The 57,423-nt window shown below is 63.1% G+C and carries 53 protein-coding genes and 1 pseudogene (1 of these 54 running past the window's edge); 31 read left to right on the forward strand and 23 right to left on the reverse strand.

Translation table 11 applies throughout. The features are described 5' to 3' along the window. Nucleotides 1–210: 210 nt before the first annotated feature. From AO716_RS01190 to AO716_RS01225, 10 genes are all read right to left on the reverse strand, one after another. Complete coding sequence (locus AO716_RS01190) at nt 211–618, reverse strand: hypothetical protein (RefSeq protein WP_055239135.1); 408 nt, start codon at nt 616–618, stop codon at nt 211–213. Further along, complete coding sequence (locus AO716_RS01195) at nt 615–971, reverse strand: DUF192 domain-containing protein (RefSeq protein WP_082413230.1); 357 nt, start codon at nt 969–971, stop codon at nt 615–617. Before AO716_RS01195 ends, AO716_RS01190 begins: the two co-directional genes overlap by 4 nt. Nucleotides 972–1,168: 197 nt before the next feature. Further along, entirely contained in the window at nt 1,169–1,420 is a 252-nt protein-coding gene (locus tag AO716_RS16870; protein ID WP_082413231.1) for a ParB family protein, read from the reverse strand. A 22-nt stretch (nt 1,421–1,442) separates the two neighbouring features. Beyond that, nucleotides 1,443–1,622 (reverse strand): hypothetical protein, encoded by a 180-nt coding sequence (locus AO716_RS17155; protein ID WP_152969821.1) that lies wholly within the window; start codon nt 1,620–1,622, stop codon nt 1,443–1,445. Between the two features lie 8 nt (nt 1,623–1,630). Next, on the reverse strand, nt 1,631–2,044 hold the full coding sequence (locus tag AO716_RS01200; RefSeq protein ID WP_082413232.1) for a single-stranded DNA-binding protein: 414 nt from the start codon (nt 2,042–2,044) through the stop codon (nt 1,631–1,633). 51 nt (nt 2,045–2,095) lie between these two features. Continuing rightward, the gene (locus AO716_RS01205) at nt 2,096–2,353 is read right to left on the reverse strand and encodes a glutaredoxin family protein (RefSeq protein WP_055239136.1); all 258 of its coding nucleotides are present in this window, start codon (nt 2,351–2,353) and stop codon (nt 2,096–2,098) included. A 30-nt stretch (nt 2,354–2,383) separates the two neighbouring features. Next, a complete protein-coding gene (locus AO716_RS01210; RefSeq protein WP_055239137.1) occupies nt 2,384–2,935 on the reverse strand; it encodes a recombinase family protein in 552 nt (183 codons plus the stop codon). A gap of 559 nt (nt 2,936–3,494) precedes the next feature. Then, nucleotides 3,495–6,572 (reverse strand): type I restriction endonuclease subunit R, encoded by a 3,078-nt coding sequence (locus AO716_RS01215; RefSeq protein WP_229780204.1) that lies wholly within the window; start codon nt 6,570–6,572, stop codon nt 3,495–3,497. Further along, nucleotides 6,565–7,869, reverse strand: a complete 1,305-nt coding sequence (locus AO716_RS01220; protein WP_055239139.1) for a restriction endonuclease subunit S — start codon at nt 7,867–7,869, stop codon at nt 6,565–6,567. The genes AO716_RS01215 and AO716_RS01220 overlap by 8 nt, the downstream gene beginning before the upstream one ends. Then, nucleotides 7,866–9,827: a type I restriction-modification system subunit M gene (locus AO716_RS01225; RefSeq protein ID WP_055239140.1), complete on the reverse strand. Its 1,962-nt coding sequence runs from the start codon at nt 9,825–9,827 to the stop codon at nt 7,866–7,868. Before AO716_RS01225 ends, AO716_RS01220 begins: the two co-directional genes overlap by 4 nt. Before the next feature lie 316 nt (nt 9,828–10,143). Between AO716_RS01225 and AO716_RS01230 the strand changes: the two genes are divergently transcribed. Further along, complete coding sequence (locus tag AO716_RS01230; RefSeq protein ID WP_152969822.1) at nt 10,144–11,289, forward strand: hypothetical protein; 1,146 nt, start codon at nt 10,144–10,146, stop codon at nt 11,287–11,289. 13 nt (nt 11,290–11,302) lie between these two features. Next, nucleotides 11,303–11,938 (forward strand): hypothetical protein, encoded by a 636-nt coding sequence (locus tag AO716_RS01235; protein ID WP_055239142.1) that lies wholly within the window; start codon nt 11,303–11,305, stop codon nt 11,936–11,938. A 1,121-nt stretch (nt 11,939–13,059) separates the two neighbouring features. Here the strand turns inward: AO716_RS01235 and AO716_RS01240 are convergent. Then, nucleotides 13,060–13,860: pseudogene (locus AO716_RS01240) on the reverse strand (IS110 family transposase); the annotation flags it as partial. Between the two features lie 1,530 nt (nt 13,861–15,390). Beyond that, on the reverse strand, nt 15,391–15,774 hold the full coding sequence (locus tag AO716_RS01245) for a helix-turn-helix domain-containing protein (protein ID WP_055239144.1): 384 nt from the start codon (nt 15,772–15,774) through the stop codon (nt 15,391–15,393). A gap of 1,088 nt (nt 15,775–16,862) precedes the next feature. Here AO716_RS01245 and AO716_RS01250 point away from each other — a divergent pair. The 5 genes from AO716_RS01250 (at nt 16,863) to AO716_RS01265 (ending at nt 20,207) form a co-directional block, all read left to right on the forward strand. Beyond that, nucleotides 16,863–17,411 carry a hypothetical protein gene (locus tag AO716_RS01250; RefSeq protein WP_055239145.1) on the forward strand — a complete coding sequence of 183 codons (549 nt, stop codon included), beginning with the start codon at nt 16,863–16,865 and terminating at the stop codon, nt 17,409–17,411. A gap of 562 nt (nt 17,412–17,973) precedes the next feature. Further along, the gene (locus AO716_RS01255) at nt 17,974–19,008 is read left to right on the forward strand and encodes a hypothetical protein (protein ID WP_055239146.1); all 1,035 of its coding nucleotides are present in this window, start codon (nt 17,974–17,976) and stop codon (nt 19,006–19,008) included. A gap of 307 nt (nt 19,009–19,315) precedes the next feature. After that, the gene (locus AO716_RS17800; protein ID WP_082413235.1) at nt 19,316–19,429 is read left to right on the forward strand and encodes a DUF4244 domain-containing protein; all 114 of its coding nucleotides are present in this window, start codon (nt 19,316–19,318) and stop codon (nt 19,427–19,429) included. After that, nucleotides 19,426–19,788: a TadE family type IV pilus minor pilin gene (locus AO716_RS01260; protein WP_055239147.1), complete on the forward strand. Its 363-nt coding sequence runs from the start codon at nt 19,426–19,428 to the stop codon at nt 19,786–19,788. The genes AO716_RS17800 and AO716_RS01260 overlap by 4 nt, the downstream gene beginning before the upstream one ends. Next, complete coding sequence (locus AO716_RS01265; protein ID WP_321164359.1) at nt 19,785–20,207, forward strand: Rv3654c family TadE-like protein; 423 nt, start codon at nt 19,785–19,787, stop codon at nt 20,205–20,207. The genes AO716_RS01260 and AO716_RS01265 overlap by 4 nt, the downstream gene beginning before the upstream one ends. A gap of 104 nt (nt 20,208–20,311) precedes the next feature. Here AO716_RS01265 and AO716_RS01270 read toward each other — a convergent pair whose 3' ends face one another. Together AO716_RS01270 and AO716_RS01275 are read right to left on the reverse strand one after the other, a co-directional pair. Further along, nucleotides 20,312–22,681: a DEAD/DEAH box helicase gene (locus tag AO716_RS01270; RefSeq protein ID WP_055239148.1), complete on the reverse strand. Its 2,370-nt coding sequence runs from the start codon at nt 22,679–22,681 to the stop codon at nt 20,312–20,314. Between the two features lie 69 nt (nt 22,682–22,750). Further along, entirely contained in the window at nt 22,751–23,401 is a 651-nt protein-coding gene (locus tag AO716_RS01275; protein ID WP_055239149.1) for a GNAT family N-acetyltransferase, read from the reverse strand. Between the two features lie 83 nt (nt 23,402–23,484). Here AO716_RS01275 and AO716_RS01280 point away from each other — a divergent pair, with 83 nt between their 5' ends. Then, on the forward strand, nt 23,485–24,378 hold the full coding sequence (locus AO716_RS01280; RefSeq protein WP_055239150.1) for a rhodanese-related sulfurtransferase: 894 nt from the start codon (nt 23,485–23,487) through the stop codon (nt 24,376–24,378). Between the two features lie 99 nt (nt 24,379–24,477). Here the strand turns inward: AO716_RS01280 and AO716_RS01285 are convergent, their stop codons facing one another. Beyond that, a complete protein-coding gene (locus AO716_RS01285) occupies nt 24,478–25,077 on the reverse strand; it encodes a TetR/AcrR family transcriptional regulator (RefSeq protein WP_055239151.1) in 600 nt (199 codons plus the stop codon). 129 nt (nt 25,078–25,206) lie between these two features. Between AO716_RS01285 and AO716_RS01290 the strand changes: the two genes are divergently transcribed. From AO716_RS01290 to proC, 6 genes are all read left to right on the forward strand, one after another. Beyond that, on the forward strand, nt 25,207–26,664 hold the full coding sequence (locus AO716_RS01290) for an MDR family MFS transporter (protein ID WP_082413236.1): 1,458 nt from the start codon (nt 25,207–25,209) through the stop codon (nt 26,662–26,664). Between the two features lie 40 nt (nt 26,665–26,704). Beyond that, nucleotides 26,705–28,330, forward strand: a complete 1,626-nt coding sequence (locus tag AO716_RS01295; protein ID WP_055239152.1) for a methyltransferase — start codon at nt 26,705–26,707, stop codon at nt 28,328–28,330. Between the two features lie 163 nt (nt 28,331–28,493). Further along, entirely contained in the window at nt 28,494–31,211 is a 2,718-nt protein-coding gene (topA, locus tag AO716_RS01300) for a type I DNA topoisomerase (protein ID WP_055239153.1), read from the forward strand. 86 nt (nt 31,212–31,297) lie between these two features. After that, complete coding sequence (locus tag AO716_RS01305) at nt 31,298–32,347, forward strand: exopolyphosphatase (RefSeq protein ID WP_055239154.1); 1,050 nt, start codon at nt 31,298–31,300, stop codon at nt 32,345–32,347. Further along, a complete protein-coding gene (locus AO716_RS01310; RefSeq protein ID WP_055239155.1) occupies nt 32,344–33,177 on the forward strand; it encodes a sugar phosphate isomerase/epimerase family protein in 834 nt (277 codons plus the stop codon). Before AO716_RS01305 ends, AO716_RS01310 begins: the two co-directional genes overlap by 4 nt. Before the next feature lie 224 nt (nt 33,178–33,401). Then, a complete protein-coding gene (gene proC, locus AO716_RS01315) occupies nt 33,402–34,247 on the forward strand; it encodes a pyrroline-5-carboxylate reductase (protein ID WP_055239156.1) in 846 nt (281 codons plus the stop codon). A 7-nt stretch (nt 34,248–34,254) separates the two neighbouring features. Here the strand turns inward: proC and AO716_RS01320 are convergent, their stop codons facing one another. Together AO716_RS01320 and AO716_RS01325 are read right to left on the reverse strand one after the other, a co-directional pair. Next, a complete protein-coding gene (locus AO716_RS01320) occupies nt 34,255–34,923 on the reverse strand; it encodes a potassium channel family protein (RefSeq protein WP_055239157.1) in 669 nt (222 codons plus the stop codon). After that, nucleotides 34,916–36,325, reverse strand: a complete 1,410-nt coding sequence (locus tag AO716_RS01325) for a TrkH family potassium uptake protein (protein ID WP_055239158.1) — start codon at nt 36,323–36,325, stop codon at nt 34,916–34,918. Before AO716_RS01325 ends, AO716_RS01320 begins: the two co-directional genes overlap by 8 nt. 107 nt (nt 36,326–36,432) lie before the next feature. Here AO716_RS01325 and AO716_RS01330 point away from each other — a divergent pair, with 107 nt between their 5' ends. The 3 genes from AO716_RS01330 to gdhA all read left to right on the forward strand — a co-directional run bounded on the left by AO716_RS01330 (nt 36,433) and on the right by gdhA (nt 39,676). Beyond that, nucleotides 36,433–37,641 carry an acetoin utilization protein AcuC gene (locus tag AO716_RS01330; protein ID WP_055239159.1) on the forward strand — a complete coding sequence of 403 codons (1,209 nt, stop codon included), beginning with the start codon at nt 36,433–36,435 and terminating at the stop codon, nt 37,639–37,641. 60 nt (nt 37,642–37,701) lie between these two features. Then, nucleotides 37,702–38,247, forward strand: coding sequence for an ArsR/SmtB family transcription factor (locus tag AO716_RS01335; protein ID WP_055239160.1), 546 nt, complete (start codon nt 37,702–37,704; stop codon nt 38,245–38,247). Nucleotides 38,248–38,335: 88 nt separating this feature from the next. Continuing rightward, complete coding sequence (gene gdhA / locus AO716_RS01340; RefSeq protein ID WP_055239161.1) at nt 38,336–39,676, forward strand: NADP-specific glutamate dehydrogenase; 1,341 nt, start codon at nt 38,336–38,338, stop codon at nt 39,674–39,676. Here gdhA and AO716_RS01345 read toward each other — a convergent pair. Beyond that, complete coding sequence (locus AO716_RS01345; protein WP_414826570.1) at nt 39,673–40,908, reverse strand: alpha-hydroxy-acid oxidizing protein; 1,236 nt, start codon at nt 40,906–40,908, stop codon at nt 39,673–39,675. The genes gdhA and AO716_RS01345 overlap by 4 nt on opposite strands. A 309-nt stretch (nt 40,909–41,217) precedes the next feature. Here AO716_RS01345 and AO716_RS01350 point away from each other — a divergent pair, with 309 nt between their 5' ends. From AO716_RS01350 to AO716_RS16880, 3 genes are all read left to right on the forward strand, one after another. Next, entirely contained in the window at nt 41,218–42,315 is a 1,098-nt protein-coding gene (locus AO716_RS01350) for a 3-deoxy-7-phosphoheptulonate synthase (protein ID WP_055239163.1), read from the forward strand. 149 nt (nt 42,316–42,464) lie between these two features. Next, a complete protein-coding gene (locus tag AO716_RS01355; protein WP_055239164.1) occupies nt 42,465–42,677 on the forward strand; it encodes a helix-turn-helix domain-containing protein in 213 nt (70 codons plus the stop codon). A 187-nt stretch (nt 42,678–42,864) separates the two neighbouring features. Then, on the forward strand, nt 42,865–42,963 hold the full coding sequence (locus tag AO716_RS16880) for a 30S ribosomal protein bS22 (RefSeq protein WP_003792170.1): 99 nt from the start codon (nt 42,865–42,867) through the stop codon (nt 42,961–42,963). An 84-nt stretch (nt 42,964–43,047) separates the two neighbouring features. Here AO716_RS16880 and AO716_RS01360 read toward each other — a convergent pair whose 3' ends face one another. Continuing rightward, nucleotides 43,048–43,860, reverse strand: coding sequence for an HAD family hydrolase (locus AO716_RS01360; protein ID WP_055239165.1), 813 nt, complete (start codon nt 43,858–43,860; stop codon nt 43,048–43,050). A gap of 66 nt (nt 43,861–43,926) precedes the next feature. Between AO716_RS01360 and AO716_RS01365 the strand changes: the two genes are divergently transcribed. Together AO716_RS01365 and AO716_RS01370 are read left to right on the forward strand one after the other, a co-directional pair. Continuing rightward, nucleotides 43,927–44,190 (forward strand): glutaredoxin family protein, encoded by a 264-nt coding sequence (locus AO716_RS01365; protein ID WP_055239166.1) that lies wholly within the window; start codon nt 43,927–43,929, stop codon nt 44,188–44,190. 120 nt (nt 44,191–44,310) lie between these two features. Beyond that, entirely contained in the window at nt 44,311–45,021 is a 711-nt protein-coding gene (locus AO716_RS01370; protein ID WP_055239167.1) for a redox-sensing transcriptional repressor Rex, read from the forward strand. 7 nt (nt 45,022–45,028) lie between these two features. Here AO716_RS01370 and AO716_RS01375 read toward each other — a convergent pair whose 3' ends face one another. The 3 genes from AO716_RS01375 to AO716_RS01385 form a co-directional block, all read right to left on the reverse strand. Continuing rightward, complete coding sequence (locus AO716_RS01375) at nt 45,029–45,904, reverse strand: hypothetical protein (RefSeq protein ID WP_055239168.1); 876 nt, start codon at nt 45,902–45,904, stop codon at nt 45,029–45,031. 161 nt (nt 45,905–46,065) lie between these two features. Next, a complete protein-coding gene (locus tag AO716_RS01380; protein ID WP_055239169.1) occupies nt 46,066–46,860 on the reverse strand; it encodes a DUF6264 family protein in 795 nt (264 codons plus the stop codon). A gap of 202 nt (nt 46,861–47,062) precedes the next feature. After that, a complete protein-coding gene (locus AO716_RS01385; protein WP_055239170.1) occupies nt 47,063–47,602 on the reverse strand; it encodes a YceI family protein in 540 nt (179 codons plus the stop codon). 145 nt (nt 47,603–47,747) lie between these two features. Between AO716_RS01385 and AO716_RS01390 the strand changes: the two genes are divergently transcribed. The 6 genes from AO716_RS01390 (at nt 47,748) to AO716_RS01415 (ending at nt 54,401) form a co-directional block, all read left to right on the forward strand. Then, entirely contained in the window at nt 47,748–48,410 is a 663-nt protein-coding gene (locus AO716_RS01390) for a histidine phosphatase family protein (RefSeq protein ID WP_055239171.1), read from the forward strand. A gap of 95 nt (nt 48,411–48,505) precedes the next feature. Next, complete coding sequence (locus tag AO716_RS01395; protein ID WP_055239716.1) at nt 48,506–49,105, forward strand: TlpA family protein disulfide reductase; 600 nt, start codon at nt 48,506–48,508, stop codon at nt 49,103–49,105. Nucleotides 49,106–49,182: 77 nt separating this feature from the next. Then, a complete protein-coding gene (locus AO716_RS01400; protein WP_055239717.1) occupies nt 49,183–49,899 on the forward strand; it encodes a cytochrome c biogenesis CcdA family protein in 717 nt (238 codons plus the stop codon). Next, entirely contained in the window at nt 49,899–51,704 is a 1,806-nt protein-coding gene (locus tag AO716_RS01405; protein ID WP_082413237.1) for a cytochrome c biogenesis protein ResB, read from the forward strand. The genes AO716_RS01400 and AO716_RS01405 overlap by 1 nt, the downstream gene beginning before the upstream one ends. Beyond that, the gene (ccsB, locus tag AO716_RS01410) at nt 51,704–52,738 is read left to right on the forward strand and encodes a c-type cytochrome biogenesis protein CcsB (RefSeq protein WP_055239173.1); all 1,035 of its coding nucleotides are present in this window, start codon (nt 51,704–51,706) and stop codon (nt 52,736–52,738) included. Before AO716_RS01405 ends, ccsB begins: the two co-directional genes overlap by 1 nt. Nucleotides 52,739–52,988: 250 nt before the next feature. Next, nucleotides 52,989–54,401 carry an MFS transporter gene (locus AO716_RS01415; protein WP_055239174.1) on the forward strand — a complete coding sequence of 471 codons (1,413 nt, stop codon included), beginning with the start codon at nt 52,989–52,991 and terminating at the stop codon, nt 54,399–54,401. A 6-nt stretch (nt 54,402–54,407) separates the two neighbouring features. Here the strand turns inward: AO716_RS01415 and AO716_RS01420 are convergent, their stop codons facing one another. Next, entirely contained in the window at nt 54,408–54,785 is a 378-nt protein-coding gene (locus tag AO716_RS01420) for a PLD nuclease N-terminal domain-containing protein (protein ID WP_055239175.1), read from the reverse strand. Between the two features lie 163 nt (nt 54,786–54,948). Here AO716_RS01420 and AO716_RS01425 point away from each other — a divergent pair, with 163 nt between their 5' ends. The 3 genes from AO716_RS01425 to AO716_RS01435 form a co-directional block, all read left to right on the forward strand. Next, on the forward strand, nt 54,949–55,233 hold the full coding sequence (locus tag AO716_RS01425) for a DUF4229 domain-containing protein (protein ID WP_414826571.1): 285 nt from the start codon (nt 54,949–54,951) through the stop codon (nt 55,231–55,233). 89 nt (nt 55,234–55,322) lie between these two features. After that, entirely contained in the window at nt 55,323–56,381 is a 1,059-nt protein-coding gene (locus AO716_RS01430) for a hypothetical protein (RefSeq protein WP_152969823.1), read from the forward strand. A 63-nt stretch (nt 56,382–56,444) separates the two neighbouring features. Then, nucleotides 56,445–57,423, forward strand: partial view of a sensor histidine kinase gene (locus AO716_RS01435; protein ID WP_055239178.1) — the 5' portion only. It continues 353 nt past the right edge of the window; the window shows 979 of its 1,332 coding nt (coding positions 1–979); the start codon lies at nt 56,445–56,447; its stop codon lies off the right edge, out of view.

Consider the following 57,423-nt stretch of genomic DNA (forward strand, 5'->3'; position numbering starts at 1 on the left):
TTCACCACGAACCGTGAAGAGCCGACAAAGCAATGGCTAATGCGGACAGCTTTCTTTTCAATGTTTCCCCCCATAGTATTTGTTTGTATGACACCCAACCGTTTCATGTGTGTGTAAAAATTGGGAGACGATTCCGTGAGAAAGTTATCGAAACGCAACCGGAAGATGCTGATCGTCTTCGTGGTCCTGATCGCTGCGGCGATAGTGGTTCTAGTTTTTCGTCAAATCACAAATCCGTACTCGAACATGCCGATGCCTGTCGAGTGGGGGAAACCGGTTACTCAAGCCCCTGAGACCCCTTGAGCCAACCAGTTCGGTGCGGTACTGCAGGAGGTATTCCTCGTTCTCTCCGACGGTGCTGCGCAGCAGCTGGCACACGTAATCCGCTTCCCAGGATTCTGGCCGGCCTTGCAGGAGTGCTTCTATCCCGCCAACGTTGGCCGCGACGGAAGCGAGGATCCGGGAAAGAGTGCCAGCGAAATTTGTCGGCACTGAGTGTTCGTTGGCGGTGCCGGCGCCAATGATGCGCTGGCCGCGGGCAGCTGCGGTGAGTGCGGTGATGGCTTCGTCTACCGGGTCGGGTTCAGGGGCATTCTTCTCCAGCAGGGTTGGGGTCATTGCTGTTCCTCTCGGATGCTGACGGGTGTTCCTGGGGTGATGCCTTTCAGTGCGTCTGCCGGTACTTCCAGAAGTGCGTCGACTGCTCCCGGTGATTTCCATCGGGGGCAGAGACTCTGGCGGTTTTCCGTGCAGGGGTCCAGCGTACTGATCTGCAGAACCTGTCCGTCGGCTATCCAAGCTATGTCGATGGGGATTTCCATTCCGGCCATCCACACCTCTCGTTCTTTGCCCGGCTCGAAGGTAATGAGCATTCCTGTGCCGGGTGGAAGGTTTTGCCGGCCACTGAGCCCTGCGCTTTGCTGCTCGGGTGTGACTGCGACTTCAACCTGAAACTCCCGCTCCTCCCCCACGGTGACGGTTGCTGCCTACGGCGCAGCATCGCTGGCACATCCTGCCAGGGTGATGACCGCCAGGACCTGCACAATGAGTCCCCGAGCGATGCGCAGCTCCTTTCCGGAGCTGGGGGTGAAATGGCAGGAGCGGGAACCGCACCACACGGTCCCCGCTCCTCTTTCTGTCCTCCGCAACCAACGAAGGAAATTTCTGTTCACGCCCGTCCTTCTTCTTGACGGGTCCGGCGCCCGGGACGCAGCGCACCGGCTTTCACCGGGACCCACTTCCTGCCGTTGTTGTGCTTTCGCTGCAGCCGGCGCACTTCCCGCAACACCGCGCCCTCAATGAGCTCTGAGACTGACCGGTAGCCTTCCGCTCCGCCGGCTGCCAGGAAAGCGGCTCTGACCTGATCCGCGTCTTGTTCTGTGAAATACGGGGTGAATGACGCAGGTTTTCTTTGGCTCATCGGGTTCCCTGGTCCATGGTCTTCATTCCAGCACCTGGATCCTGAGGTTCTCGGCCGCAGCAGCCCACTCCAGGAAAGGGGCTCCCGTTCGTTCTGTGGGGTCCTCGCTGCGGTACAGGAATTCGTCCCTGATGCGTTCGAGTGCGGTGGAGAGTACGAACACGTCATGCTCTCCACCGAGCTCTAGTTTCTTGCCTGGCATTTTTCTCTCTACTCCACGGGTGTGAGGTAGGGGTTTCCGCTCTGTTGTTCGGGCTGTGAGGGGCGTTTGGCCGGCTGCACGGGGCCGTATTTGAGGGACGCTCCGATTTCTTCGACGTCGAGTTCGATGGTGGTTCGGTTCTCGCCGTCCTTGGTTTCGAACCGCCGGGATTTCAGTGTTCCTTCGGCTATGACCCTGCTTCCCTTGGTGAGGGATTCCGCGATGTATTCGGCTGTTTCGCGCCATACGGTGCAGCGGATGAAGAGTGTTTCTCCGTCCTTCCATTCATTGCTTTGGCGGTCCAGGATCCTCGGTGTTGAAGCGATGGTGAAGTTGGCGACCGGGACGCCGCTGGGGGTGAAGCGCAGTTCGGGATCCGAGGTGAGGTTTCCGGTGATGGTGGTGGTGGGTTCGCCTGCCATGGTGATCAGCTTCCTTCGTGGGTGATAGATGGGAGTGCTGCTTTTTATGGGTTAGGTGCTGGGGGTTTCCAGGGCGATGACCTGGTTGATCTTGTCCGGGTTCAGTCCTGACCAGTGATCTTCGGATCCGTCCCGTTCGTAGACGACGACGGGTGCCTGGACGTACCCGAGTTCTTCGGTGATGTATTCCAGTGCTGCGGGGGTGGCGGTGATATCGACTACCTGGGGATCAAGCCCGGCGTTCTTGAACCTTCCGATGGTGAGCTTGCAGGGTCCACAACCGGGCTTCGTGTAGACGGTGATAGTCATGGCACTCATTCCTCAGGTTTCGTAGTCGTTTTAGTCAGAGTCCGTGCTGTTGGTGATGCTTCTATTTTCCCATTTATTCATCTGAATAATAAGGGGTTTTGGCCCTAAATCTAGGGGTTTTCTACCTGTATATCGCTGGAACGTGCGAGTAGTTTCGGGACCAGTTTCGCTGGGTTGGGCCAGGCCAGCCCTGGTTCGTTCTCTGATTAGTTCGCGTTCCATTTCCGCCACGGAGGCGATGATGTTGAACATCAGCCGGCCGGATGGGGTGGTCGTATCGATCCCTTCTGTAAGGGACCGGAAGGCAACTCCCCGTTCGTGCAGCGAATCCAGCAGTTCTACCAGTCCGCGCACGGTCCTGCCGAGACGGTCGAGCTTGGTAACGACGAGTGTGTTTCCGGGCTGGAGTGCCCTCAGGCAGGCTTCCAGTTCTGGTCTGGCCATGGTGGCTCCGGAGCGGCCGTGGTCGGAGTAAATTTCGTAGCACCCTGCCTGGCGCAGCTGCTGCTGCTGGGATTCCAGGCTCTGTTCAGTCGTTGAGACGCGGGCGTCGACGGAGACCGCGGTGCGCGGCAGCCACATCCGCAGGGCTTTTCGGAACGCTGCTGAGGGGTCGAAAGATGGTGGTGGCAGCATCGGGGCGCGGGGAAGTAGGCTCGATCAAGGCTCGTAGCTCCTGACTCTTGATGAATGCGTAGAGAACATCCATCACAGCAGGGCTACGAGCCCTTTAGCTTTCAAGACACGGAACCTGTTTCACCATCAACCGCGAAGAGCCGCTTTGTCTGCTGTCATCGCCAGCGGCATCAGCGGGGCTGCCGCGTCAGAGACGAGCGAGGTGTGTCCAAAGCTCCTTACGTTTATGTAGGGGTGTACAACGGGAATGCGATTGCTCCGATTGCTGGATACACTGGAACACCCCAGGTCGGAAACTCAGTTTGCTACACCGGTACACAATCCGGGCAGGTGTGCAGCAACACTGTTACGCGGGTTAATCAGTACATTTGCTATTCGTACATTCCTGCTCAGTGCTACGGGGGCTTAACCGTAACCGAACAGAGCAACGGCGTTCCAGCTGCTGGGAACGGTGACAGCGGAGGGCCGGTAATATCCGCAATAGGTGGCGTTATCCGCTAACGTCCTAGTCGTTGCCCATGGCATCCAATTGTGCCCGCGCCCGTAGCCGGTCTTGCAAGCCGGCGGCGAGGAGAATTTCGACGATTTTCTCCGGACCGCCCAGCTCCAACAGCACGTTGGTGGCTTTCTGATGCCCGTCGCCCGCGGTGTAGATACTCTCCTCGACTGTCTCGTTCAGGGTGGGTGAAGAACGGAAGTCAAGGGGACCGTTGGCTATGGCCTCGCGCTGAAGCTGCTCGTTCGATTCAACATGGCGCGAGACGGATTCAAACACGTTGAGCTGGTCTTCATCTCTGATCCCCGTGCCCTCGAAGAGCTTGTTGATCTGCTCGATCAGGCCGCCGAAGGTGCCCAGGGTTTTTTCTCTGACGACCCCGGAGCCCACAGCTGTGATCCCCTTGAGCCCCTTGCCCTCCCCGTCGACCAGCTTCAGGTCCCGGGCTTCCTGCTTTTTCAGGGCGTAGTGGGTGAGCACCACGTCGGAAAGATCCAGGTTGTTGCCGGTGGCGCTGGTCTGCAGTGCCTTGGAGAGCAGCTTGAGGTAGATCGCAAGTTTTTCGATCCGGGTGCTCCCGTAGTCGATGATCTGCGAGAAGAAATCATAGGACTTGTTGAAGGCTCCAGCCGTTTTACGGAACTCCTCCAGCTGCTCCAGCTCCAGCGTGTTGTTTGTGAACACCGCTTTCTTGTGGCGGTCGTGGAACACGTCAATGGCTGGCTGGAGGTGTGACACCAGACCGTTGTGGTTGCGCTGGGCCACCCATTTCGCGGCGACCAGCTCCACTTCCCGGTCATTGTAGATACCTGCGGCGTCCAGCTTCATGATCATGTCGTGAATGACGTCCGGATTGGATGCCTTCACGATGGACGCTTCCTCAAAATAGGTTTGGAAGGCGTCGAGGATGGTGTCCGGATCGTTGGCGAAATCCAGTACGTAGGTCTTGTCCTTGCCCGGGATCACCCTGTTGAGGCGGGAGAGGGTCTGCACGGCGGCGATGCCCGAGAGTTTCTTGTCCACGTACATGCCCACCAGCAGGGGTTGGTCGAACCCGGTTTGGAACTTGTTGGCCACAAGCATGACTTGGTAGTCGTCGCTGCCGAAGGCCTTGGTCAGGCTTCGGCCCTTGAGCCCGGGGTTCATGGTGTATTCGGTAAAGCCGTTGGGTCCGGATTCGGGGTCGGTTACCTCGCCGGAAAAAGCAACCAAGGCAGCCAGCTCCGTTTCATAGCCCTTGAGCTGAAGGTAGTTGTCGATGGCGAGTTTGTAGCGGACCGCTTCCTTGCGTGAGGAGGTCACCACCATGGCTTTGGCACGGCCGGCCAGGTGGTGGGCTACATTTTCGCGGAAGTGCTCCACGATGATTGCGACTTTCTGGGCGATGTTGTGCGGGTGCAGCCTCACCCATTGCATCAGTGCTTTGGTGCCCTGGTCGCGATCCACCTCCTGGGTGGCAGCGTCCTGGTCGGACTGAGCGATTCGGGCTGCCATCTCGTAGGTGGTGTAGTTCTGGAGTACGTCGAGGATGAAACCCTCCTCGATGGCCTGCTTCATTGAATACAGGTCGAAGACCTCCATTGTCCCGTTCTCGTCCGGACGTCCGAAGAGATCGATCGTCTTCGCTTTCGGTGTGGCCGTGAAGGCGAAGAAGGAGAGGTTCATGGTGGCGCCGGCCCTGGCTGCCATTTCGGCGGCCAGAACGTCCTCGGTGGTGATGTCCTCGCCCTCCTCCAACCCCATGGAGGTGAGGACATTCTTCAAAGACTTGGCGGCGTCCCCGGACTGCGACGAATGGGCCTCGTCAGCGATGATCGCGTAGTTGCGCCCGGCCAGGCCCTTGTTCTTGCGAATCTCTTCCATGGCATGGGGGAAGGTCTGCAGGGTCACGCCGATGATCTGCCGGCCTTTGATTAAAGCCTCGGCGAGTTGCTTGGATTTGGAGCCTTCGGAGCCGCGGGTGATCGGAGCGAAGACGCCGGCCACGGTTTCCAGCTGCTCGATGGCCTTTTGCAGCTGGCCGTCCAAAACAGTGCGGTCGCTGATGACGATGACGCCGTCGAAGACCTTGGACCCGTTCTCGCGGTGCAGGGAAGCGAGCCGGTAGGCGGTCCATGCGATTGAGTCGGTCTTCCCGGAGCCGGCCGAGTGCTGGATCAGATAATTGTGCCCGGGTCCTTCGGCCAGAGCGGCGCTGGTCAAGGCGTTGACGGCGCGCCACTGGTGGTACCGCGGGAAGCGGGTGGAAGCCTTGAAGGACTTCTTCCCGGTGATGGGGTGGGTGTCTTCCTCGAAGCGGTAATGAATGAATTTTCCGAGCACCGTCAGCCACGCTTCAGGCTCCAGAAGATCTTCCCAGAAGTAGGCGGTTGGGGAGGTGCCTTCGCGCTCGGCGTTGCCGGCCCCGTTGTTCCTGCCCGCGTTGAAGGGCAGGAACCGCGTTGAAGGTCCCTCCAGCTTCGTTGTCATGTGCACTTCCTGGTTGGACACGACAAAGTGCACCAGTGCCCCGCGCCCGTGACACAGCAGCGGTTCGCCCTTGGGATTGCGGTCCTGCCGGTACTGCTTCAGTGCCGCCTCGGCGTCCTGCGTCAGGTCCGTTTTCAGTTCGACGGTGGCGACAGGGATTCCATTAAGGAAGAGCACCAGATCCAGGGACTTGTTGTTCGCCTGGGAATAATGGACCTGGCGCATCACCCGTAACCTGTTGCGCCCGTAGCGTTCCACAGTGGAAGGGTTCAACCCATCGGCAGGCTTGGGCTGGAACATCCGCAGCGTCGCCGGTGTCACGCCGATCGGCTTCTTCAGGGCGTTCAGCGTACCGCCGCCATTGAATGGGTCCGCGCCCATTACGGACGACAACCGGTCCAGTACCCGGAGCTTGGCCTTGGCCAGCATCGTTGGGTTCAGGTCCGGCTTCAGGACCTTTGCAAGCTCCTCCGGTACGGTGTCCTGCAGCCAGCCGAACACGTCCTCGGGGAAGAGCGCCCGTTCGCGGTCGTAGCCCTCATCGGTGGCGGAATAAAGCCAGCCATGGGCAGCCAAGTGGCTGCAGATGCTGTTCTCGAACTCAATCTCGTTATGCAACGCCAACAGACTCGGCCCCCACCTTGTTAGTTGAAGCCCGCGCCATGCGGTCGCGGACATCAATCTTCCCCGTGACCGCCGCACTGATTACGGCCGCCCGTCGCTCTTTCGACAGCTTGATAGCTTGACGTGCATCGGCGATAGCAGCGTCAATTTCGGCGGTCTCATGGTCGACGAATTCAGCAATGGAACGCTGTTCGTCAATAGGTGGGACCGGGATCAGGAGTGCGCGCAGTTTCTCAGCGGTGAGGTGCATAATCGTTGAACCGTTGCAGATGACTTCGAATACCCCGGAATCCCTAAACACGCGGATCAAATAGCCCAAGTACTTGGTATCTGCTGACCCAAGGGACCTAACGCGGTTTACGGTCTTTTGGAAGCTCCAGCCGTCCATGGCGGAGTCCAAGTAATGCACCGTTCCGACAGAACCGCCCTCTACTACCAAGAGATCTTTGGCCATCAGGTTCAAGCGTTCGGCTTCATAGGAGGTAAAGGCCATTTCATTGACGTCGGATAGATCAAGACCCGCATCTTGAATGTTGCCGGCGCGAACATAGGGGAGCACTCGTGCCCCGACAGGTGTTTCCTTGGCGCCATCGAGCATCTTTCCAAGCACGACCTCAAAGTGGTGCCCTAGTGTTGAGAGCAGCCAGTGCGCCGGAACCTCACCAATCCATGTCACCCCGCTGTCCTTCATAGGAACGCTTGAGTTCAGGCCTTTGGTGACTGCTTGAGCGGTGATTGCTGTGCGGCGCTCTTCCAGAAGGGCGATCAAGTCCTCCTGATCCGAGATGAAGGCATCAATCTCGTCCGTCTCACAGTCGAGATAGTTAGAAATGGCTTCTTGTTCGTGGAGAGCCGGGACACCAATTTTTGCTGAGCCCAGATCTGTTTGGGTCATGCTTGGCAGCGCAGTGCTCGTTACGTAGAAGTCGAACGGGATGCGCGTGGCCCAGTAGTAGAGAAACTTCGGTAGCAATCTGTGAGTATCGATTCGGGTGTAATACATCGTGTCAACAGTCCAAAACTTACCGTTGACATACAACGGCTTGTCAACGGTTCCCTTGCGACCGAAAAGCACCGACTCGCCATCGAATAAGTATTCCGAAGATCGGCGGAACTCACCCCCTGAGCCGATGACCGGATAGCCGCCGTTTTCGACCATCACATGTTTATAATCCGAACCATTGCCAAAGTTTACAAATCGGGATAAACGAACCACGTCCCAATGCGCCGGAATGTGGCCTAGAGATTTAACCCCGCTGTCTTTATACGCCGGATACAGCTTCAAGCTCATGCCTTGACCTGCTCCAGGCGTGAACGGATGCGACCCAGAACTGCATCTAGATCGGCATCGATCACCTCCAACGGGCGAGGCGGTATGTACTCGTAGAAGTGACGGGTGAAGGGGATTTCACACCCGTCTTTGGTTTTGTCTTCGTCAATCCAGGCATCGTCAATGAACGGTTTCACTTCGCGCTCTACGTACGCGTGGATGTCCTCGTTCCAGGGAACGTTTTCAGTGTCGCGCAGATCAGGATCCGGTTCGGCCTTGCCCTTCGCGCCTGTACAGACGTCGGCGGTGTCGTCCCGCTCGGAAAGCCCGGCGACGAGTGCTTTCAAATGGGGTCCGCTCAGGTCGGCTCCCGTGGCCCGGAGCTGCTTCTTCAAGGCTTTGGTGAACTCGTCCCGGTTCTTCCACACCACGCCCGTGTCCATGGTCTCCAGCGCAGTCCGCACGTTGGCCATGGCCTCGGCCGTGAGCTTGCTGAAGGCCTTCACCGCCAGGGCCGCCTCGATACGGTCGGGAGTGGTGGCGAAATTTAGCTTCAGCGGACGTTCTACAGTGATGGTGCGGTAAAGGAAATCTGTGGTGTCGAAAATCTTCGACTGGTCGCTGGCCATGAAGTCTCCGTAGAGCTTCACAATGGCTTGGACGTCCTTGGGGCCGAGCTCATTGCGCTTGGATCCCAGACCCTTGCGCATTTTGCGGAACAGCTTGGATCCATCGACCAGTTGCACCTTGTTTCGTCGCTCAGGCGCTTTTTCCTTGGACAAAACCCAGACGTAGGTGCTGATGCCGGTGTTGTAGAACATGTCGGTCGGCAGGGCGATGATTGCCTCGAGGTAGTCGCGTTCCAGCACCCACTTGCGGATGTTCGATTCGCCGGACCCGGCGCCGCCGGTGAACAGCGGGGAACCGTTCAGGACAATCGCGGCGCGGCCTCCGGCTGAGTATTGTCCGGGTTCCCGCATTTTGGATATCAGGTGCAGCAGGAAGAGCATGGAGCCGTCGGATACCCGCGGCAGGCCGGGGCCGAAGCGGCCCGCGAAGCCCCGTTCGGAGTGTTCCTCGCGGACGGTTTTTTCCTGTTTCTTCCAGTCCACGCCGAAGGGCGGGTTGGAGAGGCAGTAGTTGAACGTGGTGCCGGCGTGCCCGTCGTAGAGCAGGGTGTCGTCATTGACGATGGCGTCCACGGACTGGCCCTTGATGACCATGTCGGCCTTGCAGATCGCGTACGACTGGGCGTTGAGTTCCTGGCCGGCGAGGGTGAGCCGTGCCTTCGGGTTCATGCTGGTGAGATGGTCTTCGGCGACCGAGAGCATGCCGCCGGTGCCGGCGGTCGGGTCGTAGACGGAGCGGACGATGTCACCGTCGCGCAGGGCTTCGTCGTCGTTTTCAAACAGCAGGTCCACCATGAGTTCGATGACTTCGCGGGGGGTGAAGTGTTCACCGGCGGTTTCGTTGGAGGCCTCAGCGAACTTGCGGATGAGTTCCTCAAAGACGTGCCCCATTTGGGCGTTGGAGACCTTCTGGGGATGCAAGTCGACCTCCGCGAAACGCTGCACCACCAGCAGCAGGAGGTTGTTATCTTCAAGTTCCTCGATGCGGTCCTCGATCTTGTACTTCACGAAGATGTCGCGCACGTTCTCTGAGAACGCGTTGATATAGGCGAGAAGGTTCTCACGCAGGTTCTCGGCGTCTCCCACCAAGGTGGCGAGATCGTAGCGGCTGGTGTTGAAGAACGAGTGCTGGTGGCCTGCTCTGCTTTTCAGCAGCACTGGCCGGATCGGGATGCCCTTGGCCTCGGCGTCGGCGACGACTTCGAGCACCTTGGGCTTAGTGTCCGCTAACACGGAGTCCAGGCGCCGCAGGACAGTGAAGGGGAGGATGAAGTCACCGTACTGGTGTGCCTTGAAATTACCCCGTAGAAGGTCGGCGATACCCCATATGAATGATGCGTGGTTGCTCAAGTCGTCCCAGTCCCTCTTCGTGTTACCGCCGGCCCATCACTGTTCTGGTCCGACATGCTTAGCCTCTATTCAACCCTCTTTCCGTGGCGACTGGCTGCACTGTGGGGCCCGTACGGAGAACGGACTCGTCACTGGCTCGGCCTCCGGGGCGTCTGTATGGTTGCCGGGCGGCACATTCCACGGGGACGTCGTGTAACGCGATACCGAGGTCGAAATGCGCCGTCGGCTTAGCTGGAATCGACGCGTTTTCTGGAGCTCCTCTGCCACAATGAATAATCATCGTCCTAACGGACGTCAACAGGGGAGAGGCTGCGCGGTGCCAAGCTACGGATTCAAACTACTCGAAATTCAACTATTTCGGGGCCGGGGACAGAAACCGTTGGACTTTGGGGCGCCCGACGGCGACACGAAGAATCCGGAGACCGCACAGATCACGCTTCCTTACCTGGACCTCCTCCTGAAAGACTTCGCGCCGGTCGATGAGACTGAGGCACCGGAGTCCGAAGAGGGTACCTCGATGGGCGATGCATCGACCGACGAAAAGAGTTCGGAGGACGACGCACAGGCCAATGAGGAGACGGTCGAAACCGTAGCGATGGGATCGGATGACGTCGTGGGAGAAGACCCCGATTCTGGAATACCGGAGGAAGAGGGGCGCAAACAGCTTGCAGTAGTCCGGGTTAAGTCCGCCGTGAGGTATCAGGGTGCGGTGCTTCTGGACACGGTTTACGGAATTGTTGGTGATCACGCTCTGGCTGTTGATCCCGAAGGTAAAAAGGACGACACGGACCTCACCAGCCTCGCCACCACCCGGCATTACCGGGCACTCGTTATCGCCCCCACCAGCGGTAAGAATGGACTGCTGGCCGTAGAGGTGGTCTCACGATCACACGCAGGAGGACGCCTTCCCAGCCGCCTGCATGCCGGCGCAAAAGGACACAATTTCAAGGTGCGAACGTTCGGTGCGATCGCTGACGACGAGTCTGTCCGTAACCTGATGAAGGACGGTCGGATCCGTGAGGTCAACTTGTTCCAGACGTTGCCGAGTTCGGACTCCAGCCAGAGCACGACAATTCCGGCGAAGATCACGTTCACCATCGGGGCGGGCTCAACAGAGGAGACCTCACTCAAAAAGCGACTGACGCACTGGCTCCCCACCAAAGAGAACAAAGCGAAGAAGGACAAGCCCGTCGCGGCGGACGAGGCGAAGGCTCTCGCAAGCTATTTGTGGCCGAAGCTTGCTGAGAGTGCTGCGTTTGAAACTGCTGAGGTAGTCGTCGATGGTATCCAGAGGAAGCGGCTCAAACCTCTAGATATGGCATCAGGGTTCACCTACGATCTTGGTGATGTCAGACCCAACAACGATACTTTCGTTGCAAGTGTGGCAGATGTGGTGAACGACTTAGCGGCCACGAATCAGATCGATCTCGAAAGTGATTGGTCGGCGCCGATCGGTGGCTAAAGAAGGGGCAGGCATGCACAAACCTCGCTGGCTGAGAGTTTTTTCCCGGCTGAACGTATTCGCTCTTCTCGGAGACCAGTTCCGTTACCTGACTGACCTGTCTACAAATCGGCCTGAGTGGATCATCCGTGGACTCGTCGTTTTGCTTGCCCCCGCCGCTTTCACCCTTTCGCTTGTCTTCCATGTTCAGATGCAAACAGTTGGGGACCTTGTCGGCGCCCTGGGGCTTCTTGCTGGCGTGTTCATCTCCGCGTTTGCCTTGGTGTTCTCCATCCGCATCAATCTCTCAGCGAAGCCCAGCAAAGTCCTGGAGCGGAGAACAGCGCGTCTGATTGATGAGAGTGCGCTGACATTGCTCGCAGCTGGCCTTCTGTCTGGAATCGATGCGATCTGGCTCGCGGGAGTTTCCGCCTCGATCCCAGCCGAGGGATACGTCGTGTCCGAGTTTGCGACGGCCGTCACCGTGGGGCTTAGTTCATTGGTCGTGCTCTACTTTCTGCTTTCGATACGGCGTCTCCACAAGCTCTACACCGATACCTTCGTGCCGTTCTGGCGGGTGCAGACAGTCGTCGAAGGTTCTGCAACACGACAGGAAACAAAGGACGCCCGCGGCCAAGCCGCAGAGATCGACGCACGACGCAATAGCTAGGTATCGCGAGTGTCGTACGCGTCTTACATGCCCGTGACCAAGTCTTGGAGATAAACACCCCAGCCACGATCCCTGTGGCGACGAGGCTGAGGGCAGGATCTGCCCACAACTGTAGACAGAGTTGCGGCGGCTGATCCTCAGCCCTTGGACTGCAGCTCAGGTCATGCAACTACTCACCCTTGGACTGCCGCCGAAACGAAACCCGCATCTATTCCCCAGATTCGGTGACAGCACACGATAACTAGTGGCAGCAAGAAGTAGGCCTGACTAGAGGCAGCCAAAGCTTGGCGTCCGGCGGTGACGGTGGGATTCGAACCCAGAGCGCCGGGGTGGATATTTGCCGTCTGGAGCTGGTCAGGATCGCGCCGGCTTGCACCTCCGCAGGCAGCCGGGGAAGGGTGCGTCGAGCAAGCTTTGCCAATTCCTTGCCAAGTGCCTCCTGTAGGGCAAAGCAAAAGACCCCGGTTCCCTTTGTTTACAAGGGAACTGGGGTCTTTCTCATCTGGCGGTGACGGTGGGATTTGAACCCACGCTGTGCCTCATCAAACTGAAATCCCCGGGCAGGTGGCCAGACCGCTCGCGCTCATCCCAGAAGACGTTCCTTGCCCAATCGTCTTGCGTCGGCCTCCGGGGGCGGTGGCCGGCCGGATGGTCGTAGATACTCTCGCTCGCCGGAGACAACCGCATCGATCTCGTCTTGAAGATCAGTACCGGGAACGAATACAGCCATGTACCCCTGGTTCCGCCGGGACGTCCGCACTGCCGGAGGTGGACGAATCGATAGGCGTTGAGGCAAGAAACGTGTCCATCGCCGGTGTTCGCGGACTACATGTGCGAACCGAGTCCGTTGTACCGCTCGCCGCCTAATCCAAGGCGAGCAGTTGTGTCCGAACACGAATGGAGGCGGCTCAGTGCGATGACCGGCCACCCAGCTCACGGAGACACCTGACCTGCGCCACTTGCGCCATTTCTGCCGAACAAAAAGTGGCGCAGGCATCCAAGCGCAGCCCAGGCCTGAATTGGCGGGGATCTGAGGGGGAGCACAGGTGGTTGGAGCTCTGTATTTTAAATATTTTAGAAAATAAAAGTGGCGCACCCTACAGGCCTGTGATCTAGCGGATTTCCTCGACGGCCAGGGTCAGGGCATCGAGGCCGGCGCAGGCTGCGTCGAGCTGGCCGAGCAGGGCGGTGAGCTGAGTGCCGAAGGCTGCTTCAACGCCTGGTAATTGATGCATCGCGGCTTCGCGGAGAATCGGGAGGAGACGGGTCACGGTGGCCTCGATGTTCCGGGTCCGGCCGGACTTGAGCAGGATCCGCCGCAACTGGGACCCGGTCAGGACGGCGGCCTGTGACGGGGTGGGGACGGTTCGGAGCAGGAGCCTGGCGGTCGGGCTGCTTAGATCGGATGTGTGGGGGAAGGCCTTCAGTGCCGAGGGATAGTACTCGCGCAGGACGGAACGGATACGGTTGGCGTGCTGCTGCCGATCCCAGACCGCGTCCTGTTGCGCTCGTGCGAGCACTGCAATGGACTGGACCAGTTCCGAGTCTTGAGGCAGAGGACGGTGGGCGTGGCGGTCCGTGCGCAGGATATTGGCCAGTGCCGCGGCGTCTTGGGTGTCGGATTTCTTCCGGGAGACCGTGTGTCGTTCGCGGTATCGAGCCACGGCCATTGGGTTGATGGCGTAGACGTCCCGGCCGCTGGAGCGCAGCGCCGCGACAAGGAGCCCGCGTGTTGTTTCGATGGCCACCGGAATGCGGTCCTCAATCCGGTCTCCGTGCGTGGAAAGCAGGTCTAGCAGTTCCGCTAGTCCCGCTGCCGATTCTGCGACTCGCTGCGAGGACAGCAAACGGCCCTGTGAATCAACGAGTGCGATGTCGTGGTGTCCCTCTGCCCAGTCGATCCCGCAGAACACTTCCGTCATGTGGTTGTTCCTTCCCCTGTGGTGGTAGCTGCAGAGGACCGTTGTGACCTGGGACGGATGCGACCTAATGGTAGAGCTCGATGGCTCGACATCTGATTGGCATTCTTATCCCTGTCGGATGCTGCCGGGGTCGGGTCTTAATGTGAGAACTCTGGGTTTCGGGTTTCTGGTCGAGACTTTGGCCGGCAGCAAGCCCCCGGGGTCAACCTACGTTCCGTGGGGGTGAGGGAGCCAGAGGGACAATCTTTTTCGACGGCTCATGGCCACGGTAACGGGAAGACCTCATCTGACTCCCTCACCTCCCATTAGGTAACGGGGGGGATCCGTGTTGCGCCACTTTTTGGGAAAATGGCGCACTGACCCGGTCAGATCGAGCGGCGTTAGGGCGCGTCGCAGGTGGTCCAGAGCCCCGGCCCTGGACTACGGCGAAGTCCGAGTACGTGAGGTACTGCTCGAACATCATAGGAACGGCGCCGTCTTCGGGGTACTCCGCGGTCGCGTAGCCCTCGTGGACCATCCGCAGGCCCAGGTCCTGGGTGACACCCCGCGCCGGTGATGACGTAGGCCAGCGTGTCCCCGTCCTCGCCGACGGGGTCCTTCAGCTCGGCTTCGTAGGTGACAGCCACCGGTTCGTCGGCGCGCATCAGTCCTTCGAGGTGTGCGGTCGCTTCATCAGCGCCGCACTCGCCACCGGAAGGGGCGTCAGCGCCGAGCATCCGTACTGTGGGGTTAGGTTCCCTGGTGGGGGCTCTGCTGTTCCTGTGCCACTTGTGCCATTTCTGCCAAAACAAAAGTGGCACAGGCCTCGAAAGGGAGCTCAGGCCTGGATTGGCGGGGGTTAGAGGGAACTCACGGCGGGGTTGGAGCTCTATTTTTAGTTATCTTTCGAGAAAAAATGGCACACCCCTACATGCCTGCGATTCCGGGGTTTTTGTCCCCCAAAAGAGGCCGTGTGCCACTTGTGCCACTTTTTTTGAACTTTCTTCTTAGACGCGCGCACGCGCACACGCGCAACTTCTAACCTCGGAGAAAAGTGGCACAAATGGCACAGAGGCGTTTTATGGCCTGTTTTCGTTGATATACCAACAGAAAACACCGTGCCATTTCTGGGAGGAGAAATGGCACGGGTGGTCGGAGGGCGGGCCTCAGAGGGGCCGGAACGCCTTTTCTTTACTGGGATCGGGGCACTGTGCCACTTCTACCCGGAAGTGGCACAGTGTCTTGGCTCCGCTGGCTCTACGGGCCTCGCCTGGCCCAGATCCCGTCCCTAAGTCACGGCAATATCTGCTGCAGAGCGGCACCAGATCGAAGGTCTTCAGGGGGCTGTCTTACTGTGTTCAACAATGCATATAGATATCCCCGCTGGGGCTCATCGATTTGCTCTCCTGCTCTCCCAGCGTCTCCTCCGGAGTGCTGCGACAGAAAAAAGTGCGAAGAGCGCCGGGGAGGGCACCAGTTCATCGCAGCCCACTCCTCCTGCAGACGGGCGGGCTAGATCACGCCCTCGCGTCCAAAGACTTCCGTGGGACCTCATTCCCCGCGCGCTGCCTCAAGTTCTTCCATGCGTCGACGCGTCGCGGAGATAGAGTCTTGTGCATGGTGAGCTTCCTCCTCAGCCTTGCCCAGCCGCCATTGAAGCAGGCTGAGTTCTCGCCTAAGTTCATCAATTTCTTCATCGATGGCGCCCCTGTCTTGCAACAGTGAAGTGAGCGGCACCTGGAGCACGTCTGCGATCGCGACGGCCTCGTCAAGCCGGACTGCCCGTTCGTGCTTCTCTGCCCTGGCAACAGCGCTGGGATCTATGCTGCGTCCGATCCGGTCGGTGATGAGCGCAGCAAGCGCTGCCTGTGACAAACCAGCCCGCTGCCGCTCCACGGTGAGCCTCCGGGCAAATGTCTCTGTTGCGATCGTCATGGCGTGTCCGTTCTCCGCTCAAAGCTTGTGATCAATACATGATGATTTACTGATATTGCGATATTCACATCGTATCGCTATGCTGGAGGTACGAAAGGTCGCGATAACGCTACAGTCCACACACCAGTTCTCTTGGGTGGCGGTGACCACCGATTCCCGGAACGAAGGACGCATGGGACCCCAGTCAGAGGTCCTAAATGTCCACTTCGACCGCATGCCTCCCGGAGGCCCTGTCCAGCGGAAACGACCCGCTTCTCCCGCTACGCGCCGCTCATGAGCGCGGCTGGCCGAAACCGCACACACTTCGCAAGTACGTCCATGCCGGCCGGCTTCCTGCTGTTCGGGCAGGTAAACAGTTCCTGGTCAAGGAATCTGATCTCACCCGGCTGATGCCACAGGTTAGCGCCGCTGGCACCCCGTTTGAGTGTCAGTCTCCTTCCGAAGCCGATCTGACTGACCTCACCGCGCTTGCATCCCGAATGGTCGCCTCCTGGCCGCGGCTTAGCGAACAGCGCAGGATTGAACTGGGCCGCCTACTTGCCACTGGGTGAAACACGTCCTTACATAGGCGAAGCCAGCGGTGTTACTCAAGCGATCAGCCGGACCGCGTCGGAAATCAGTCTGGCTGGACTCCTTGCGGCGAAGGACGTCCTCAATCCGGCTACGACACATCTTCGGCGGTGCGTTTGGAGCATCGCGTCCTGCCTGCCGGAGGCCCGGCATGTCTGGTCGTGGAAGGATCACAAGAGGGTCATCATCTCGCTGACCTTTACCTGAACAGCCGATAACCGGAACACCTCGAAGGCCGGGTCGCAGGGACCGAGCGGTTTGCCTTTTGCATGCACTTCCACCAGCTTTTCTAGCTGGTGGAAGGGGGCGGGAGTCTCGATATGTGTGGAACGCCTGCTTGGAAGCGAACAGAATGCAGACATGCAGCGTCACAATTCATTAGCTGGTGAAAGCTGCGTACGCCTGCTGATATTCTTTTGACTGAGAAATTCCTGCACGTTTCTAGGTTACGCACCCAGGCCCCCGCTCTGCGGGTTTCTTTTTTACAACTTTTAGGGCGACAAGGAAGGTCCATAGCTGTGACCGGCGCTGAGAATAAAGAAATTAAGCATCAGAAACCCGTTCGAGGACAATTCGCGGGGGCTACCTTCTTCGTCGTATGCCTAGCTGCAACTGCCGCCCATTACGGGGCCTACGCCGCTCTCGGCGTCTTGAACGAGGTTGAGTTCAGGCCACTCACGGTGGGGCTGCTGCCATTAACCGCGACAATCGTCATGGGGGTGACATGCCGTAGCTGGAGCCAGTGGCGCAAATGGATCTGGCCTTGGGCGATGGCGGCAGGAGTGCTGGGTTTTATGCTCGCTAACCTGAATTTTTACATGTGGAGCGAGTCCGTGGTGGAGGCAGAGCGCTCGGAAAAGCTGGCTGTGGAACGTGCGGCCAGCGAGGCTGAGTCACGGGCGTGTGAGTACCTTTCCTTGGCCATCGATCAACGTTCAGAAATCGACCAGCACCGGCCGCAGTTCGAGTCAGATGGCACCCCGTGGGGTGACCATTTCGCAAAGCATTTAATGGGAGAAAGCCCGGTGACAGCCAACCTGAGGGAAGAATATGCCCAGTACTGCTAGATGATCAATGAAGTCTGTCGTTGCGTACCGGCGCTCGTGGGCACTGCACTGACCCAGCTCGACACAATTCCGATCAAGGGCCGGGTGCCGCAGGCCAGCGGGGATCAGGACTTATTTGGGTCCGGCTGGAGGGGACATAGACCGGAACGGGTGTGGCACCCGGAACCACATCTTGCCGCGCGACCTGGACTACATCGGGTTTAAACCCGGAACCAGTAGCTGTGTTGTAACGAGTGGCACCCTTCTGGATCCTCAACCGGCGCAGTGATCAGCGTCGTGCGGGGCAGGGCACCTCGAACGCCGTTCGGATCGAACACGTCGACCTGGACCTGAACCTGGACCTGAACAGCTAATAACCGGGACACCTCGACGGACGGGTCAGCTGGATCGGTGCCGTCTCAGTCCGCCGCCAAGTGCTCCCTCAGAGAAAAAAGAGTCGTTAGCCCCTATCGTTCTACCTATGACTGATCCCGCCTTCGCGCTACTTTGGCCACGGCCCCTATTTGAGTGGGAGGCCCGCCGAATCTTAGATCTTCCCTGGGAAACCAAGGATTGGACCTCCATGGTTACTCACCTCTTACTTGAGGCCTACGAAGACGACGAGGTTGCGTCTGCATTTCAATCTGCAATGCCGACCGACGACATCTTCTTGAGCCCTGTAGTACCCAGCAAAAGTATCGCCGCAGCCAGGGCCTGGTTTACTGAATTGCTAAGAGACGAGTCTCGACTGCAGCCCTACAAGGCACCTGTCTACTGGGCTGAGCGAACGGGTGCAAGTGGGACAATAGCGGCCGATAAACCGTACGAGAGCTTCGCCGAGGACTTCTTTGAGCTCATAGACGAATTGCAGGAGGCGGGTTACTTCCCCAAGGTCCTCAAGAAGGATTGCGTCGACGATCCTATTGACTTGGATGACGTGCGAAAGACAATCCGGCGGGCCACTAGATTGGACATCAAGTGGCCCATGACCCCCGGCGATATATTGTCACTCTCAGATGACGCCGTGTACTCACTGGTGGAGTATTTCCACGATCAGGCTCAGCGGCCACGGACTGCCACTCTTCATAGCTATGGCGACTGTGGCCTTCACTTCCAGAATTGGAACAGCCAGACGGGGCAAAGCGTCTACCGCTGGCGCCTCAATGCACTCCTAGAGAACCATGGCGTGCCGCTTCGCATAGGTCCCACAGGTGAAGAGCAAGGACGTCTTATCCGACACTTCGGCTCCCCCTTGGATGACCTCGCAGAGTCAGAAGTCGACAGGCGCGCCGAGGAACCAGAGGACGAGGTCGCTCATGCCGTGAGAAAGTATCGAGCACGCGACGCGTCAGTCGTGGAGAAGCGCTCTGCAATCGTGATGCTCTACGGCGAGATGGAGCCGAAACGGAAAAGGATCGAGAGCACGCTTTCTTCGTCTGACGCAAGCGACCTCTTCAGGATCGCGAACAAGTTTAACCTGAGACACCGAGGACAATCCCAGCAGACAGAGTATGGAGAGGAGTTCCTAGACTGGGTGTTCTGGACTTGTTTGGCCACTCTCCGGCTGTTGGTGGATCTGGACACTTCTGGGCCACCTTCGGGAAATCGTGTGGAATAAGAGGTGTCATCTAGTGGACATCGGCTGCCTGATGTCTGCTTCGACTTCCACCATCCGGCCTTCCAACCCGATGAGGCCAACTCCGGCGTTTGTGGAGGCTCCCTCCCCGGAATAAGCCGAGAACCCTGGGATTCATCGACACATACAATGACATTTCTGTTGCAAGTAGCGGTTCAGGGTTGTCAGCTGAACGCCCAGAGAATGTGCGCGCTCCCCTGGCTCAGGCCATGCTCAGTGCGCGACTGCCGGGCGGTCTCCGCCTCCGAGAGGCCACGTAGACCGATGGCAGCCCAAAGTACGCTTTACTGTGATCACGGTAGCCGCCGTGGCTTTCGCTGCACTTCTGGTAGCCGTGCTGAGTTCCGGTGACGTCCGCGAAATGCTCATGTCGTTGATCCGGGCGGCCCTGAGTTTCGGGTGAGACCCGTCGAACGCCGGTTCGGTGGTGAGGCAGGAGCCGTCACGGCAGAGCTGGCTGTTGCAATGCCTGCCGTGGCGGTCCTCCTGGCCGGGCTGCTGACCGGGGCTGCAGCTGGGATTACCCAGCTGCGCCTGGAGGAAGCAGCGCGGGCAGCAGGCCGGGCGGTGATGCGCGGAGAAGCGGCCGCAGCGGCCGCATCAGTCACCCGCCTGGCCGGGCAGCGGGCGTCGCTTGAATTGGCTGTTGACGGGGAGTGGGTGCAGGTGCGGGTTTCTTCACCGTTGGACGCTCCGCTCTTGGAGCATCTGCCGGTCACCCTGCAGGCCAGTGCCTCCGTCCTGCCGGATCAACTGCCGTGAGCGGGCAGGTGGCGTACTGGGGCAGCATTCCCCCAGGGGACGGAGACGGGAAGGACTCCGGCTCTGGAACTGTCATTGCCCTCGGGACAGTGCTGGGAGCGATAGTCCTGTTCCTGGGGGTGTTGCTCCTCGTCCAGGCGACCATCGGAGCAGCCCGCGCGGCGGCGGCTGCGGATCTGGCTGCGTTGGCCGGAGCAGACACCATAAGGGGCCTGCGCTCTGGGGACCCCTGCGGCGTCGCAGCTGAAGTGGCGGCCCGGAACGCCGCGGAACTCTCGGCATGCGTTCCCGATCCCGGTGCCCGCACGGTCGTGGTCTGGGTTGAAGCATCGGCTGCATCACTGCTGCCTTGGCGGGCCACGGCACAGGCCCGGGCCGGGCCTCCGGGACCGCTCGGGAGCAGAGAGGGGGTGCAGTGAAGCGTGCAGCGAGGGGAGCGGCGGGGGGTGCAGTGATGGGGTGCAACCGGCTGGACGGCAGCGGAGACCTATCCCCGTCGATCCGCTGGGGCTGCCGCAGGGCGTCAGTCCCGGACGCCGGTGCCGGCCGATACCCGGTTGCCGGCATCGGGGCGGCCGGGTGCATCCGCCAGCAGCACCTCGATCAGGGTGACAGCGCCCTTTTTGTCCAGGGGGTTGTTCTTGTTCCCGCACTTGGGGGACTGCACGCAGGACGGGCAGCCGCCCTCGCACTCGCAGGCCCGGATGGCATCCCGGGTGGCGGTGAGCCAGATGGTGGCAGCCTCGTAGGCGCGCTCCGCGAAGCCGGCCCCGCCCGGGTGGCCGTCGTACACAAAGATGGTCGGCTTGCCGGTGTCAGCGTGCAGGGCGGTGGAAACGCCGCCAATGTCCCAGCGGTCCGATGTTGCCACGAGGGGCAGCATTCCGATCGAGGCATGCTCGGCAGCGTGCAGCGAACCGGGGAAGTCAGCCGCGGCCAGACCTGCCCCCAGCAGCAGCTTCTCGTCAATGATGAACCACACGGCCTTGGTGAACAGCTCCTTGGCCTCGAGCTCCAGCGGTTCCTCTCCCAGAATCTCGTTGGAAACCAGGGCCTTGCGCTGGAAGGAGACAACCTGCGTGGTCACCTTCACCGTGCCGAAGCACATCTGGACCTCGCCCCACTGCTCGGTCCGCTCAGTCTCCATGACTTCGATCTGGGTGACGTCCCGGGCCTGGGTGTAGAACTCCGGATTGGCCCGGGTCACCACCGCACAATGGTCCGCTTCGTTCAGCTCTTCAACCAGGAAGGTCTGCCCCTGATGTACATACACGGCCCCCGTGTGCGCCTGGTACTGGCTCTGGGCCCCGTCCATGGTGCCCAGCAGGGTGCCAGTCTCCGCTTCCACAATGTTGATCGGGCCACCCCCGGCTGCCCGCAGGTTCACCATCGAAGCAGCGCTCTCCGCATGGGTCCAGAACCAGCCGGCAGGACGGCGCCGCAGGTAACCCTGGGCCACCAGCTGATCCAGCAGGCCGGCGGCAGCCGGCCCGAACAGCTCACGCTCATCCGGCGTCAACGGAAGCTCGGCCGCAGCCGCGCACAGGTGCGGTCCCAGCACGTACGGATTGGACGGGTCGAAGACGGTCGCTTCTACGGAAATATCGAAGATCGCCTCCGGGTGGTGCACCAGGTACGTGTCCAGCGGATCATCGCTGGCCACAAATGCCGCCAGGGCGTCCTGTCCGGACCGGCCGGCCCGGCCGATCTGCTGGAACAGGGATGCCCGGGTTCCCGGCCAGCCTGCCACCAGCACGGCGTCGAGCCCGGAAATGTCGATTCCGAGTTCCAGCGCCGAGGTGCTCGCGATTCCCAGCAGCTGGCCGCTGCGCAGCTGGTTCTCCAACTCCCGGCGTTCCTCTGGCAGATATCCGGACCGGTACGCAGCGACCCGGCCGGGGAGGGACGGATGGACTTCATCCAGCAGCCGCCGGGTTATGGTGGCGATGGTTTCAGCGCCCCGGCGGGACTTGATAAAGGCAATGGTCCGCACCTGGGCGGCCACGAGGTTGGCCAGCAGGTCAGAGGTTTCCGCGATCACCGTGCGGCGCTCGCGGGCACCGTTTTCACCCTTGCCATCAGTGAGCTGCGGCTCCCACAAAGCCACGGTGGTCGCCCCGTGAGGGGAATAGTCCCGGGTGACGGCATGAACCTCGCTGCCGATCAGCCGGCCAAAGGACTGGGCAGGATCCGCGGACGTGGCGGACGCGCCAATAAAGATGGGGTCCGCCCCGTAATAACGGCAGATCCGGCGAAGCCGCCGCATCAGGTTGGCGACGTTCGAGCCGAACACGCCCCGGTAGCTGTGGGCCTCGTCAATGACCACGTACGTCAGCCGGCGGAAGAACCGGGCCCACCAGGCGTGGTTGGGGAGCACCCCGAAGTGGAGCATGTCCGGGTTGGCCAGGACCATGTTCGCGTGGTCGCGGATCCAGCGCCGGGCACCCGGATCAGTGTCGCCGTCGTAGGTTTCGGCTCGGAGCGTCGGAAGATGCAGGGAATTCAGGGCCGCCAGCTGGTCTGCGGCGAGGGCCTTGGTAGGGGAGAGGTACAGGGCCACGGACCCCGTCGGTTCCAGGGAAATCCGGTCGTCCAAGGCGGTGCGGTGGATTTCGTCCAGGACCGGCAGCTGGTAGGCCAGCGACTTTCCGGAAGCGGTGCCGGTGGAGATGATCGTGTGCCGGCCGGAATGCGCTGCCTCAGCGGCTTCCGCCTGGTGCCGCCACGGAGTATGGACGCCCAGGCGCCCGTACGCTTCAACGAGGTCGGGATGCACCCATTCCGGCCAGGGAACGGTTTGGGCCTCACGCGCCGGAATCTCGTGCAGATGGACCAGCTGCTCGGGGTCGGCACCGCCGCCAAGCAGCGGGATGAGGGAATCGCGAATGGCCACGCGGCCATTGTCCCACCGGTACCCGTGCGTTCGGGACACGGATACCGGCCGGTCCGCGGCGGGCGAAATCTACAGCCGCGGCTCAAACATCATGACGCTTGCAAGGGACTCCCAGCCCAGATAGCGGTACAGCTCCAGGCCTGTTGCGGGAGAGATCAGCAGCCCTGTCTCGGCATCATGTTCCAGGGCCAGTGCGGTCAGGGCCCGCATCACGTAACTGCCCAGCCCCTGGCGGCGGAAGTCCGGCTCGGTGGCAATCTGGTCATAGACGGCAAACCCGTCAACCACCGCCACATGTCCGCGGGCCGCCGGGATCTCCCCGAAGCTGACCTCCACCCGTCCGCCGGTGCCGCTGCGGAAGGTCTGGGCCGTGTAGCTGTCCGGCGGAATTGGATCCTCAATGTCCTGTCCTTCCATGGGCAGGACCATAAAGACCTCATCCGTGGACCGGACAGACAATCCGTAGACGTTGGCGGCACCGTACAGATCGGCCACCCGGGACGTCACGATGGTGAACAGCCGCCCGGCCCCCTGCCTGGCCGATGACGCCAGCGCCGCGAACTCGTCATGGGACGGCTCAAGGGCGAAATACTCCCAGTCATTGGTTTTATCGTGCAGGAAAGCGGCCGGAAACCGACCCTCATGGCGGGTCTGGTAGCCACGGGCTTTGGCCCACCCGGTTACCCAGGTCTCCAGGAGATCATCGGTTAGTCCGTTCATGGAGAAACCCTAGCCCCCGCCTGCCACGGGCGGGAGGGCAGACCGGTAAAACCGGATTTCGCCCGCCGGTCTACCCTTAATACGTGGCCCTGAATCGAATTGCTCTCTATTACGCCTTCACCCCTCTTGCCGATCCGGAAGCGATCCGGCTCTGGCAGCGTGCGCTGTGTGAAAAGCTCGGCCTGCGCGGCCGGATCCTCGTCTCCAAGGACGGCATCAACGGAACCGTCGGCGGTGAACTTAGCGCCGTCAAGGCCTATGTCAAAGCAACCCGCGAGTACCCTGCGTTCAAGAAAATGGACATCAAGTACTCCGAAGGCTCGGCCGAGGACTTCCCGCGCCTGAGCGTGAAGGTCCGCCCCGAGATCGTGAGCTTCGGCGCCCCCGGCGAATTGAAGGTGGATGAGAACGGCGTGGTAGGCGGCGGGACTCACCTGCGCCCGGAAGAACTGCATGAGCTGGTGGAGAAGAAGCGTGCAGATGGAGAAGACGTTGTTTTCTTCGACGGCCGCAACGCCTTTGAAGCCCAGATCGGCAAGTTCAAGGGCGCTGTTGTCCCGGATGTTTCGACCACCCACGACTTCATCAAGGAACTTGAGTCGGGCAAGTACGACGACCTGAAGGACAAGCCCGTGGTCACGTACTGCACCGGCGGCGTGCGCTGCGAAGTGCTTTCCGCGCTAATGGTGAACCGGGGGTTCTCCGAGGTCTACCAGATGCAGGGCGGAATCGTCCGCTACGGGGAAACCTATGGGGACAAAGGCCTCTGGGAGGGTTCGCTTTATGTCTTCGACAAGCGGATGCACATGGAGTTCACGGACGACGCCGTCACCATCGGTGAGTGCGTGCGGTGCCACGCGCCCACGAGCAAGTTCGAAAACTGCTCCAACCCCTCCTGCCGCAAGCTGACCCTTTACTGCGCCGAGTGCGCCGCGGATCCCTCAACACTGCGCTGCCCGGACGGCTGCGAAGCCTAATTTCAGGCCCGCGGCCTTCCGGACCCGGAGGCATTGTGGCACCGGCAGCCGGGACACTCCGGCAGTGCACCGACGTGCAGTGCAGCTACGTCCGTGCAGCTATTTCCCGAAGGCAGCCGGAGCAGTAGCTTCGGCGAGGCTCGCCACAGCCTGCTCGAAAAGCGCTGCAGGATCTGAGGCCCTGCCGGCGCTTTCCTCACGGGCAAAGCACTGCCAGGCGATGCGCCACGTACAGGCAACGAGTTCCGCCAGGACCTGTGCCTGCATCGTTTCCAGCAGGCCCCGTTCCTGCAGCGACTTACTGAGCACGGTCACCAGATGCATCTCCTGGCGGGACACTGCCTGCAGCAGCCTCGGCTCACGCAGCAGCAGCCGGGAGATGCGTTTGAATTCGGACTGCTCAACCTCGTAGGCGAACTGCTGCCTGGACGCATCCATCAGCTCGCGGAGGATCCGCGCCGGGGACCAGGAAGACTGCAGCTCACGGGCCAGAAGTGACCCGAGCAGTTCCCCCTGCCCGGGTACGGCGGCCGCTTCCTTGGAGTCGTAGTAACGGAAGAATGTCCGCTCGGAAATGCCGGCCTGCTCCGCGATACGGGCAACCGTGGTGGCATCCATCCCGGCTGTCTCCAGCAGGTCCAGGGTTGCCAGCTGGATGTCACGCCTTGTGGCGGCCTTACGGTCTTCGCGTTTTCCCACGCCGTCCCAGCTTTCTTCGCAGTGCACCAGTGCTTGTGTTCTGTCACAGTATGCCACTTCGATTATAGAAAAGATGGCAGACTGTGACAGTATTTTCCGGTTCAAGTCCAACAGAAACCGAGGGAATCCTTGAGTCACGAAAGCACCACCGCTGAACTGGACGGAAAGCCAGCCGCTCCGCCCCGTCCGGCACTTTCCACAAAACAGCTGACCGGAATCATCGGGGCGCTGGCGCTGGCCGCGTTCCTGATGATCCTGAACGAGACAGTCCTGACCGTGGCACTGCCCTCGATCATGGCGGACCTGCAGGTCACCGCCGCAGCGGGGCAGTGGCTGACCACCGGGTTCCTGCTGACCGTGTCTGTAGTGATTCCCACGACCGGGTTCCTCCTGCAGCGCTTCACCACCCGGAGCCTGTTCATCTTTGCACTCTCGAGCTTCCTGGTCGGCACGCTGCTGGCCATCTTCGCGCCCACCTTCGCAGTGCTGCTGGTGGCCCGGATTATCCAGGCCGTCGGCACGGCCATTGTGCTGCCGCTGCTGATGACCACCACGCTCACGCTCGTCCCCATGCACAAGCGCGGAGCCATCATGGGCCTGAACTCGATCGTCATCTCCGTTGGTCCCGCAGTTGGCCCCACCGTCTCCGGCGCAATTGTGAACGCGTTCAGCTGGCACTGGATCTTCGTGCTGATGACACCACTGGCGGTAATCATCCTGCTGCTCGGGATTATCTTCATCAAGATCCCCTCATCCACCCGCAAGCTGCCGGTGGATGTGCCCTCGGTGATTCTCTCCGCACTGGCATTCGGATTCCTGGTCTACGCGATCTCCAGCCTGGAACATGCATCAGAGAACCTCGTCCTGCTCGGCGCCAGCGTTGTGGTCGGCGCCGGCTCCCTGGCGCTGTTCATCAAACGGCAGATCGTCCTGACCCGGTCCGGCCGTGAACTGCTGAACCTGGCACCCTTCCGGAACCGGAACTTCACCATCAGCGTCGTCCTCATCATGGTCGCCATGGGAACCCTTCTCGGCACCGTCGTGATCGTGCCGATCATGCTCCAGACCGGCCGCGGCCTGGACACCCTGACCATCGGCATGATGCTCCTCCCCGGCGGACTGGTCCAGGCCGCCGTCGGGCCCGTTTTTGGCCGTGTTTTTGACCGCTTCGGCCCCCGCCCGGTGCTCATTCCCGGTGCCGCGATGCTGGCGCTGGGCCAGTGGCTGTACGTCGGTGTTACACCGGAGTCCCCGCTCTGGGTCTTCACCGTCTCCCACATCGTGTTCAGCATTGGCCTGGCCATGCTGATGACCGGGCTGCTTTCCGCCGCCCTGGCCACAGTGGAGCCCCGGCTCTACGGGCACGGATCGGCCATCTTCAACACCGGCCAGCAGCTCGGCGGCGCAATCGGCACCACCATCTTCGTGACGGTACTGTCCATGCTCTCCGCGGCGAAACTCGACGCAGGCTCTGAACTGGCGGACTCGCTGTTCTCCGGCGGCCACACGGCCTTCATCATCGGCGCTCTGCTGGCCACCGCCGCCGTCGTCCTGGCCCCGTTCATCAAGATTCCCCGCCGGGCCTAAAGCGGAGGGGAGGAGCGGGCACGGAACCTAGACTGGAGGAGTGACTGACTTCTCCCGTGTTCCGGGCACCCCGCAAAGCTCAAACCTCCCCCTGCTGGCTGCGCTCGCCGCTGACCTCCAGGACGCCGGCTACACGGTCGACGGCGTCGCCGCCTTCCTCGGCGAAGAGGCAAACGCTGCGCTTGGCCGGGACCAGCTGGTCCCGGCCATGCTCGCCTGCCGTGAAGCAGCCGCCGCCGGCACCGCAACCGCGGTAGCCGCGGCGGTGGCGCTGTGGCTGGTGGGGGAGTCCGTGCCTGTAGAGCAGGCGGACGAGGCCTTCCCCCGGACCGGTGCCGCAGGCCTGAGGGAACTCGGACTGGCCGAAAAGGATCCGGCAGCCCCGGAGCTCCTGCGCGCCGCCGTGGACCTGCGCCCCTATGAATTCGAAACCGGAAGCAGCGCCGAAAACGCCAGCACCCATCTGTGGGTCGCCAGCGATCTGGGCGAACACCAGCGCCCCGGCGTCCTGCCGCACGGCCACGTGCTGGGCATCGGGCAGGCATCCCTGTCCCTCGCCCAGCTGAGCCTGCGCGCTCCGGCGGACCGGTCACTGGACCTGGGCACCGGCTGTGGAATCCAGGTCTTCCACCTGCTCGGGCACGCCCGGCACGTCACGGCTACGGACATCTCCGAACGGGCACTGGGCTTCACCCGGTTCAACCTGGTGCTCAACGCCCCCTCGCTGGGCCTGGATCCTGAACATCTCCAGGACCGGGTGGACCTGCGGCTTGGCAGCATGCTGGAGCCCGTAGCAGGGGAACAGTTTGACCAGGTGGTATCCAACCCGCCGTTCGTAATTACTCCGCGGGTGCCGGGTGAGGAAGCCGAAGACCGCTTTACGTACCGGGACGGCGGGCTGCCGGGAGACGGGATCGTCTCCGGTCTCTTCCGGGACCTCGAATCCGTCCTTGCGCCTGGAGGCACTGTCCAGATGCTCGGCAACTGGGAGATCCAGGGCCCGGAGGACAGCAAGGACGCCTGGAACACACGGCTTCGTTCCTGGCTGCCGGACACAATGGACGCCTGGGTTATCCAGCGTGAAGTCCTCAGCCCCGCTGAATATGCCGAAATGTGGCTCAGGGACGCGGCCGAGAACCGTGACCGGTCTGAGTATGCGGCCTCCTACGCCGCGTACCTGCAGGATTTCGCCTCGCGCGGGACCACAGGCATCGGCTTCGGCACGGTGTGGATGCGCCGGAGGATGGACCCGAAGTCGGCCCCGCTGCGCCGCTTCGAGGAAATCACCCACCCCCTTGAGTCGCCTCTTGCCCCGCACCTCGCTGCCGCCGTCGAACGCTTCGACTGGACCCGGGAGCACCCTGACCTGGCAGCCGAGCATCTGGTGGTGGCGGATGACGTCACCGAGGAACGCCACGCCCGCCCCGGCGCAGAGCACCCCGGTGTGATCCTGCTCCGCCAGGGAGCCGGGCTGCGGCGGACCAACCTGATGAGTACCGAGCTGACCGGATTTGTGTCAGCGTGCGACGGTGAGCTGCCCGCCGGAGCGATCATCGCTGCCCTGGCAGCGCTGCTGGGCCGTGAGGACCCGGAGTTCGGTCCCGCGCTGGAAGAAGAGGTACGCAACCTGGTCCTGGACGGGTTCCTTCTGCCGGCGGAGCAGTAAGGCAGCGCACACCGAAATTGGTCTGCGTCTGCCCGGCTGTGCAGTTATGGTTACCCTTGTGCTTGGGGATTCCCCATACTGTCTAAGGATGAGCGAGCCTGCGGAGCCCTGCCCGTGCCATCCCTCATCCGCTTTTTGATCCACCCCCGTACGTAGGAGAACAGTGCCAGTTAAGGCAACGGACAAGTCGACCGGCAAGAAGAAGAAGCTGGTAATTGTCGAGTCACCGGCCAAAGGCAAGACGATCGCCGGCTATCTCGGCGACGGCTTCGAGGTCACGGCATCGATGGGTCATATCCGTGACCTGCCGCAGCCCTCGGACCTTCCCGCAGAGTTGAAGAAGACCTCCGTGGGTAAGTTCGCCGTTGACCTGGACAAGGACTTCGAGCCCTACTACGTCGTCTCCTCGGACAAGAAGAAGAAAGTCGCGGAACTCAAGGCCGCGCTCAAGGACGCCGACGAACTCTATCTCGCAACTGACGGTGACCGCGAAGGCGAAGCCATCGCGTGGCACCTGCTGCAGGTGCTCAAGCCCAAGGTTCCCGTCCATCGCCTGACCTTCCCGGAAATCACCAAGGAAGCGATCCAGCGGGCGCTGCAGGAAATGCGTGACATCGACATTTCAATGGTCGATGCCCAGGAAACCCGCCGCATCCTGGACCGCCTCTACGGCTACGAGATTTCCCCTGTTCTCTGGCGCAAGGTGGCCCGAGGCCTTTCCGCCGGCCGCGTTCAGTCCGTGGCAACCCGCCTCGTCGTAGAGCGCGAACGGGAGCGCATGGCGTTCCGCTCCGCCTCCTACTGGGACCTGCTCGGCACCTTCGCCACGGCTTCTTCCGAGTCTTTCAAGGCCCGCCTGACCTCGGTCGACGGCGCCCGGATCGCTTCCGGCAAGGACTTCACCGACCGCGGTGAACTCAAGTCCAAGAACGTCACCCACCTGGATGAAGCGGCAGCTCTCTCGCTGGCCGAGGGCCTGCAGTCGGCGTCGTTCACTGTCCGCTCACTTGAAACCAAGCCGTACACCCGCCGCCCGGCAGCGCCCTTCACCACCTCCACGCTGCAGCAGGAAGCCAGCCGCAAGCTGCGCTTCTCTTCCCGCGTGACCATGCAGGTGGCACAGCGCCTGTATGAAAACGGCTACATCACCTATATGCGTACCGATTCCTCGGCGCTTTCGGACCAGGCCATTAACGCGGCGCGCCGCCAGGCTTCGGAACTGTACGGACCCGAATACGTTCCGGAAGCCCGGCGCGTCTACAAGGGCAAGTCCAAGAATGCGCAGGAAGCCCACGAGGCCATCCGCCCCGCCGGTGACTCCTTCCGCACGCCGGCCCAGGTTGCGTCCTCGCTGCGCGGCGACGAGTTCAAGCTGTACGAGCTGATCTGGAAGCGCACCGTCGCCTCCCAGATGGCAGACGCCAAGGGCTCGACGGCGTCCGTCAAGCTCGGCGCAGTCTCCGCCGACGGGCGGGACGCCGAGTTCTCCGCTTCCGGCACCGTCATCACGTTCCGCGGCTTTATGGCCGCTTACGAGGAAGGCCACGACGCCACCCGGGATGGAGACGAAGGTTCCGAGGGCGGCCGCCTGCCCATCCTGAAAAAGGATGATCCGCTGACCGCTGCCGAGCTGGGCGCAATCGGCCACGAGACCTCCCCGCCGCCGCGCTTCACCGAAGCTTCGCTGGTGAAGACGCTGGAAGAGCTGGGAATTGGGCGCCCGTCAACGTACGCGGCCACCATCTCCACGATCATGGACCGCGGTTACGTGACCCAGCGGGGCCAGGCACTGGTGCCCAGCTGGATCGCGTTCTCCGTAGTCCGGCTGCTGGAGGAGCACTTCACGGACTACGTGGACTACGACTTCACTGCCGAAATGGAAGAGGACCTGGACCGCATTGCCCGCGGCGAAGCCGGCCGGGTTGAGTGGCTGAACCAGTTCTACTACGGCGACCGCGTGGACACGGGCCTGCACACGATCGTCAACGACCTCGGTGAGATCGACGCCCGCGCGGTGAACTCCATCGAAATCGCGGACGGCATTGTGCTGCGCGTAGGAAAGTTCGGCCCGTACCTGGAGCGGCCGCTGCCGGCGGATGCCCCGGAAGGTACCGAGCCCGAGCGCGCCAACGTTCCCGAGGACCTGGCCCCGGATGAGCTGACCGCCGAGAAGGCGATTGAGCTGATGAACACCGCCGGACCCGAGGAACGTGTCCTGGGCGAGGATCCGGAAACGGGCCGAACCATTGTGGCCCGCAACGGCCGCTACGGTCCGTACGTCATTGAACTCATTCCCGAGCCCACGGCTGAGGAACTGGCCAACCAGCCGGTTGAGTATTACAAGAACGGCAAGCCCAAGCCCCCGAAGAAGCCTGCCAAGGTGAAGCCGCGCACGGGTTCGCTGTTCAAGTCCATGAGCGTGGAAACGGTCACCCTGGAAGAGGCGCTGAAGCTGATGAGGCTGCCCCGCGTGCTGGGCACCGACGCTGAAGGCAACGAGATCACGGTGCAGAACGGCCGGTTCGGTCCCTATCTGAAGAAGGGAACGGATTCCCGGTCGATCGGCTCCGAGGAGGAGATCTTCACGATCACCCTCGAGCAGGCCCTGGAGATCTACTCGCAGCCCAAGCAGCGCGGGGGACGCCAGGCAGCGGCGCCGCTGGCAGAGTTCGGCACCGACCCCGTCTCGGAGAAGCCTGTGGTGGTCAAGGACGGCCGGTTCGGTCCGTACATCACCGACGGCATCACCAACATCACTGTTCCGCGGTCCATGGCCATCGAGGAGCTGACCCGGGAACGGGCTCTGGAACTCCTGGCCGAGAAGCGTGAGAAGGGTCCGGCCAAGAAGCCGGTCCGCAAGCGCGCCGCAGCGAAGAAGTAGGCCGTGCCGCCTGCCGTGCATCTGGTCCGGTTCCCTGCGCGGGACCGTGGACAGGTGCACGGCAGCTGCCGACGCATAATGGGATCATGCGGCTAGGAGTCCTGGACGTCGGGTCCAACACTGTGCATCTGCTCTTGGTGGATGCCCATCCCGGCGCGCGCCCCGTTCCGTTCGCCTCCCACAAACGTCCCCTGCAGCTGGTCTCCCACCTGGATGACCAGGGTGCAATCACCGGGGCAGGCCAGCGACTTCTGGTGGAGTTTGTGGCGCAGGCCCGTGACTTCGCCGTCCGCCACCACGCCCAGGATCTCCTCGCCTTCAGCACTTCCGCCATCCGCGAGTCCGCCAACGGGCCGGACGTGCTGGAGTACGTGGAACTGCAAACCGGTGTTGCCCTGACAGAACTCAGCGGCCGGCAGGAAGCCTCCATGACCTATTTGGCGGCCCGCCGCTGGTTTGGCTGGGGTGCCGGTTCACTGCTGGACCTGGATATTGGCGGCGGCTCCTTCGAAATGGCGCAGGGACTGGACGAACTGCCCGACGTCGCGGTCTCGGTCCCGCTGGGGGCGGGCAGGCTGACCAGGGACTGGCTGCGGGACGATCCGCCCTCAGCAGCGTCCCTGGACGCGCTGCGCGGCTATATTCGCGGCGTCGTGCAGGAAGCCTCGTCCGAATTCGCCGAATACGGTGCACCTGACCTCGCCGCTGGAACTTCCAAGACCTTCCGCTCCCTCGCCCGGCTCACCGGGGCCGCGCCTTCTGCCGCCGGTCCGTATGCCCGCCGCAAGCTGCGCCGCGCCGACCTCACGGGGCTCATCCCGCGGTTGGCGGGAAGAACTGCGGCGCAGCGTTCAGAGCTCGACGGCGTCTCCGTGCTTCGTGCCCCGCAGGTGCTCGCCGGGGCGCTTGTGGCGGAGGCCGCCATGGAAGCCTTCAACCTAAAGTCCCTGAGCATTTGCCCCTGGGCACTGCGCGAGGGACTGATCCTGCAGCGTTTCGACGCGCTGCGCTTTGACACCCTGCATCTTGACCCACCGGGCCGGCTCCCGGCCGGGCACCAGAGCCTCACGCCGGAACCGGCCGGGGCACTGGTCCTGGCTGCCGCCGGCGAACCGAACGGAAGTGCACCACTATGACACTGACCTCCCCCCGCAATGTGCCCACCGAAACCCACCTGCCGCAGATTCCGGTGGCACTTTCCAGTTCCTCGGTCTACCCGCTTTCCGTCCACGACACGTTCGCCGTTGCCCATGACCTGGGCTACGACGGCGTGGAGGTGATGGTGACCGGCAGCCAGATCAGCCGTAACCCCGAGACCATCCGGGGGCTGAGCGAGCGGTACCACATGCCGGTGCTGGCCATCCACGCGCCGACGCTGCTGCTGACGCAGCAGGTATGGGGGAAGGCCTGGACCAAGATCGAGCTCTCGGCTGCCATGGCTGCGGAGGTGGGTGCCAGCACGGTTGTGGCGCATCCCCCGTTCCGCTGGCAGTCAGGCTACGCAGAGAACTTTGCCGAAGGGGTCCGCAGGATCGCTGACGAGTACGGCGTCACGATAGCCGTTGAAAATATGTATCCCTGGCGGGTAAGGGGACGCGAAGCGAAGGCCTATCTGCCGCACTGGAACCCGCTGCCCGAGCCCTATGAGCACGTGACCTGGGACTTCTCCCACGCGGCGATTGCAGGCATGGATTCCTATGAAGAGATCCGCAAACTGGGCAGCCGGCTCAGCCACGTGCACCTGACGGACGGCACTCCAAACGGCAGGGACGAGCACCTGCTGCCGGGGGAAGGAACCCAGCGCTGCGCTGAGGCGCTGCAGTATCTTTCCGAAACCGGATACACCGGCACCGTGGCCATCGAAGTGAGCACCCGGAAAGCCAAGGAGCCGGGGGAGCGGGAAGAGATGCTGCGCCAGACTCTCGAGTTCGCCCGGGTAAACCTGAACCAGGTGCTGGACGAATAGGGCTTAAACGAGCGGGTGCCGGCGATTGCCTCGGGACGGTTGGGGGGAAACGTCCACGAATCGCCGGCACCACGGGGCCGTTACCGGCCCTTCATCACTCGCACCTCCAAGAGGCACTTAATACTGTAGGAAGCGAAGTTGTGCACAAGCCTAGAAACAGCTGTGCGTCCGCTTGGAATCGGGCCGTTTCGGGTCCGTGCAAGGCACCGTGAAAGAATCGTGGCATGCAGAATCTTCCCCGTCTTTCCTTCCTCGGCTGCGGTTCAATGAACGAAGCCATCCTCGGCGGCATCCTGGCCGGCGGCTACCCTGCTGAACTGATCACCGCCACGGTCCGCCGCGCCGAACGTGCCGCACAGCTGCGCGAACGGCACGGGATCACGGTGCTCGCCGGGTCCGAAGATCCCGGGGCCAACCGCACCGCGGCCGAAAACGCGGACGTGGCAATCGTCGGAGTGAAGCCGGTGGGCGTGCGCGCGATGCTGGAAGAGGTGGCCGGAGTCCTGAGCCGGGACACCGTCGTCGTGAGTGTTGCCGCAGCCGTTCCGCTGGAACTGATGGAAGCTGCCCTTCCGGCCGGCACCCCCGTCATCCGGACCATGCCCAATACCCCCGCGAAGCTGGGCCGCGGCGTCACCGCCCTGGCACCGGGATCGGCTGCCACCCCGGACTCCGTGAAGCTGGTGCGCTCCCTGCTCTCCGGGACCGGGCGCGTAGTCGAGGTACGTGAGGACCAGATCAACGCCGTCGGGTCCGTCAGCGGCTCAGGCCCTGCCTACGCCTTCTACCTGGCCGAAGCCATGGCAAAAGCCGGAGCCGAGCTGGGTCTTGACCCCGAGCTGGCCGCGCTGCTGGCAGCCGAAACCCTAGCCGGAGCCGGAGCCATGCTTGCAGAGCCCGGCGCGGACGCAGGAGCCCTGCGCAAGGCCGTGACCAGCCCCAACGGCACCACGGAAGCGGCCATCCGCGTCTTTGACGACCGGGACCTGCCGGCCATCATCGGCGCCGGGATGACCGCCGCGGAGCGTCGCTCAGCGGAGATCACGGCCGAGCTCAGCGCCTCCCGCTAGCCGGAGGCTACGGCCGGGACGCGAAGCGTTCCAGCAGGTCCACGTGCCCGGAGACAATCAGCATGTCCCGGCTGGAAACCTTGGTATCAGCCTGTGCATAGGTGAAGTCCTCACCCGGGGACTTCACCCCCACCACGGTCACGCCGTACTTGGAGCGCACATTCGACTCGCGAAGCGTGAAGCCCTGGGTCTCCTTGGGCGGGTACATTTTCACGATCGCGAAGTCGTCGTCGAACTCGATGAAGTCCAGCATCCGGCCGCCCACCAGGTGGGCGGCGCGCTGCCCGGCGGCAGCTTCCGGATAGATCACGTGGTTGGCACCAATGCGGGTAAGGATCTTTCCATGCGCCGGCGTAATTGCCTTGACCCACAGGTGCTCGATGCCCAGGTCCACCAAGTTCACCGTGATCAGGACGCTGGACTCAATGGAGGTGCCAACACCCACGACGGCGGCGGAGAAGTCCTGCGCACCAAGCTGCTTGAGGGCGTCAATGTTGGTGGCGTCGGCCTGGACCACGTGGGTGAGCTTGCCGGAGGCTTTCTGCACGAGGTCCGGATCGCGTTCAATTGCCAGGACCTCGCGGCCCTGCTTCACCAGCTGCTCGGCGGTGGCCGAGCCGAACCGGCCCAGTCCGATGACCAGGACGGGGGCATTGTGCGGCGGTCTTTCAGCCAATGATCGGCCTTTCTTCCGGGTAGTGGTACAGCGGTTTACGCTGCCTGAGGGCCAGCGCAGCCGCCAGGGTGATCGTGCCAACGCGCCCTGCGAACATCAGGCCGGCCAGGATGTATTTGCCCGACGGCGGCAACTCGGGACTCAGCCCGATGCTTAGTCCCACAGTCGCGAAAGCGGAGATCACTTCGAACAGTACCGGCTGCAGCGTTTCCTCCGTGACGATCAGCAGTCCGATCGTGGCGACAGCCACCATGGTGGCTCCAAGGATGACCACGGAAATGGCCACCCGAAGGGCACCGGCGGGAATGTTGCGGCCGAAGGCCCGAACGTCGGTGTCGCCGCGGGCCTCGGCAACGATCGCCAGGAAAATCACGGCAATCGTGGTGACCTTGATGCCGCCGGCGGTGGACGCCGAGCCGCCGCCCGCGAACATGAGCATGTCCGTGATGACCAGGGTGGAGGCATCCTGGTCTGCCATCTCCACCAGGCTGAAACCGCCCGAGCGCATCATGACAGAGGCGAAGAGGGCATGCAGGATCTTCTCGCCCACCCCCATCCCGGCGATGGTGCGCTGGTTGAACCATTCCAGTGCAGCCCACAGCAGCGTGCCGGCGAACAGCAGGATGAGGGACACCAGCACGGTGAGCTTGGTGTGCAGGTTCCATCGCCGGGTCTTCATCCGGCTCTGGAGCAGCACCATGATCACCGGGAACCCAAGGCTGCCGATGAAGACGCCGGCCATGATGGGCACCAGCACCCACAAGTCATTTTCGTAGGGCACCAGACCGTCCGAGTGCGGTGTGAACCCGGCGTTGTTAAAGGAAGAGACGGCGTAAAAAATGGCGTGCCAGATGGCCTGGCCCGGGGATTCGCCCAGGACCATGAACCGCGGAGCCAGGATGGCTGCCAGCACCAGTTCGATCAGGACAGTGGTGCTGACGACGATCCGCAGCAGGTTGCCCACCTCGCCCAGACGGCCGGTATTCATGCCTTCCTGGGCGATCAGCTTGCCGCGGACTCCCAGCCTGCGGTTCACGGCCAGGGCCAGCAGCGATGCCATGGTCAGGATGCCCAGGCCGCCCACCTGGATTGCCACCAGAATGAGCACCTGCCCGAACCCGGACCAGTGCGCAGCAGTGGAGACCACCGTCAGTCCGGTGACGCACACCGCTGAGACGGCCGTAAACAGTGCGTCATGCAGCGCGGTGGCCTGCCCGGACGCTGAGGCCAGCGGAAGCGCCAGCAGGGCCGTGAAGAGCAGAATGACCAGGGAAAAGACGATCAGGGCAAGCCTGGCCGGTGAGGAGTTGGCGACGGCGTCAATGAAGTCCCTGCCCGCAACGATGAAGCCAAGGGGACGGCGCTGCCGCGTCTGCAGCGGTTGCTGCGGTTGGGATGCCATGGGTAGTGAAGTCCAGTTCTGTGCGCGGGGTCCTGCAAAGTAGTAAACCACTTAACCCTGCCGCCGGCGGTGCGGGACCGTGTGGTGCGATCGCGTAGCCTGTGAGCATGACGAGTACCGGGCTGAGCCTTCCCGCCGTGCCCACACACATTGTGTGGGACGAATCGTTGCTGGCATACAACTTTGGCCCCGGACATCCCATGAGCCCGCTGCGGCTGGATCTCACGGCACGCCTGGCGAAGGAGCTGGGGATCTTCGACCTGCCGCAGGTCAGCCTGGGCGCCCCGTTCGTCGCTGATGACGCCCAGCTTGCCCGGGTGCACGATCCCGCCTATGTGGCCGCGGTACGGGAAATCAGCCGTAATCCGGAGCGTCCAAACGCTCCGCTCGGCCTGGGCACAGAAGACGATCCGGCCTTCGAAGGCATGCATGAGGCAAGTGCCCGGCTGTTCGGCGGATCCCTGGCTGCGGCCGAGGCAGTCCTCTCCGGCAAGGTGCGGCATGCCGTGAACTTTGCCGGCGGCATGCACCACGCCGCCGCGGGCAAAGCCTCGGGTTTCTGCATCTACAACGACGCCGCTGCCGCCGTCGCGCGCTTCCTGGACGCCGGTTACACCCGGGTCCTGTACATCGATGTGGACGCACACCACGGCGACGGCACCCAGGCGATCTTCTGGAACGATCCGAGGGTCATGACCATCTCAATCCATGAGACGGGGATTTCGCTCTTTCCGGGGACGGGCTTCGCCAACGAATCAGGCGGGCCGGACGCACCCGGAACGGCTGTGAACGTGGCGCTGCCGCCTGGTACCAGGGACGCCGGCTGGCTGCGTGCCTTCCACGCCGTTGTGCCCCAGCTGGCCGGTGCCTTCGAACCCCAGGTGATCATCAGCCAGCACGGCTGCGACGGGCACCGGGACGATCCGTTGTCCAACCTGCGGCTTTCGGTGGATACCCAGCGGCAGGCCGCCCTTTCAATTTCCGGGCTGGCGGACCAGTTCGCTGAAGGCCGGTGGATCGCAACCGGGGGAGGCGGTTACAACGTGGCCAGCGTGGTGCCGCGTTCCTGGGCACTTCTCCTCGCCGTCGCTGCAAACACCCGCATGCCGCTGACCACCCCGGTGCCCCCGGCCTGGCGCGAATACGTTCGGGAACGGCACGGGATCGATACCCCTGCCGCGATGGGCGACGGGGTGGACATGTGGTGGCGTTCGTGGGAGGTGGGCTACGACCCCAACGACGACATTGACCGCACTGTCATGGCAACCCGGAAGGAAGTCTTCCCGCTGCACGGGCTTGACCCGTGGTTTGACTGACCAGGGCCCCCGGGCCCGATGGCCCATTAGCCAGTGTCTCTACCGGCTAAGGTAATGCATATGGTCATTGACGATGTTTTCGCTGTCATAGCTGAAGGAACGCGGCGCGAGATTCTCGGAGCGCTGCGCGGCGGCGACAAATCCGTTGGCGCACTGGTAGAGGAGCTGGAGGTCAGCCAGCCCACCGTGTCCAAGCATTTGAAGGTCCTGCGTGAAGCCGGCCTGGTTGATATGCGGGCCGAAGGACAGCGCCGCTACTACTCCCTGAAGACCGCACCCCTGGACGAAGTAGTACTATGGCTAAGCGCATTTGATCTGCCATCCATTACCGCCGCCCAGGCCACCACACCGACCCTGGCGAGCGTCGCCGCCGGAACCAGCGGCGAAGCACGCGGCCGTTCCCTGTTTGCCGGGATTCCCGGCGCAGCACGGCAAACCGCTGCCGCAGCAGCGGCGGCCAAGATGCCCTCCGGCACTGCCGAGAACCCAACGGCGGCAGTTGACGCCAGCGTCCAGCAGCAGCTGGGCCGAACTGTAGGCCGCGCCGCGGAACGCGCTGCCGATCTGCTGGGAGCACTGCCCAAGTTCCGCCGCCGCCGCCCGTAGGCGGCACCCCTTCCCCGGTCCTGCATCGCTTACGGACACTGACCGGTCTAGCGTAGTAACGGGAGGGGGAATCGATAAGGAGCAACACATGGACGCAACACTCACACGCGTGCGCGACGAGGTTTTTCGCCGCAACCCAGGCGAAACAGAATTCCACCAGGCGGTCGTCGAAGTCTTCGACACCCTTGAGCCGGTTCTCCGCAAGCATCCGCAGTTTGGTGAGGCAGCGATCCTCCAGCGGATCTGCGAGCCGGAACGCCAGATTATTTTCCGTGTTCCCTGGGTCGATGACCAGGGCCACGTGCGCATCAACCGCGGCTTCCGTGTTGAGTTCAACTCTGCGCTTGGCCCGTACAAGGGCGGACTGCGTTTCCATCCCAGCGTTTATCTGGGAATCGTCAAGTTCCTTGGCTTCGAGCAGATCTTCAAGAATGCCCTGACCGGCATGCCGATTGGCGGCGGCAAGGGCGGATCCGACTTCGATCCGCGCGGCAAGTCCGACGCCGAAGTGATGCGCTTCTGCCAGTCCTTTATGACCGAGCTCTACCGCCACATCGGCGAATACACCGACGTGCCCGCCGGTGACATCGGCGTCGGCGGCCGTGAAATCGGCTACCTGTTCGGCCAGTACAAGCGGATCACCAACCGATACGAGTCAGGTGTCCTCACCGGCAAGGGCGTCAGCTGGGGCGGTTCCCTGGTCCGCCCCGAGGCAACCGGCTACGGCGTCGTGATGTTCGTCGAGGAAATGCTGAAGACCCGGGGGCTGAGCCTCGACGGGCAGCGGGTCATCGTCTCCGGATCCGGCAACGTGGCAATCAACGCGATCGCCAAGGCCCAGGCATTCGGCGGCAAGGTTGTGGCCTGCTCCGATTCCTCCGGCTACGTGGTCGATGAAGCGGGGATCGACGTTGAACTGCTCCGGCAGATCAAGGAACACGAGCGCGGACGCATATCCGAGTACGCCCAGCGCCGCGGCGGAAATGTTTCCTTCGTCGCCGGCGGTTCGGTGTGGGACGCGGGCGCCAATGTGGCGCTGCCCTGTGCAACGCAGAACGAGCTTAGCGAAGACGACGCCGTGTCGCTGGTGAAGTCCGGTGCCGTCGCCGTGGCAGAGGGCGCCAACATGCCGTGCACCCCCAAGGCCATTGAGGTCTTCCAGGAAGCCGGCGTGCTCTTCGGCCCGGGCAAGGCAGCGAACGCCGGCGGCGTTGCCACCTCTGCCCTCGAGATGCAGCAGAACGCCAGCCGGGACGCCTGGTCCTTCGAGCACACCGAGCAGCGGCTGAGCCAGATCATGGTGAACATCCACGACCGCTGCGCAGCCACTGCCGATGAGTACGGCTCTCCGGGCAACTATGTGGTGGGTGCCAACATCGGCGGCTTCGTGAAGGTCGCCGACGCGATGCTGGCGCTCGGCGTCATCTAGGCTCCGCTGCCCAGCCGGACGTGGTCCGGCGTCAGTTCGCTGACGCTGGCCACGCCCATCAGGGCCATTGTCCGCGCGGCCTGGGCCGAGAGGATCTGGATGCTCCGGTCCACTCCGGCCCGGCCGCCGGCCATCAGGCCGTAGAGATACGCCCGGCCGATAAGGGCGAAGTCGGCACCCAGCGCCAGCGCCGCCACGATGTCCCCTCCACTCATGATTCCGGTGTCCAGGATGATGCTGGTCTTGCCCTTCAGTGCAGCCGCAGTCTCCGGCAGCAGCTGCAGCGGAATCGGCGCGCGGTCCAGCTGGCGTCCGCCATGGTTGGACAGCACAATTCCGTCAGCCCCGTGGTCCACCGCCTCCCGGGCGTCGTCGAGGGTCTGGATGCCCTTGACCACCAGGTTTCCATTCCACACCGACCGCAGCCAGTCCAGGTCCTTGAGCGTCAGGGTGGGATCGAACATCGAGTTGATGAGCTCAGCGACCGTTCCCGAATACCTGTTCAGTGACGCGAAGGAGAGCGGCTCGTGGGTAAGGAAGTTGAACCACCAGGCCGGCCGGTAGGAGGCATCCAGGACGGTCTTCAATGTCAGGGCCGGCGGAATGGTCATCCCGTTGCGGACATCCCGCAGCCGCTCCCCGGCAACGGCGGTATCCACGGTGACCATCAGGGTGTCAAAACCCGCTGCCGCGGCCCGGTTGATTAGCTCCAGCGACTTGTCCCGGTCTGTCCAGAGGTAGAGCTGGAACCAGTTCCGGCCGTCCGGGGCTGCCGCCGCAACATCCTCGATTGAAGCGGTGCCCATGGTGGAAAGCGTGTACGGGATACCGGCGGCTGCGGCAGCCTGCGAACCGGCGTATTCACCCTCCGACTGCATCATCCGGGTAAACCCGGTGGGAGCGATGCCAAAGGGAAGGGCAGACTCCCGCCCCAGTATCGATGTGGACAGATCCACCGAGGCTACGTTGCGGAGCACACCGGGACGGAACTGCAGGTCCTCGAACGCTGCCCGGGCCCGGCGCAGGGTGATTTCCCCTTCCGCGGCCCCGTCCGTGTAGTCGAACGGCGCCTTCGGGGTGCGCCGTTTAGCCAGGTCACGCAAATCCCAGATGGTGTTTGCCTTCTGCAGCCTGGCGGCCGCTCCGAGCTGCGGTTTCTTGAACTGCATCAGGGGTGCAAGGTCCTGGACCCGGGGAATCCTGCGCGTAAGGGCCGGGGGTTTGGAAGTCACGGAAAAACTCGCTTTCAGTACAGCCTGTTCGTGCCCACGAGCCTACGGGGTGCGGCTGGGGCGTTCCGTCACAAACGCGGTTTGTGACCGCAGAGAATTGCCATGTGCACTCCAGAGGGTTATCGTCGTGGGCATGACTAACCGTTGGTATGCGTATTTTTCGTTGGCTCTGGAGGAGCCCGCGCGATAGTACGCTGACGCCAACCTTCAGAGCCAACAGGGCAGGGGATCATTCCCTTGCCCTTCGCCATATCCGGCGGGTTCTGAAGCAAAGTCCCGCCGGTCCATTCTCACAACGGATACGGGACCATGAACCTCACCACCGCACAGCACTCCCAAGCCACAACCGACCTTCGCGTCAGCGAATTCCGCCCGCTGCCCGCACCGGAAGAGCTGCTGGCCGAACTGCCGCTCTCTGCGGAGCTGGCGCAGACGGTGAGCCAGGGCCGCGAAGCCGTCCGTGCAGTGCTCGACGGCGTTGATGACCGCCTGCTCGTCGTCGTCGGACCCTGCTCCATCCACGACCCTGATGCCGGCCTGGACTACGCCCGCCGCCTTGCCGAAGCAGCGCAGGAGCACAGTTCGGACCTGCTGATAGTGCTGCGCGCCTACTTCGAGAAGCCCCGGACCACGGTGGGCTGGAAGGGCCTGATCAACGATCCGCACCTGGACGGCAGCCATGACATTGAGAGCGGCCTCTTCGCAGCCCGGAGGTTCCTGATCGCTGCGGGAGAACTGGGACTTCCTGTGGCCACCGAATTCCTGGAACCCATCAGCCCCCAGTACGTGGCCGACCTGGTCAGCTGGGGTGCAATTGGAGCCCGGACCACAGAAAGCCAGATCCATCGCCAGCTCGTCTCCGGCCTGTCCATGCCGGTGGGATTCAAGAACGGCACTGACGGGTCCCTCCAGATCGCCCTGGACGCGTGCACCGCGGCTTCGGCTCCGCAGTCGTTCCTTGGAATCGACGGTTCCGGCCGCGCCTCCATGGTCCGCACCGCGGGGAACGCGGATGCACACCTGATCCTGCGCGGCGGCAATTCGGGCCCCAACTACTCTGCAGCGCACGTCGCTGCCGCCTCGGAGGCACTGGCCGCACGGGGACTGAACCCCCGCCTGATTGTCGACGCGTCCCATGCCAACTCCAACAAGGACCACCACCGGCAGGCGGAAGTCGCTCTGGAGCTGGCGGCCCAGCTTGAGTCCGGAACTGCGGGCGCCCACCAGCTTGCCGGGGTAATGCTGGAGAGCTTCCTGGTGGGAGGTGCCCAGGCCCACGACGCCGCCAATCCGGGCCCGCTGGTGTACGGCCAGAGCATCACGGACAAGTGCATGGACTGGGAGACGTCCGCCGGGGTGCTTTCGGTGCTCGCACAGGCAGCACGGACCCGCAGAAATGCGTCATAAGCGCGGCCTATTGGAGTGGAAAACTTCCACTATGGTTACTCCAGCCACTAGAGTAGAGTGCTAGACGGTCACGAGATGGTCATCAAGGCGACACGCCGCCGCAGTTGTGTAGGGCGCAGGTTGCTTCCGAGCGAAGGAACAAGAGATAAATGGCAGACGAGAGCAATTTCTCGGACGTGCGGTTTCTGACGGTGTCAGAGGTCGCGGATGTCATGCGCGTGTCCAAGATGACCGTTTACCGGCTCGTGCATTCCGGCGAACTTCCGGCGGTCCGTTTTGGGCGGTCGTACCGCGTTCCGGAGTCTGCTGTGCAGCAGGTTCTGCGCAACGCCGTCATTGACAGGCAGTCTGGTACGGCCTAAATCCGTTCCGGCCGTAACCTGATTTGGGGTGCTGTCTGCGCTGTCCGTAAAGGCTGTGCGGAGGCGGTACCCTGTTAAGGAACGTTTTCATTCTGGCTAGTAACTGCCGGAACCGATGCTGGCGGGCCATGTGGCCTGGCGGAAGCGGGGACCGGCATGGCTCCTAATTCAAGTTTGTGAGGACTCTGTGGGTTCAGTAATCAAGAAGCGCCGCAAGCGTATGGCCAAGAAGAAGCACCGTAAGCTGCTTCGTAAGACCCGCCACCAGCGCCGCAATAAGAAGTAGATTCTTCTTATCTGCCGTTGAAGCCCGCCGTCCGTCAGGACTTGGCGGGCTTCCGCTTTTAAGCGTCCCTTTCGGTCGGGACTGCTAGCGGGACCGGACCCAGGAGAAACCCCGCCACAGGCCGTAGGCTGCCCCTGCGAGGGATGCCGTCTTGAGCCCAAGGGTGGCCGCACGGCGGCCGGAACGGAAATCGTAGACGGGCCAGTTCTTCTCCCGGGCATGACGGCGGAGCCGTGCATCCGGGTTGATGGCCACTGGGTGGCCCACCATGCTGAGCAGCGGCACGTCATTGTAGGAATCGCTGTATGCCCAGCACCGGTCCAGGTCCAGGCCCTCCTGCTGCGCAAGTACCCTGACGCCGTCGGCCTTCGCGGGTCCGTGCAGGAATTCGCCAACCAGCCGGCCGGTATAGAGTCCGTCACTGACTTCGCTAACGGTCCCCAGGGCCCCCGTCAGGGAGAGCCTGCTGGCGATTACTGAAGCCACTTCAATCGGCGTGCCGGTAACCAGCCAGACCGGACGTCCCGCCCTCATGTGCTGTTCTGTCAGCGCACGGGTTCCAGGCCAGATCTTGGAGACGATCATCTCGTCATAGACTTCCTCGCCCAGGATCCGGACGTCTTCCGCGGCCAGGCCCGTGGCGAATGCAAGCGCGGCGTCCCGGACGCTGTGCACGTCCTTCAGGTTTTCGCCCTGGAGCATAAAGCGCAGCTGCTTGGCTGCAAACCCGGCGGCCTCACGGAGAGTGAAGACCCTCTTCTGGTACATCTTCCGGGCCACGTGGAAGAGGCTGGCGCCGCGCATAAGTGTGTTGTCTACGTCGAAGAATGCGGCCTCTCCCGGGTTGCCTGCCGCGGCCGGAGAATCGTCGGCACGGACAAACGTGGATCGGGGCATGGAAGAAGTCTACTGAAAAAGAGCTCCCGGCCTCGGATATGCGGCTTGGAGACTAAATTGGAAGTCATGAATGATGTCCTTCCCGACGCCGCGGTGCCCGAATTGCTTCTGCTGACCCGTCCGGGATGCCACTTGTGCCAGGCTGCCCGGGAAGTTCTGGACCGGGTCTCCGCGGATCTCGGAGTTCCCTGGCAGGAACGTTCGATTGCAGATGACCCGGAGCTGCTCGAACGGTTCGCCGAGGAGATTCCCGTCCTGATGATTGACGGTGTGCAGCGTGACTTCTGGCAGATCGACGAATCGCGCCTGCGCCGGCTCCTGTCCGCGTAACCGGGGGCCAAACACACTTGGTGCGGGAGCGGATGCGGTCCTAGAGTGGGTGCTTACCGGGCCTGGCGGTCCGCAGGACCGTCCAGTTGCCCAGTAGCTAACGGAGTTGCAGAAGTGAGTATGCCGGATGAGCAGGATGTAACGGCCGTTGGTGCGTCCGCGCATGGACGGCATATCCCGCCGGCTTCCCTCGCCCGCCTGACCGTGTACCTGAGGGTGCTTGGCACCATGCTGACCGAGGGCGTGGAACGGGTCTCCTCAGAGGAACTCGCGGAGGCAGCCGGCGTCAACTCGCCCAAACTCCGCAAGGACCTCTCCTATCTGGGTTCCTACGGGACCCGCGGTGTTGGGTATGACGTTCCGTACCTCAGCGGCCAGATTTCTGCGGCGCTTGGCCTGACCCTCGACTGGCGGGTCGCGATCGTGGGCGCCGGGCATCTTGGCCGTGCCCTGGCCGGTTATCCGGGGTTCGGGACCCGCGGGTTCGAAGTAGTGGCACTTTTCGACGCGGATCCAATGACGGTTGGACAGGAAATCGGCTGGCTGCGGATCAGCCCGGTGAACTCCCTTGAACGGGTACTGGAGACTACCAGGGCCAATATGGCGGTCCTTGCCGTCCCGGCGGAGGCAGCACAGCAAATGTGTGACCGTCTGGTGAAGGCCGGAATCACCAGCATCCTCAGCTTTGCCCCGGTTGTTCTCCAGGCCCCGCCGGAGGTACAGATCCGGAAGGTCGATATGGCCACGGAGCTGCAGATCCTTGCCTATCACGCACAGCGTGCCCAGGTGGCCGCCCTGGCGACGGACGCCCAGGCACGCCTGATGCGCTGAGCTCTGTTCAGGCTGGAACTAGCCGGTTTCCCCGTGAAGCAAAGTAGCGGGCGCTCTGCGGGATAAACAGCAGACCGGTTCCCAGCCCTGCCAGTACTCCAGCTGTGACGTGCTGGTACGCCAGGTCCTTGAATCCGAAGAACAGGGCCGCGGCTACCAGCACGACACAGCCGGCCCGGGCCCAGCTCCGGCCGTCGCGGATAAGCGATGCCAGGAGAACGTAGAACCCGAAAGCCACAGCAGCCACGGCCGCGTCCGCTACCCGGGCCATTGACAGGACAGTCTCCACCGGGACGCCCAGCGCCTCCAGCTGAGATGCTGCGGCGGGTGCCGCCCGCTGGGGGTCCATTGCCTCCCGGAGCCCGATCAGCAGGGTCAGCACGCCGCCCCCGGTGATGAGGAGGGCCGCCAGGTTCACCGGAAGGGGCGCCCGACGGCGGGACCTGCGGTCGGTGATCCGCGGCGCGGGGGCGGGTGCTGCAACCGGGGACGGGCGGTGGTCCGGACGCGGCGGGGTTTTTGCTGCCGGCCGCGGCCGGGCGGGGGACTTCCTTCCCGCCGGTGCAGGCGCCGTCGTGGTTGCCTCAGAAGCGGTGTCAGCCTGGGCCTGAACGGGCTCAGCCTCCGGCGCGTGAACGGATGCCGGGGAAGTGAGCGCCAGCTTGATGACTGCATCTGGAAAACGGGCCCAGCCAAACAGCCGATCCCCGACTCCGGTTTTTGGCTGCCGGCCGGCAGAACCGTCCGCGGGAAGTTCCCGGGTGCGTCCCGTGGGAGGAAGCGGCTCGCGGCCGTGCCGGCGGAGGCCGGTGTGCAGGATTCGCCGGGGGAGGGATTTGGACCCGGCTCCGGATGAGCTGGGCGCTGCGGGAGTAGTTGCCATAGTCGTCGCCGCCTTCACAAGACCGGGAAATCATTGCCCGCCAGGGGTCCGGGGACCTCGGCGGGGACTCCACGCTACGTGCCGCGGCGGCGGCTGTGACCTCAGCCGGCCCAAACCTGCATGCGCTTTCCCGAAAATTATCCGGGTGGGCCCGGGAGGTCTCAGTAAGGGCGGTAGGGGTTGAAATTATGGCGCTGGAAGTATGGGTTGCTGGGCCGCAGGTAGAGCATCACAATTCCTGCGATCCCGGCCAGCGAGGAGAGCAGGGAGATCCAGCCGATCAGCGAGGTCACATAGGCGGGAAGGGATAACAGCAGCCCGAAGGCCGAGAAGGCTGCGAACACTGTGCCGACAATCCGGGCCCAGTTGTGCCCCTTCAGGACGAACCAGGCAATCAGGACGTAGATGCCCAGTCCGATGATGCTCAGCACCACCGAAAACCAGATCAGGAACCCGCCGGCGTCCTGGACATCTATGTTGGCGTCCCGCAGGGCGTCGGTTTGGGAAATGGTCAGGACATCCGGCAGACGGACTGCGGTCACGATGTTGTTGATCAGGGAGAGGACTCCCGCGGCGATGATCAGCCAGAACCCCGTCACGACTTCACGGGGTGCCGGCCCCTTGGGCTGGGTCGACGGTCCCTGCACGGCTCCGGGATAGCTGTAGCCGGAGGGCTGCGCGGGCTGGTAGCCGTATGACTGCCCGTACTGTCCCTGGCCATACTGCCCGTAGGGCTGCCCCGGCTGCTGATATGGGCCCGGCCCTGCGGCATGTCCCGGGTGCTGGCCGGGTTCCGGCGGGATGTGGGTCTGTGCCGGCTGATTCGGCTGATTCGGCTGGAGAGGAGGGCTGTACTGTCCGTATTTCGGCTCCGGACGCTGGTCCTGGCCTTCGCCGGTCTCCGGCTGCCGGCCCGGGAGGTCCTGGTTTTCATGGGGATCGCTGGGAGTGCTCATTGGTGCCCGCCTGCCGAGTGGATGGCCTGCCGAAAGAGCCTCCGGCAGGGCAGATAACCCATCTGCGAAGTCGGGGTTCAGTCTAGCTGTCCTGGCACGCGGCAACACGGTTTGGCGCGCGAATCGACGGTGCGCGGGGTACAAAAACAGCAGGTCCGGGACGCGGGAGAGCGTACCGGACCTGCTGGATGAATGCGTGTGCTTATGCCTTGACGAAGGCAACGTCCACGTTGATGGTGACCTTGTCGCCAACCAGGACGCCGCCGGTCTCAAGTGCCGCGTTCCAGGTCAGGCCGAATTCCTTGCGGCTGATGACGGTGGAACCGGAGAACCCGGCGCGGGTGGCGCCGAACGGATCGACTGCTACGCCGTTGAATTCGACGTCCAGGGTGACCGGGCGGGTGGTGTCCTTGATGGTCAGGTCGCCGGTGAGCTTGTAGGTTTCACCGGAGCCTTCGACGCTGGTTGCCGCGAAAGTCAGTTCCGGGTACTGCTCGACGTCGAAGAAGTCGGCGCCCTTGACGTGTCCGTCACGGTTCGGCTCGTTCGAATTGAACGACGCGGCGTCGATCGTGGCGCTGATCTTGGAATCATTCAGGTCCTGGCCAACCTCGAGGACGGCAGTCACCTTGTCGAAGTTGCCGCGGACCTTGCTGATGCCGGCGTGGCGGACGGTGAAGCCAACCTCGCTGTGGGAGGAATCGAGGTTCCAGGTGCCTGCAGTCAGACCGGTGGGGATCATGGGGTTCTCCTTCTGGGATGCGGCGGTGTGCTGTCTGCACCACCGCCAGTAGATGCATTTGCATTTACTATTGCACACATTGGTCAAAGGTTCAAGTGTTCGTGAAGATTTAATCTATCCCGGCGACTCTGCGAGACTTGAAAGCATGTCCCGTGCCTCTATCCACCTCGTCCGCCATGGTGAAGTCTTTAATCCCGACGGCATCCTGTACGGCCGGTTGCCGGAGTTCCACCTCTCCGAACTGGGCCGCGAAATGGCAGACCGTGTAGCCGGCCACTTCGAGCAGCGCAGGAACGACGGCGCAAAGCTGGTTCATCTGGTTGCCTCGCCCCTGACGCGTGCCCAGGAGACCGCAGCCCCGATCGCAAGCGCCCTGGGCCTCGAAACCATGACCGACGAACGGATCCTGGAAGCGGAAAACCGCTTCGAAGGCCTTCCCGGCGTCAAGCGCCAGCTCCGCAATCCCCGGTACTGGCCGCTTCTCCGCAACCCGATGAAACCCTCCTGGGGAGAGCCGTATGCCCAGCAGGTGGAGCGGGTCATGGCAGCGGTTCACGACGCGCGCATCCGGGCTCTGGAACTGGGCGGCTCCGGTGCTGAAGCAGTCCTTGTCAGCCACCAGCTGCCGATTTGGGTGACCCGCCTGGCTGCTGAGGGCCGCAGGCTCTGGCACGATCCCCGCAGCCGGGAGTGCACCCTCACCTCGGTGACCACCCTGGAATTCAATGACATGGAACTCACCGGCGTCCGCTATGCGGAGCCGTCCGCTGATCTTTTGCCCGGGGCAGCGAATCTGCCTGGCGCATAATACAATTACTACGCGTTGTAGAAGTGGCCGCCCCCTGCCGCGATGAAAGCTGGATCTCCGTGAAGAAACCCGAAAGCGAAACACCGCCTGCCGCCATGCACCGCAGGTCCTTCCTGCGGCTTGGTGCCGGGCTTGCCGTTGGCGTGCCGCTGGCGGCTGCCCTCGCAGGCTGCTCAACGGATGATCCGCTGGCCGAACAGGCCAAAGCAGGAGACAACAAGAACTACATCGCCGGAGACGGGTCCGTCACTGAATACGCGCCGTCCGAACGAGGTGAACCGGTTCGCCTGAGCGGAACCCTGTTTGACGGCACGGAAGTCAGCGCTGCTGACTGGGCCGGCGACGTCGTCGTCCTCAATTTCTGGTACGCAGCGTGTGCTCCCTGCCGCAAGGAAGCCCCCGACCTCGTGGAGCTGCATGACACTTACGCTCCCGAGGGCGCACGCTTCTACGGTGTGAATATCCGTGACGAGGCCAAGACTGCCGAGGCCTTCGAACGCAATTTCGCCATTCCCTACCCGAGCTTCGAGGACCGCAACGGTGAAGTCCTGCTGGCCATGACCAGCTTCGTGCCGCCGCAGGCTGTGCCCACCACGCTCGTCCTTGACCGCGAAGGCCGGGTCGCTGCGCGCATCCTGGGCCTTGCGGACAAGGGCACCCTGAAGACGCTCATCAGCGACGCGCTGGCCGCGTAGCCGCTGTGCCGCCCGTGATCCCAGCTGCCGCAGTGCCGGCTGCCAACGTATTCGCAGAGACGATCCTTAACGGATCGATGCTGCTGGCGATCCCGGTTGCCGTCCTTGCCGGGCTGGTTTCATTCCTGTCCCCCTGCGTGCTGCCGCTCGTGCCCGGCTACCTCGGCTATGTCACCGGCCTGACGGGCATTGACCTGCAGAAACAGCGGCGCGGACGGATGTTCACCGGAATCGCGCTGTTCGTGCTCGGGTTCTCCGTGGTTTTTGTGGCCATCGGCGCGGGAATCGGGCAGCTCGGCTCCTGGCTGCGCGGCGCCGAACAGGCTTGGATCCAGCAGGTCCTGGGCGCACTGATCATCCTTCTGGGCATCATCTTCATGGGTGGCCTGTCCTGGTTCCAGCGCGACCGCAAGATCGAGGCGCGCCCCCCGGCCGGACTCTGGGGCGCCCCACTGCTCGGCGTGACCTTCGGGCTGGGCTGGGCACCGTGCCTGGGCCCCACCCTCTCGGCCGTGCAGCTGCTCTCCTTCTCCGGCGACGACGCGTCCGCGGCGAAGGGTGCGCTGCTCACCTTCGTGTACTGCCTGGGCCTGGGGCTGCCGTTCCTGCTGATTGCCCTGGGCTTCCGGCGCGGAATGGGAGCACTCGGTTTCTTCCGCCGGCACCGCGTCGCCATGCAGCGCTTCGGCGGCGGCATGCTGATCGCCCTTGGCCTCCTGATGGTCACCGGTGTCTGGAACATTTGGATCAACCAGCTCCAGGGCTGGTTGGATAGTGTGACGCTTCCAATCTGATGAACACTCCTTCGAACCCGTCCCCAGAGAACAATGAGAACCAGTTGAAACCTGAACCGGACAGCGAAAAGACGCCCACTCCGCCGGCACCTGATGCGGGAACCAAGACCGCTGCGGCGGGAGGCAAGGGCAAAAAGGCGGCCAGCGACGTCGCGCTTCCCAGCCTTGGGCTGCTTGGCACCCTCCGCTGGGCCTGGACGCAGCTCACCAGCATGCGCACTGCACTGTTCCTGCTGCTCCTGCTGGCCGTGGCTGCCGTTCCGGGGTCGCTCTTCCCCCAGCGGCCCGCGAACCCCGCCGCGGTCACGCAGTACATTCAGGACAACCCGGGTTCAGGACCTTGGCTGGACCGTTTCCAGCTTTTCGACGTGTACTCCTCCGTCTGGTTCTCCGCGATCTACCTGCTGCTGTTCATCTCCCTGATCGGGTGCGTGATTCCGCGCGCCAAGGTGCACTGGAGGGCGCTGCGCTCCAAGCCGCCGCGGACTCCCACCAAGCTCTCCCGCCTGCCGGAGTACGGCACCCTTGCGGTGCCGGCCGGCACCGGACTCACTGCTTCACAGGCCGCCCGCGACGCTGAGGCAATTCTTCGCAAGCGCGGCTACCGGGTCGAGGCCCGGGACCTGGACGGGGACCGCCCGTCCGTGGGCGCCGAGCGCGGCTTCCTGAAGGAAACCGGAAACCTGGTTTTCCACGTGTCCCTGATCGGCGTCCTGGCCTCCGTGGCCGTGGGCGGACTGCTGGGCTACAACGGCCAGCGGGTTGTGGTGGAAGGCGATACCTTCGTGAACACCCTGGTGGGTTACGACACCTTCACTCCCGGCACCAACTTCACCGAGTCCCAGCTTTCTCCGTATTCGCTGACCCTGGATGAATTCGAAGTCACTTTCGACCGCCAGCCAAACGGCAACGTCCAGCCGCTGGACTTCCACGCGGACGTTACGGTGCAGGAGGACCCGGACGAGGAACCGCGCAAGGAAACGCTGAAGGTCAATGAACCGCTGAACATCGGCGGAACCAAGGTTTACCTGGTCGGCAACGGATACGCACCCGTGGTGACAGTGCGCGACGGCGAAGGCGAGATTGCGTACCAGGGCCCGGTGGTCGGTGTACCCACTGACGGTGTGTACACGTCCCTCATGGTGATCAAGGCTCCGGATGCCAAGCCGGACCAGCTCGGTTTCGTAGGATTCTTCCTTCCCACCGCCATGCTGGATTCGCAGGGGGTTTCCTTCTCCGGTGACCCCGATCCGGTGAACCCGCAGCTCAACCTGAACTCCTACTACGGGGACCTGGGGCTCGACGACGGTGTTCCCACCAACGTGTTCGTCCTTGATACCGAGGACCTCACGCCCCTGAATAACCGGGACCTGGACTCGGGCGGCATTGTGCTGGGCATGAACCAGACGTACGACCTGCCCGAGGGCAAGGGCTCGATCAGCTTCGACGGCCTGCTGCGCTATGCAGCACTGGACGTCCACTACGATCCGGCCAAGACCGGGGTGCTCATATTCTCCGTACTCAGCCTTGCGGGGCTGTCCGCCTCCCTGTTCCTGGCCCGCCGCCGGGTCTGGGTCCGTACCGGAACGGCCGAAGATGGACGCATAATGGTCGAGTACGGTCTGCTGGCCCGCGGTGAAGACGCGCGGCTGGAAACCGAGGCTGAAGCCCTGCGGAACCTGCTCGAAAAGAAGTGGCTGGCGGGAGCTCCCGCCGCAAACCCTGCGGAAGGCCCGGATACCCTGGCCGACGCATCAGTGGCCGGCAGCACCGGACGCACGGAAGAAACAGGTAAGGACTCCTAATGCCCTCCATCGACTACCAGCTCGCGGAATACAGCGACCTATTTATGCTGCTGGCGGCGTTCACCTACACGGTCGCGCTGCTCGCCTTCGCCTGGGACCTGGCCAAGAGCAGCAAGACGCTGCAGGCCGTTGACCGTAAGGCCGCAGCCCAGGCGGCCCCGGCGAAGAAGGTCATGGCCACCGCGGGCGCTCCCACGGGACCGGCAGACTCCAACCGCCAGTGGGACAGCAGCGAAGCAGTCACCGCTGACGACGCCATGGGCTACACCGGACCACGCCGCAATGCGGCCCGGGTCGCGGTTGCGCTCACCGCGCTGGCTACGCTGATCCATGCCGCTGCCGTCGTGGCCCGGGGCCTGGCTGCCCACCGTGTGCCGTGGGGCAACATGTACGAATTCTGCACCACCGGCGCCCTCGTGGTGTCCGTGATCTTCCTGCTGGTGCTGCTGCGCCGCGACCTGCGGTTCCTGGGCACCTTCGTGGTGGGCCTGGTGCTGATCATGATGATGGCTGCGACCATCGGCTTCCCCACCCCGGTAGGCCACCTGATCCCCGCGCTGCAGAGCTACTGGCTGATCATCCACGTTTCCGTTGCGGTTATTGCCTCGGCCCTGTTCACCCTGACCTTTGCCATGTCGGTGCTGCAGCTGCTGCAGGCTGACCGCGAGGCCAAGGCCCGTGCCGGCGCGAAGGAACGCTTCGGGTTCCTGAAGATCGTTCCCTCGGCACAGTCCCTGGAGAACTTCTCCTACCGCATCAACGCCGTTGCCTTTGTGCTCTGGACCTTCACCCTGATGGCCGGCGCAGTCTGGGCCGAGCAGGCCTGGGGCCGTTACTGGGGCTGGGACACCAAGGAAGTCTGGACCTTCGTGATCTGGGTTGTCTACGCCGGCTACCTGCACGCCCGCGCAACCCGCGGCTGGACCGGCACCCGCGCCGCCTGGCTCTCGATCGTCGGCTACCTCTGCGTGGTCTTCAACTTCACCATCGTCAACGTCTACTTCGCCGGCCTGCACAGCTACTCCGGGGTCTAGTCCCTGCCGTTTCAAGGCCCCGCTCCGGCTTCTGCCGGGGCGGGGCCATTTGCTGTTTCGGGTGGGGTGCGGCTTGGGGCGGATCTCGCGGCCGGTGTCGTGAGGCTGCGGCACGTGGTTGAGGCACGCGGGCTTTTGCGCCGGACCCATTCCGCAAGCGCTCTGAACGGTGCCAGACTGGGCCAATGAGTCACCGCGCAGGGTACAGCCGGCGCGCAGCACTCGTCCGGGTCGACACGTCTGGTCGTTCATGAAGCCGGGGGGCAAAGCCGTCGTCGCGCTGCTCGCGTGCTGCATCGCGCAGTTCGTCCTGACGGTCAACGGCTCGATCGTGAGCATCGTCCTTCCCGACATTGCGAGGGAGTTCGGCTCCTCGATGACGTTGCTGCAGTGGACGGTAGGAGTCTACGTCCTCGCTTTCGCGTGCCTCCTGACAGCGGCGGGCAACACGGCCGACCGCCTCGGCCGCCGTCGCATCCTGATCGCCGGACTCGCCGTAATCCTGATCGGCTCCCTGGTCTGCGCGCTGAGTCCCGATGTTGCCGTGCTAATCGCCGGGCGCGTCGTGCAGGCCGTCGGCGCAGCCATGCTCGCTTCGTCGGGGCTCGCCGCTGTCTCGGCCGAGTCAACCGTCACCGCGGTGCGGGTCCGCGCGATCGCGTGGTGGGCCGCGATTGGCGGTGTCGCCCTGGCCGCCGGACCCTTCATCGGTGGCGTCCTCAGCGAGTACTTCGGATGGCGCGGCGTGTTCTGGATGAGCGTCCCGGTCGCCCTCATCGGCCTGATCCTGGTGCCGATCTCAGTCAAGGAGTCACGCAACCCCTCGCCGTTGCCGTTCGATGCCGTCGGGCAGATCCTGCTGTCGGGGTTCCTCGCTGCGCTGGCCTTCGCGATGATCGAGGGCACGCAGCTTGGCTGGACTTCCGCGCCGATCCTGATCGCGCTCGGGGCCGCGGCTGTGCTCCTCACCGTCGGGCTGCTGCGTGCCCGGCGCCGGCCGGATCCCCTGATCCCGCTCCGGCTCTTCGCCGACCGCCCCTTCGTCCGGGCCTCGCTCACCTCGATCATCGGCTTCGCCGCCGCCGCAGGCTTCTTCTATATCGCCCCGCAGTATCTGCGCTCGATCCGCGGGGAGAGCGCGCTGGAGGCGGGCATCTTCCTCCTGCCGCTCGCGCTCGCCGCTCTGGCTTCCGCCCAGCTGTCCGGGCGGATCGTCGCGGCCGGGCGGGCGGGCCAGGACCTGGTGGCGGGCGGAGTGGTCATGGCAGTCGGTTCGGTGATGCTGCTGCTGTGGTCGGACGGCTCGCTGTGGGTGGTCGCGGCGGCGTTCATCGTCTTCGGATTCGGCTACGGACTGCTCAACGATCCGCTCAGCGTGGAGGAGCTCGCATCGCTTCCCGGCTCGGAGGCGGGCCTGGCTTCGTCGCTGTTCTCGACGTCGAAGCAGACCGGTCAGCTCTTCGGCATCGCGGCGGTGGGCACAATCCTGTCCGCGGCCTCGCCGGACTTCGCGCCCGCCTACCGCGATGTAGGCGGGTGGGGCTGGGCGGCGCTGGTAGTCTGCGGCGTCGCGGTCTCCGCCCTCAACGTCCCCTCCCTGGGAAGCCGCGCCAAGCCGATCCGCACCCCCACCATCACGACCCCGGACGGGCCTTCCCGTTAAAGGTGGCTAGTTGCTGCTGGGCTTCTCGTCGTCGTTCTGCTTTGAACGCTTCTCGCGGTCGGCGATTTCCTGCTCCCGGCGCTTGAGCTCTTCTTCCTTCTGCTTCTGACGGCGGCGGATCTCCAGGTTGCGGAGGAACTCGGGGTCATCGTCCGGAGCAGTGGGGTGGCGCGGTGCGCGGGGCTTGGGCTCGGGACCGCTGGCCGGACGGCCAAAAAGGAACCACAGAATGGCACCCAGAACCGGCAGCAGAACAATCACAGCGATCCAGGCGGGTTTGGAAATGCTCCGGACTTCGTGTGCACGGGACATAAGGCAGTCGATGACTGCGTAGATGATTACGGCTGCGACGACGATGACGCCGAGGAGTACGAAGCGGGGCATGCCCCCAGTGTAGTGGAGGCAGCTGGAGGCGGCCTGAATAGTTTCCAAAGGCACTCAATCAGGCAGTTTCAGCCCGTTCGGCAGGCTGGGAGACTGGTTCAGGGGCAGCCCGTAGAATGGGCACGTGGCTTTCTGGAAATTTACCGCTCTCCGCCTTGCTCTGGTGGCCGTCTTCTTTGTTGCAGGCCTGTACCTGCAGCTGGGCCTGGTGCTGTCCGCGATCGTGGCCGCAGTGCTGGCCTGGTGCGTGACGTACCTGTTCTTCCGCGACATGCGCGACGCCGCTGCCAAGGGCCTGCAGAGCCGGTTCAGTGAAAGGACGCCTCCCTCACGCAACCGCGCTGAACTGGACGATTCCGCGGCAGAGGATTCCATGCTTGACGCCAACCCGGATGTGACGATCGATTCCGACCGCAAGCCCCGGGAACCCAAGCCCCGCGACTCCTAGACCGCTGCCCCTGCCGGCCCGGCGGATTCTGCTAGGGTCGGGTTTTTGCCCGGGGAATCTTTCCGGCGCACGGCAAACGGGGGATAGGCATGGAGACAGGAACGGACGCTGCAGTGCGCAGCTCCCGGGCGGAACAGGAATACAACAAGCGCTGGCTCATCGGTGTCACTGCCGGTCCGCTTGCTGCGGGCCTGCTCGCCGGGGCATGGATGTTCTCAGTCGCCGGGAACCTGCCTGACCCGCTGGCCAGCCACTGGGGTCCGGACGGCGTCGACGGCTACATGTCCCTCCCGGGCAACGCGGCAATCGCTGTCTTTGTTTGCGGCGGGAGCGGAGCCCTTGTGGCAGGGCTCGCCATCGCGGCGCGTGCCACCTCACGGGCCGTTGCCCGGATCGGCGTGGGCTTCGGGCTGGCCATGGGCATTGCCATGACAGGGCTGGCTGTAGCCGTTGTTGCCGGCCAGATAGGGCTGGACGACGCATCACAGGCTTCAGCCTCTGCACCGGTCATCTGGACATCGGTACTGGTTGCGGCCCTGACAGGAGCAGTTCTGGGCTGGCTTTACCGTCCAGGAGAGGTTGAGCGGCTGCAAAGTCCCGAGACCCGGGAACAGTCGAACGCTGCTTCCGGCCCGCTGCTCTCTGCCACAGCCCGCGCTGCCGCTGCCGCACAGCAGAGTCTTGCCGTCAACGTTTCCATGGGTCCGGTCAAGTGGCTGCTCAGCATGGGCATCGGTGCGGTGGTTACCCTAAGCCTGGTCTTCATTCTTCCGCCGCTTGGTTTGCTCGGCATTCCGGCCGCGGCCCTGATGCTGGCCTTTTGCCAGGGAAAGATCGTCATTGACCCTGACGGCGTGCGTGTCCTGGCCGGCGGGTTCTGGAAACTCATGCCGCTGTCCTACGAAGAGATTCGGGGGGAATCGGTTGAGGACATCATTGCCATGGACTTTGGCGGCTGGGGTTACCGGCTGACCGGAGGAAGCGTTGGCTTCATTATGCGCAGCGGCCCTGCCCTGGTCCTGACTGCCGGATTCAAGCAGCGCTTTGTATTTTCGATGCCCGACGCCGAGACCGCCGCCCGCGCCTGCGCACTGGTGAGCGCCTACCGGACTGGCTCCGGGGATGATTTCCACCCACCTGCAGTCTGAGATTCGCCCGGGCACCGCGGTTCCCGGAGACCCAGGGCACGGACCGTGGCTAGTGTGGCTGGAATGAAGTCCCTCCTTACCAGCGCACGGCGCTGGGCCGCTCCGGTGGCGGCCGCTACTTTCTTCGTGCTCTGGTGCGTTGCGGAGGCGGGCCGCATGGGGCCGGTTGTCGGTGTTCTCCCCATCTTCTGGACCGCTGCCGTTCCCCTGCTGATGATCACGACGGCAATCGGCGTGGCGGTCCGGTGGCCCGTCTTGTCCCTGGCCCTGACAGGACTGCTGCTGGCCGGCCAGCTTGTGAAGGCGGTTCCGCCGCTTTATTCGACCCAGTGGCCCATCTATCTCGGGTCGTTCATCTGCCTCGGGCTGATCGCCTGGACCGGTACCCGGCAGCTGCGGATTATCGCCGTCGTCGTCAACACCGTTTTTGCGGCCCTCATGGCGTTCATGATGCTCTCCTGGCGTTATGGGGAGGGCGTGGGATGGTTCCCGCCGCTCTACGGCGGGGATTCGGCAACCCTGCAGGCTTTTGGCCTCCAGCTGTTCGCCCTTCTGCTGCTCATTGCCGCAGGTTGTTTCACCGTCGGACTCCTCCTGGCCCTGGCCGAAGAGCGGGGAAGCCTGTTCCGGGCCCGGGAACTCGCGCAGTCGACGCTCAAGGACAGGGAAGTCGACCTGATTGTTGAACGGGAACGGACACGCATTTCGCGGGACCTGCATGATGTCCTGGCCCACTCCCTGGCGGTCATCGCGGCTCAGGCCGACGGCGCCCGGTACTCGGTGAAGAACCAGCCCGAACCTGTGCTGAGGGCGCTGGAGACCATTGCCGGTTCGGCACGGAGTGCGCTGGTTGACGCACAGCGGGTCATCGAGGGAGTGCAGGATGACGGGATGAGCGCTCCGCAGCCGCAGATGGACGATATTGCCGGGCTGATCGAGGGCATGAGGAGCAGCCTGGACATCCAGGAGGGGATTTCCGGAGAGCCGGTCAAACTCTCCAGCGGCCAGCAGCTGGCGGTGTTCCGGATTGTGCAGGAATGCC

This window comes from Arthrobacter sp. Edens01, assembly GCF_001307035.1.
Lineage (GTDB): Bacteria > Actinomycetota > Actinomycetes > Actinomycetales > Micrococcaceae > Arthrobacter_B.

What these genes read in the sequence shown, in the direction of transcription:
- AO716_RS01190 (WP_055239135.1), bottom strand. Translation starts at nt 618, where the DNA reads ATGACCCCAACCCTGCTGGAGAAGAATGCCCCTGAACCCGACCCGGTA.
- AO716_RS16870 (WP_082413231.1), bottom strand. Translation starts at nt 1,420, where the DNA reads ATGAGCCAAAGAAAACCTGCGTCATTCACCCCGTATTTCACAGAACAA.
- AO716_RS17155 (WP_152969821.1), bottom strand. Translation starts at nt 1,622, where the DNA reads ATGCCAGGCAAGAAACTAGAGCTCGGTGGAGAGCATGACGTGTTCGTA.
- AO716_RS01200 (WP_082413232.1), bottom strand. Translation starts at nt 2,044, where the DNA reads ATGGCAGGCGAACCCACCACCACCATCACCGGAAACCTCACCTCGGAT.
- AO716_RS01205 (WP_055239136.1), bottom strand. Translation starts at nt 2,353, where the DNA reads ATGACTATCACCGTCTACACGAAGCCCGGTTGTGGACCCTGCAAGCTC.
- AO716_RS01210 (WP_055239137.1), bottom strand. Translation starts at nt 2,935, where the DNA reads ATGTGGCTGCCGCGCACCGCGGTCTCCGTCGACGCCCGCGTCTCAACG.
- AO716_RS01220 (WP_055239139.1), bottom strand. Translation starts at nt 7,869, where the DNA reads ATGAGCTTGAAGCTGTATCCGGCGTATAAAGACAGCGGGGTTAAATCT.
- AO716_RS01235 (WP_055239142.1), top strand. Translation starts at nt 11,303, where the DNA reads ATGCACAAACCTCGCTGGCTGAGAGTTTTTTCCCGGCTGAACGTATTC.
- AO716_RS01245 (WP_055239144.1), bottom strand. Translation starts at nt 15,774, where the DNA reads ATGACGATCGCAACAGAGACATTTGCCCGGAGGCTCACCGTGGAGCGG.
- AO716_RS01255 (WP_055239146.1), top strand. Translation starts at nt 17,974, where the DNA reads ATGGTTACTCACCTCTTACTTGAGGCCTACGAAGACGACGAGGTTGCG.
- AO716_RS01275 (WP_055239149.1), bottom strand. Translation starts at nt 23,401, where the DNA reads ATGAACGGACTAACCGATGATCTCCTGGAGACCTGGGTAACCGGGTGG.
- AO716_RS01305 (WP_055239154.1), top strand. Translation starts at nt 31,298, where the DNA reads ATGCGGCTAGGAGTCCTGGACGTCGGGTCCAACACTGTGCATCTGCTC.
- AO716_RS01310 (WP_055239155.1), top strand. Translation starts at nt 32,344, where the DNA reads ATGACACTGACCTCCCCCCGCAATGTGCCCACCGAAACCCACCTGCCG.
- proC (WP_055239156.1), top strand. Translation starts at nt 33,402, where the DNA reads ATGCAGAATCTTCCCCGTCTTTCCTTCCTCGGCTGCGGTTCAATGAAC.
- AO716_RS01325 (WP_055239158.1), bottom strand. Translation starts at nt 36,325, where the DNA reads ATGGCATCCCAACCGCAGCAACCGCTGCAGACGCGGCAGCGCCGTCCC.
- AO716_RS01330 (WP_055239159.1), top strand. Translation starts at nt 36,433, where the DNA reads ATGACGAGTACCGGGCTGAGCCTTCCCGCCGTGCCCACACACATTGTG.
- AO716_RS01335 (WP_055239160.1), top strand. Translation starts at nt 37,702, where the DNA reads ATGGTCATTGACGATGTTTTCGCTGTCATAGCTGAAGGAACGCGGCGC.
- gdhA (WP_055239161.1), top strand. Translation starts at nt 38,336, where the DNA reads ATGGACGCAACACTCACACGCGTGCGCGACGAGGTTTTTCGCCGCAAC.
- AO716_RS01350 (WP_055239163.1), top strand. Translation starts at nt 41,218, where the DNA reads ATGAACCTCACCACCGCACAGCACTCCCAAGCCACAACCGACCTTCGC.
- AO716_RS01355 (WP_055239164.1), top strand. Translation starts at nt 42,465, where the DNA reads ATGGCAGACGAGAGCAATTTCTCGGACGTGCGGTTTCTGACGGTGTCA.
- AO716_RS01360 (WP_055239165.1), bottom strand. Translation starts at nt 43,860, where the DNA reads ATGCCCCGATCCACGTTTGTCCGTGCCGACGATTCTCCGGCCGCGGCA.
- AO716_RS01365 (WP_055239166.1), top strand. Translation starts at nt 43,927, where the DNA reads ATGAATGATGTCCTTCCCGACGCCGCGGTGCCCGAATTGCTTCTGCTG.
- AO716_RS01370 (WP_055239167.1), top strand. Translation starts at nt 44,311, where the DNA reads ATGCCGGATGAGCAGGATGTAACGGCCGTTGGTGCGTCCGCGCATGGA.
- AO716_RS01375 (WP_055239168.1), bottom strand. Translation starts at nt 45,904, where the DNA reads ATGGCAACTACTCCCGCAGCGCCCAGCTCATCCGGAGCCGGGTCCAAA.
- AO716_RS01380 (WP_055239169.1), bottom strand. Translation starts at nt 46,860, where the DNA reads ATGAGCACTCCCAGCGATCCCCATGAAAACCAGGACCTCCCGGGCCGG.
- AO716_RS01385 (WP_055239170.1), bottom strand. Translation starts at nt 47,602, where the DNA reads ATGATCCCCACCGGTCTGACTGCAGGCACCTGGAACCTCGATTCCTCC.
- AO716_RS01390 (WP_055239171.1), top strand. Translation starts at nt 47,748, where the DNA reads ATGTCCCGTGCCTCTATCCACCTCGTCCGCCATGGTGAAGTCTTTAAT.
- AO716_RS01395 (WP_055239716.1), top strand. Translation starts at nt 48,506, where the DNA reads ATGCACCGCAGGTCCTTCCTGCGGCTTGGTGCCGGGCTTGCCGTTGGC.
- AO716_RS01400 (WP_055239717.1), top strand. Translation starts at nt 49,183, where the DNA reads ATGCTGCTGGCGATCCCGGTTGCCGTCCTTGCCGGGCTGGTTTCATTC.
- AO716_RS01405 (WP_082413237.1), top strand. Translation starts at nt 49,899, where the DNA reads ATGAACACTCCTTCGAACCCGTCCCCAGAGAACAATGAGAACCAGTTG.
- ccsB (WP_055239173.1), top strand. Translation starts at nt 51,704, where the DNA reads ATGCCCTCCATCGACTACCAGCTCGCGGAATACAGCGACCTATTTATG.
- AO716_RS01415 (WP_055239174.1), top strand. Translation starts at nt 52,989, where the DNA reads ATGAAGCCGGGGGGCAAAGCCGTCGTCGCGCTGCTCGCGTGCTGCATC.
- AO716_RS01420 (WP_055239175.1), bottom strand. Translation starts at nt 54,785, where the DNA reads ATGCCCCGCTTCGTACTCCTCGGCGTCATCGTCGTCGCAGCCGTAATC.
- AO716_RS01430 (WP_152969823.1), top strand. Translation starts at nt 55,323, where the DNA reads ATGGAGACAGGAACGGACGCTGCAGTGCGCAGCTCCCGGGCGGAACAG.